The organism is Flavobacterium sp. CSZ (assembly GCF_015350725.1).
GTDB lineage: Bacteria > Bacteroidota > Bacteroidia > Flavobacteriales > Flavobacteriaceae > Flavobacterium.
In genome coordinates this window covers 1-57,671 of the sequence record NZ_JADKPQ010000005.1, presented here as the reverse complement: position 1 = coordinate 57,671, position 57,671 = coordinate 1, and the positions used below count along the sequence as shown (strand labels likewise).

At 32.9% G+C, this 57,671-nt stretch carries 54 protein-coding genes (1 of these 54 running past the window's edge); 28 read left to right on the top strand and 26 right to left on the bottom strand.

From position 1 onward, the window contains the following. From fbaA to IRZ78_RS07340, 3 genes are all read left to right on the top strand, one after another. Positions 1-646, top strand: partial view of a class II fructose-bisphosphate aldolase gene (fbaA, locus tag IRZ78_RS07350; RefSeq protein WP_029271808.1) — the 3' portion only. Its footprint begins 422 nt before the window's first position; only the last 646 of its 1,068 coding nucleotides appear in the window; the start codon falls outside the window, past its left edge; its stop codon occupies positions 644-646. A gap of 110 nt (positions 647-756) precedes the next feature. Next, entirely contained in the window at positions 757-1,611 is an 855-nt protein-coding gene (accD, locus tag IRZ78_RS07345; RefSeq protein WP_056190173.1) for an acetyl-CoA carboxylase, carboxyltransferase subunit beta, read from the top strand. Between the two features lie 81 nt (positions 1,612-1,692). Beyond that, entirely contained in the window at positions 1,693-2,295 is a 603-nt protein-coding gene (locus IRZ78_RS07340; RefSeq protein WP_194615910.1) for a hypothetical protein, read from the top strand. Positions 2,296-2,513: 218 nt separating this feature from the next. Here IRZ78_RS07340 and IRZ78_RS07335 read toward each other — a convergent pair whose 3' ends face one another. After that, positions 2,514-3,761, bottom strand: coding sequence for an ABC transporter permease (locus IRZ78_RS07335; RefSeq protein WP_194615909.1), 1,248 nt, complete (start codon positions 3,759-3,761; stop codon positions 2,514-2,516). A gap of 165 nt (positions 3,762-3,926) precedes the next feature. Between IRZ78_RS07335 and purH the strand changes: the two genes are divergently transcribed. From purH to rodA, 6 genes are all read left to right on the top strand, one after another. Next, positions 3,927-5,453: a bifunctional phosphoribosylaminoimidazolecarboxamide formyltransferase/IMP cyclohydrolase gene (gene purH, locus IRZ78_RS07330; RefSeq protein ID WP_194615908.1), complete on the top strand. Its 1,527-nt coding sequence runs from the start codon at positions 3,927-3,929 to the stop codon at positions 5,451-5,453. Positions 5,454-5,507: 54 nt separating this feature from the next. Beyond that, positions 5,508-6,536, top strand: a complete 1,029-nt coding sequence (locus IRZ78_RS07325; protein WP_007804822.1) for a rod shape-determining protein — start codon at positions 5,508-5,510, stop codon at positions 6,534-6,536. Positions 6,537-6,644: 108 nt separating this feature from the next. Beyond that, complete coding sequence (gene mreC / locus IRZ78_RS07320; protein WP_194615907.1) at positions 6,645-7,469, top strand: rod shape-determining protein MreC; 825 nt, start codon at positions 6,645-6,647, stop codon at positions 7,467-7,469. Next, entirely contained in the window at positions 7,462-7,968 is a 507-nt protein-coding gene (locus IRZ78_RS26125) for a rod shape-determining protein MreD (RefSeq protein ID WP_228520401.1), read from the top strand. The genes mreC and IRZ78_RS26125 overlap by 8 nt, the downstream gene beginning before the upstream one ends. Continuing rightward, positions 7,965-9,917, top strand: a complete 1,953-nt coding sequence (mrdA, locus tag IRZ78_RS07315) for a penicillin-binding protein 2 (protein WP_194615906.1) — start codon at positions 7,965-7,967, stop codon at positions 9,915-9,917. The genes IRZ78_RS26125 and mrdA overlap by 4 nt, the downstream gene beginning before the upstream one ends. Before the next feature lie 14 nt (positions 9,918-9,931). After that, on the top strand, positions 9,932-11,167 hold the full coding sequence (gene rodA / locus IRZ78_RS07310) for a rod shape-determining protein RodA (protein ID WP_194615905.1): 1,236 nt from the start codon (positions 9,932-9,934) through the stop codon (positions 11,165-11,167). Between the two features lie 344 nt (positions 11,168-11,511). Here rodA and IRZ78_RS07305 read toward each other — a convergent pair whose 3' ends face one another. From IRZ78_RS07305 to xrtF, 6 genes are all read right to left on the bottom strand, one after another. After that, complete coding sequence (locus IRZ78_RS07305) at positions 11,512-12,192, bottom strand: VTT domain-containing protein (RefSeq protein ID WP_194615904.1); 681 nt, start codon at positions 12,190-12,192, stop codon at positions 11,512-11,514. 130 nt (positions 12,193-12,322) lie between these two features. Further along, positions 12,323-12,664 carry a heavy-metal-associated domain-containing protein gene (locus IRZ78_RS07300; protein ID WP_194615903.1) on the bottom strand — a complete coding sequence of 114 codons (342 nt, stop codon included), beginning with the start codon at positions 12,662-12,664 and terminating at the stop codon, positions 12,323-12,325. A gap of 47 nt (positions 12,665-12,711) precedes the next feature. Then, positions 12,712-14,718, bottom strand: coding sequence for a TonB-dependent receptor plug domain-containing protein (locus IRZ78_RS07295; protein ID WP_194615902.1), 2,007 nt, complete (start codon positions 14,716-14,718; stop codon positions 12,712-12,714). A 105-nt stretch (positions 14,719-14,823) separates the two neighbouring features. Further along, complete coding sequence (locus IRZ78_RS07290; RefSeq protein ID WP_194615901.1) at positions 14,824-15,222, bottom strand: hypothetical protein; 399 nt, start codon at positions 15,220-15,222, stop codon at positions 14,824-14,826. Between the two features lie 46 nt (positions 15,223-15,268). Continuing rightward, on the bottom strand, positions 15,269-15,715 hold the full coding sequence (locus IRZ78_RS07285) for an exosortase F system-associated protein (protein WP_194615900.1): 447 nt from the start codon (positions 15,713-15,715) through the stop codon (positions 15,269-15,271). After that, positions 15,705-16,241, bottom strand: coding sequence for an exosortase family protein XrtF (xrtF, locus tag IRZ78_RS07280; protein WP_194615899.1), 537 nt, complete (start codon positions 16,239-16,241; stop codon positions 15,705-15,707). Before xrtF ends, IRZ78_RS07285 begins: the two co-directional genes overlap by 11 nt. 70 nt (positions 16,242-16,311) lie before the next feature. Here xrtF and IRZ78_RS07275 point away from each other — a divergent pair, with 70 nt between their 5' ends. From IRZ78_RS07275 to IRZ78_RS07260, 4 genes are all read left to right on the top strand, one after another. Further along, the gene (locus tag IRZ78_RS07275) at positions 16,312-16,767 is read left to right on the top strand and encodes a GAF domain-containing protein (RefSeq protein ID WP_194615898.1); all 456 of its coding nucleotides are present in this window, start codon (positions 16,312-16,314) and stop codon (positions 16,765-16,767) included. Positions 16,768-16,805: 38 nt separating this feature from the next. Next, positions 16,806-17,750 (top strand): energy transducer TonB, encoded by a 945-nt coding sequence (locus IRZ78_RS07270; RefSeq protein ID WP_194615897.1) that lies wholly within the window; start codon positions 16,806-16,808, stop codon positions 17,748-17,750. An 87-nt stretch (positions 17,751-17,837) separates the two neighbouring features. Then, positions 17,838-18,104: a 30S ribosomal protein S15 gene (gene rpsO, locus IRZ78_RS07265; protein WP_041516556.1), complete on the top strand. Its 267-nt coding sequence runs from the start codon at positions 17,838-17,840 to the stop codon at positions 18,102-18,104. A gap of 176 nt (positions 18,105-18,280) precedes the next feature. Then, positions 18,281-20,416 (top strand): polyribonucleotide nucleotidyltransferase, encoded by a 2,136-nt coding sequence (locus IRZ78_RS07260; protein ID WP_194615896.1) that lies wholly within the window; start codon positions 18,281-18,283, stop codon positions 20,414-20,416. A gap of 96 nt (positions 20,417-20,512) precedes the next feature. Here IRZ78_RS07260 and IRZ78_RS07255 read toward each other — a convergent pair whose 3' ends face one another. Beyond that, a complete protein-coding gene (locus IRZ78_RS07255) occupies positions 20,513-21,115 on the bottom strand; it encodes a CDP-alcohol phosphatidyltransferase family protein (RefSeq protein WP_194615895.1) in 603 nt (200 codons plus the stop codon). 4 nt (positions 21,116-21,119) lie between these two features. After that, entirely contained in the window at positions 21,120-21,866 is a 747-nt protein-coding gene (locus tag IRZ78_RS07250; RefSeq protein ID WP_194615894.1) for a hypothetical protein, read from the bottom strand. A gap of 102 nt (positions 21,867-21,968) precedes the next feature. Here IRZ78_RS07250 and IRZ78_RS07245 point away from each other — a divergent pair, with 102 nt between their 5' ends. The 8 genes from IRZ78_RS07245 to rpe all read left to right on the top strand — a co-directional run bounded on the left by IRZ78_RS07245 (position 21,969) and on the right by rpe (position 29,596). After that, positions 21,969-22,931, top strand: coding sequence for a hypothetical protein (locus IRZ78_RS07245; protein ID WP_194615893.1), 963 nt, complete (start codon positions 21,969-21,971; stop codon positions 22,929-22,931). A 211-nt stretch (positions 22,932-23,142) separates the two neighbouring features. Continuing rightward, the gene (locus IRZ78_RS07240) at positions 23,143-23,565 is read left to right on the top strand and encodes a hypothetical protein (protein ID WP_194615892.1); all 423 of its coding nucleotides are present in this window, start codon (positions 23,143-23,145) and stop codon (positions 23,563-23,565) included. 220 nt (positions 23,566-23,785) lie between these two features. Then, positions 23,786-25,438, top strand: a complete 1,653-nt coding sequence (locus IRZ78_RS07235; protein ID WP_228520400.1) for an ATP-binding protein — start codon at positions 23,786-23,788, stop codon at positions 25,436-25,438. Positions 25,439-25,593: 155 nt separating this feature from the next. Next, a complete protein-coding gene (locus IRZ78_RS07230; protein WP_194615890.1) occupies positions 25,594-25,737 on the top strand; it encodes a hypothetical protein in 144 nt (47 codons plus the stop codon). A 267-nt stretch (positions 25,738-26,004) separates the two neighbouring features. Then, a complete protein-coding gene (locus IRZ78_RS07225) occupies positions 26,005-26,751 on the top strand; it encodes a response regulator transcription factor (protein ID WP_194615889.1) in 747 nt (248 codons plus the stop codon). A 231-nt stretch (positions 26,752-26,982) separates the two neighbouring features. Then, a complete protein-coding gene (locus IRZ78_RS07220) occupies positions 26,983-27,204 on the top strand; it encodes a hypothetical protein (RefSeq protein WP_228520399.1) in 222 nt (73 codons plus the stop codon). 157 nt (positions 27,205-27,361) lie between these two features. Then, positions 27,362-28,225 (top strand): sigma-70 family RNA polymerase sigma factor, encoded by an 864-nt coding sequence (locus IRZ78_RS07215; RefSeq protein WP_007804760.1) that lies wholly within the window; start codon positions 27,362-27,364, stop codon positions 28,223-28,225. A 708-nt stretch (positions 28,226-28,933) separates the two neighbouring features. Beyond that, positions 28,934-29,596: a ribulose-phosphate 3-epimerase gene (gene rpe, locus IRZ78_RS07210; protein ID WP_194615887.1), complete on the top strand. Its 663-nt coding sequence runs from the start codon at positions 28,934-28,936 to the stop codon at positions 29,594-29,596. A 203-nt stretch (positions 29,597-29,799) separates the two neighbouring features. Here the strand turns inward: rpe and IRZ78_RS07205 are convergent, their stop codons facing one another. Further along, positions 29,800-30,639, bottom strand: coding sequence for an AraC family transcriptional regulator (locus tag IRZ78_RS07205; protein ID WP_194615886.1), 840 nt, complete (start codon positions 30,637-30,639; stop codon positions 29,800-29,802). An 84-nt stretch (positions 30,640-30,723) separates the two neighbouring features. Here IRZ78_RS07205 and IRZ78_RS07200 point away from each other — a divergent pair, with 84 nt between their 5' ends. Then, the gene (locus IRZ78_RS07200) at positions 30,724-32,256 is read left to right on the top strand and encodes an MFS transporter (RefSeq protein WP_194615885.1); all 1,533 of its coding nucleotides are present in this window, start codon (positions 30,724-30,726) and stop codon (positions 32,254-32,256) included. Positions 32,257-32,467: 211 nt separating this feature from the next. Here IRZ78_RS07200 and IRZ78_RS07195 read toward each other — a convergent pair whose 3' ends face one another. Next, a complete protein-coding gene (locus IRZ78_RS07195) occupies positions 32,468-33,250 on the bottom strand; it encodes a DNA/RNA non-specific endonuclease (RefSeq protein WP_194615884.1) in 783 nt (260 codons plus the stop codon). A 147-nt stretch (positions 33,251-33,397) separates the two neighbouring features. After that, positions 33,398-35,584 carry a carboxy terminal-processing peptidase gene (locus IRZ78_RS07190; RefSeq protein WP_194615883.1) on the bottom strand — a complete coding sequence of 729 codons (2,187 nt, stop codon included), beginning with the start codon at positions 35,582-35,584 and terminating at the stop codon, positions 33,398-33,400. Between the two features lie 212 nt (positions 35,585-35,796). On the opposite strand from IRZ78_RS07190, the gene surE reads away from it, so the two are divergent. The 4 genes from surE to IRZ78_RS07170 all read left to right on the top strand — a co-directional run bounded on the left by surE (position 35,797) and on the right by IRZ78_RS07170 (position 38,522). After that, positions 35,797-36,576: a 5'/3'-nucleotidase SurE gene (gene surE, locus IRZ78_RS07185; RefSeq protein WP_194615882.1), complete on the top strand. Its 780-nt coding sequence runs from the start codon at positions 35,797-35,799 to the stop codon at positions 36,574-36,576. After that, on the top strand, positions 36,569-36,841 hold the full coding sequence (locus tag IRZ78_RS07180) for a hypothetical protein (RefSeq protein WP_194615881.1): 273 nt from the start codon (positions 36,569-36,571) through the stop codon (positions 36,839-36,841). Before surE ends, IRZ78_RS07180 begins: the two co-directional genes overlap by 8 nt. A gap of 67 nt (positions 36,842-36,908) precedes the next feature. Beyond that, positions 36,909-38,021 carry a lipid-A-disaccharide synthase gene (gene lpxB / locus IRZ78_RS07175; protein WP_194615880.1) on the top strand — a complete coding sequence of 371 codons (1,113 nt, stop codon included), beginning with the start codon at positions 36,909-36,911 and terminating at the stop codon, positions 38,019-38,021. Positions 38,022-38,036: 15 nt separating this feature from the next. Then, a complete protein-coding gene (locus tag IRZ78_RS07170; RefSeq protein ID WP_194615879.1) occupies positions 38,037-38,522 on the top strand; it encodes a C40 family peptidase in 486 nt (161 codons plus the stop codon). 485 nt (positions 38,523-39,007) lie between these two features. On the opposite strand, the gene IRZ78_RS07165 is transcribed toward IRZ78_RS07170, so the two are convergent. The 7 genes from IRZ78_RS07165 to IRZ78_RS07135 form a co-directional block, all read right to left on the bottom strand. Next, the gene (locus IRZ78_RS07165; RefSeq protein ID WP_194615878.1) at positions 39,008-39,457 is read right to left on the bottom strand and encodes a thioredoxin family protein; all 450 of its coding nucleotides are present in this window, start codon (positions 39,455-39,457) and stop codon (positions 39,008-39,010) included. Positions 39,458-39,731: 274 nt separating this feature from the next. Next, on the bottom strand, positions 39,732-40,184 hold the full coding sequence (locus IRZ78_RS07160; RefSeq protein WP_173970838.1) for a thioredoxin family protein: 453 nt from the start codon (positions 40,182-40,184) through the stop codon (positions 39,732-39,734). Positions 40,185-40,407: 223 nt separating this feature from the next. Then, a complete protein-coding gene (locus tag IRZ78_RS07155; RefSeq protein ID WP_194615877.1) occupies positions 40,408-40,875 on the bottom strand; it encodes a thioredoxin family protein in 468 nt (155 codons plus the stop codon). 52 nt (positions 40,876-40,927) lie between these two features. Further along, on the bottom strand, positions 40,928-42,412 hold the full coding sequence (locus tag IRZ78_RS07150) for a peptide MFS transporter (RefSeq protein WP_194615876.1): 1,485 nt from the start codon (positions 42,410-42,412) through the stop codon (positions 40,928-40,930). Between the two features lie 15 nt (positions 42,413-42,427). Beyond that, positions 42,428-44,086, bottom strand: coding sequence for a peptide MFS transporter (locus IRZ78_RS07145; RefSeq protein WP_194615875.1), 1,659 nt, complete (start codon positions 44,084-44,086; stop codon positions 42,428-42,430). A gap of 76 nt (positions 44,087-44,162) precedes the next feature. Then, positions 44,163-45,839, bottom strand: a complete 1,677-nt coding sequence (locus IRZ78_RS07140; protein WP_194615874.1) for a peptide MFS transporter — start codon at positions 45,837-45,839, stop codon at positions 44,163-44,165. 36 nt (positions 45,840-45,875) lie between these two features. After that, the gene (locus IRZ78_RS07135; RefSeq protein WP_194615873.1) at positions 45,876-48,047 is read right to left on the bottom strand and encodes a S9 family peptidase; all 2,172 of its coding nucleotides are present in this window, start codon (positions 48,045-48,047) and stop codon (positions 45,876-45,878) included. 183 nt (positions 48,048-48,230) lie between these two features. Here IRZ78_RS07135 and IRZ78_RS07130 point away from each other — a divergent pair, with 183 nt between their 5' ends. Next, the gene (locus IRZ78_RS07130) at positions 48,231-49,553 is read left to right on the top strand and encodes a hydroxymethylglutaryl-CoA reductase, degradative (protein WP_194615872.1); all 1,323 of its coding nucleotides are present in this window, start codon (positions 48,231-48,233) and stop codon (positions 49,551-49,553) included. A gap of 95 nt (positions 49,554-49,648) precedes the next feature. After that, the gene (locus tag IRZ78_RS07125; protein ID WP_194615871.1) at positions 49,649-50,569 is read left to right on the top strand and encodes a GYDIA family GHMP kinase; all 921 of its coding nucleotides are present in this window, start codon (positions 49,649-49,651) and stop codon (positions 50,567-50,569) included. A 66-nt stretch (positions 50,570-50,635) separates the two neighbouring features. Here the strand turns inward: IRZ78_RS07125 and IRZ78_RS07120 are convergent, their stop codons facing one another. The 7 genes from IRZ78_RS07120 to IRZ78_RS07090 form a co-directional block, all read right to left on the bottom strand. Continuing rightward, the gene (locus IRZ78_RS07120; protein ID WP_194615870.1) at positions 50,636-51,046 is read right to left on the bottom strand and encodes a hypothetical protein; all 411 of its coding nucleotides are present in this window, start codon (positions 51,044-51,046) and stop codon (positions 50,636-50,638) included. A 284-nt stretch (positions 51,047-51,330) separates the two neighbouring features. Beyond that, complete coding sequence (locus IRZ78_RS07115) at positions 51,331-53,430, bottom strand: peptidylprolyl isomerase (protein WP_194615869.1); 2,100 nt, start codon at positions 53,428-53,430, stop codon at positions 51,331-51,333. Positions 53,431-53,538: 108 nt separating this feature from the next. Further along, complete coding sequence (locus IRZ78_RS07110) at positions 53,539-54,801, bottom strand: hemolysin family protein (protein ID WP_194615868.1); 1,263 nt, start codon at positions 54,799-54,801, stop codon at positions 53,539-53,541. 3 nt (positions 54,802-54,804) lie between these two features. Further along, positions 54,805-54,999 carry a hypothetical protein gene (locus tag IRZ78_RS07105; protein WP_194615867.1) on the bottom strand — a complete coding sequence of 65 codons (195 nt, stop codon included), beginning with the start codon at positions 54,997-54,999 and terminating at the stop codon, positions 54,805-54,807. Positions 55,000-55,001: 2 nt separating this feature from the next. After that, positions 55,002-55,559: an LPS export ABC transporter periplasmic protein LptC gene (gene lptC / locus IRZ78_RS07100; RefSeq protein ID WP_194615866.1), complete on the bottom strand. Its 558-nt coding sequence runs from the start codon at positions 55,557-55,559 to the stop codon at positions 55,002-55,004. Positions 55,560-55,609: 50 nt separating this feature from the next. Then, complete coding sequence (locus tag IRZ78_RS07095; protein ID WP_194615865.1) at positions 55,610-56,839, bottom strand: hypothetical protein; 1,230 nt, start codon at positions 56,837-56,839, stop codon at positions 55,610-55,612. Then, positions 56,836-57,567 (bottom strand): type III pantothenate kinase, encoded by a 732-nt coding sequence (locus IRZ78_RS07090; protein WP_194615864.1) that lies wholly within the window; start codon positions 57,565-57,567, stop codon positions 56,836-56,838. The genes IRZ78_RS07095 and IRZ78_RS07090 overlap by 4 nt, the downstream gene beginning before the upstream one ends. Positions 57,568-57,671: the final 104 nt, after the last annotated feature.

The window sequence follows — 57,671 nt, the reverse complement described above, 5'->3', positions numbered from 1 at the left end:
CTTGTCTGAAGAGCCAATCGAAGAAAACATTGAGATCTGTAAAGAGTATTTGGCCAGAATGAGCAAAATGGGAATGACATTAGAAATCGAACTTGGTATTACAGGTGGTGAAGAAGATGGTGTTGACAATTCTGATGTTGATAGCTCAAAATTATATACTCAACCAGAAGAAGTAGCTTACGCTTACGAAGAATTATCTAAAGTGAGCCCTAAATTTACAATTGCAGCTGCTTTTGGAAACGTTCACGGTGTTTACAAACCAGGTAACGTAAAATTAACTCCAAAAATCTTAAAAAATTCTCAGGATTTCGTTCAAAACAAATTCAACACTGGTGCTAACCCGGTAGATTTCGTTTTCCACGGAGGTTCAGGTTCTACACTTGAAGAAATCAGAGAAGCTATTGGATACGGAGTTATCAAAATGAATATTGATACAGATTTACAATTTGCATATACTGAAGGAATTCGTGATTATATGGTTAAAAACATTGACTATTTAAAAACTCAAATTGGTAACCCAGAAGGTGCTGATGTTCCTAACAAAAAATACTATGACCCAAGAAAATGGGTACGTGAAAGCGAAGTGACATTCAATACAAGACTTGAGCAAGCTTTTGCTGACTTGAATAACGTAAATACACTTTAAATTTTAGACTTCTGATTTTAGATTTCAGACTTCTAAAAAAGCCTGAAATCTAAATTTTGAATCAGATTGAAAAATCTAAACTTTAAAATCTACATTCTAAAATTAAAAAAATGGCTTGGTTTAAAAGACAAGAAAAAGGGATTACGACTGCGACCGAAGACAAAATGGACGTTCCTAAAGGATTGTGGTACAAATCTCCTACTGGAAAAATTATTGATGCTGACGAATTAGCCAGAAACTTATTTGTTAGTCCTGAAGATGATTTTCATGTTAGAATTGGAAGCGCAACCTATTTTGAAATTTTATTCGACAATAATGAATTTGTTGAATTGGATAAAAACATGACATCAAAAGATCCTTTGCATTTTGTGGATACAAAAAAATATGCAGAAAGATTGAAAGATGTAATGGAGAAAACTCACTTAAAAGACGCTGTGCGTACCGGAGTGGGAAAATCTAAAGGAAAAGAACTTGTTATCTGCTGTATGGATTTTGCCTTTATTGGTGGATCTATGGGAGCGGTTGTTGGAGAAAAAATTGCCAGAGGTATTGATCACGCGATCAAAAACAAATTACCTTTTGTAATGATTTCTAAATCAGGTGGAGCCCGTATGATGGAAGCTGCTTATTCGTTAATGCAATTAGCTAAAACATCAGTAAAATTAGCTCAGTTAGCCGAAGCTAAATTACCATACATTTCGCTTTGTACAGACCCAACTACAGGAGGAACAACTGCATCATATGCAATGTTAGGAGACATTAATATCTCTGAGCCTGGGGCTTTAATTGGTTTTGCCGGTCCTCGTGTTGTTCGTGACACAACTGGTAAAGATTTACCAGAAGGTTTCCAGACTGCTGAGTTCTTATTAGAGCACGGTTTCTTAGACTTTATCACGCCAAGAAAAGAATTGAAAGATAAGATCAACTTATATATCGATTTGATTCAGAATAATACAATTAGATAGTTTTCGAACTTCTTAACATATAAAATCCCATTCGCTTCGGCTGATGGGATTTTTTTATATCTTTATTTTAAATCTTAGTTTATGAAGAACGTATTTATTGGTTTTATGATTTGCTTTTTTCTTTTGAATTGTGCTAAGAAAGAAGAAAAGATTATTGAGAAAAACAAAACTTACATCATCTCATATGAAGATGTGAAACTTGAAAAATATTACGATTCCATAAAAAAACATACTGATAGATTTGCTCCCCCTCCAAGGAAAGGCTTCTATGCCGAGAACCAATTAATAATTGACAAAAAAGGAAATTTATATTTTTATCAAAAAAGATACTTCCTCGAATTTTGTAGTTATGGCAGTGAAAAAGACACTCTTCCTCATTTCCTTGATCTTCAACCCAAAGACATTGTTAAAATTCCTCAAACTAGTTTAGATGATTTTTTATCAGAAAATATTCTAAGTAAAGAGAAAAACAGGCGAATATTAATTATTGCGTCTCAAAATGACACTATAAAAAACACATCCTTTTTCAAGTTTACAAACAAAAACCAACTACAAGCTTATGCGATAAGAAGAACAACCCAGGAAGAAGATACTGTTCTAAAATACAAAACCAATAACGACTACTATTATTCTGATTCTATTAAATGGGATCGAACTAAAATTAAATTTCCAAATAAGAACTAAAAAAAATCCAAAGAATGTTTCTTTGTTTTTTTTTTAATCTTCACAACTTTACGAAGCATAAATTCTTTACTAAAGCTGGAGGCTATCCAATTATAAGCAATTTCACATTCAACGGAATAATTCCATCTCTACAACATAAATTGTTCATCTGTAAATTATACAAATCCAAAAACCTTTGTCCCTTTGTAACTCTGAGCCTTTGAACCTTTTCTCAAAACCTACATTCCAGTTCTAATCGCCTCAACCGGATCTAATTTTGCTGCTGAAATTGCCGGTAAAATCCCGGATATCACACCAACTAAAATTGACAATCCTGCACCGATAATTATATTCCAGAAACTTAGAACAAATTCAAAATCTAACAAATTAGTCAAAAGCATCGACATCAGCCAAACAATCAATAAACCAATCATTCCGCCTATCAAACAAAGTATAACTGCTTCAAACAAAAACTGAAACAATATAAATCGGTTTTTTGCTCCTAAAGATTTTTGAATCCCTATTAGGTTTGTTCGTTCTTTTACAGAAACAAACATAATATTGGCCACGCCAAAACCTCCAACCAGGAAAGAAAAGAAACTAATAAATATTCCTCCAAACCGTAAGCTTCCTAAAATTCCATCCACAAAATCAGTAAAACCGGAAAGTACATTAATAAAGAAATTGTCAGACTCCCCTGCTTTCATTCCACGAATTGCTCTTAGTTTTTGGGCAACTTCGGCTTTATAAGCACCCATGTCTACACCCTTTACAGGTTTTAAAACAATAACCGGCGTCATTGCATCATTGTCGCCGTACATTCTGCGTAAAAAGTTTGTTGGCAAATAAACCGATGTATCATTACTATCACCAAAAAAACCTGCACCTTGTTTCTTAATCACACCAATTACGGTAAAACGCTGTCCGTACAAACGAATATTTTTCCCAACAGGATCACTTGTTCCAAAAAGCCCTTCGGCAATATCATATCCAAGAACAATAACAGCACTTCCAGAATTCGATTCGGATTCGTTGTAAAATCTTCCTTTATCAAAACTCAATCCTTCGATATCTACCATTTCGCTAGACGAAGGAACTATATTAACATCACTAACCGTTTTTGAATCGTATTTTAAAGTTTCGTGATTTACAAAAAGCTGGTAAGCGACCTGATCTGTATTATTAAGCGAATTTTTTAAACTTATATATTCGTCATATTTTACATTGGGAAACTGTTCTCTTTTCCATTGCGGAATTTCAGAAGGTCCAAAACAGTATTTCATTAAATAAATCGTATTTTTATCTAAGCTGCTCAAATCTTTTGAAATCTTTCGATCTAAAGAATCTACCGCTGCCAATACAGCAATAATCGAAAAAATACCAATCGTAACACCCAACAGCGACAATAAGGTACGCAGTTTATTATTTCGCAAAGCGTTTATGGCAAAGCGGAAACTTTCTTTTAATAACCTTAGATAAACCAGCATATACGTGTATTTTTCATAAAAGTAAAATTCAATAAATTAAAAACAAAATCCTAATAAAAGTTAACTTACTCATCAGTAGATTTTTTTAGCATAATGTTACACTAATTTTCTTTAAAATAATATTTAAAAAAACTACTTTTGCAGTCTGAAAATCATAACTACACAATGAGCACAACTAAAACAATACAATCAGCATTAATTTCTGTTTTTTCGAAAGATGGACTAGAGCCAATCGTTAGAAAATTACACGAACAAAACGTAACACTTTATTCGACTGGAGGAACTGAAGATTTTATAAAAAACCTTGGAATTCCTGTAGTTCCGGTTGAAGACATTACTTCATTCCCTGAAATTCTTGGTGGAAGAGTAAAAACTTTGCACCCGAAAATCTTTGGTGGAATCTTAAACCGTCAGGATAACGAAAGTGACGTTCAACAAATGAAGGAATTTGATATTCCTCAGATTGATTTAGTTATTGTTGATTTGTACCCGTTTGAAAAAACAGTTGCTTCTGGCGCAAGCGAGCAGGACATTATTGAAAAAATTGATATTGGCGGAATTTCATTGATTCGTGCCGGTGCAAAAAACTTCAAGGATACTGTAATTGTAGCTTCGGTTAACGAATATAGTTTGCTTCTTGATTTAATTACAGAGCAAAACGGAGCAACAACTCTTGAGAACAGAAGATTGTTTGCTACAAAAGCGTTTCACGTTTCATCTCATTATGATGGTGCAATTTTTAATTATTTTAATACTGACGAAACTATCTATAAAGAAAGCATTGCAGATGGTCAGGTTTTAAGATATGGAGAAAACCCACATCAAAAAGGCTTCTTTTTTGGAGATTTTGATGCGATGTTCAAAAAAGTTCACGGAAAAGAATTATCTTACAATAACTTATTAGATGTTGATGCGGCAGTAAACTTAATTAATGAGTTTAAAACTGACGGACCAACGTTTGCTATTTTAAAACATAATAATGCTTGTGGTTTAGCTTCAAGAAAAACAATTAGCGAGGCTTATTTAGCAGCTTTGGCTTGCGACCCAACTTCTGCTTTTGGCGGAGTCTTGATTGCAAACACTAAAATTGATTTAACTACAGCACAGGAAATCAACAAATTATTCTGTGAAGTAGTAATTGCCCCTAGTTATGATGACGATGCAATTGCCGTTTTACAAGAAAAGAAAAACAGAATTATATTAGTTCAGAATGAAGTTGAATTGCCTTCAAGACAAGTGAGAACATGTCTTAACGGTTTGTTAATTCAGGACAGAAATAATATTACAGATACTAAAGAGCATTTAAAGACCGTTACTATTACAGAGCCAACCGCTCAGGAAATAGAAGACTTGATATTTGCTTCAAAAATTTGTAAAAACACAAAATCAAACACGATTGTTTTTGCAAAAAACGGAACATTAATTTCTTCAGGTACTGGCCAAACATCAAGAGTTGATGCTTTGGTACAAGCTGTAGATAAAGCTAAAGCTTTTGGATTTGATTTAACCGGCGCTTCTATGGCAAGTGATGCATTTTTCCCTTTTCCGGATTGTGTAGAATTAGCTAAAAAAGCAGGAATAACGGCTGTTATTCAGCCTGGAGGATCAATAAAAGACGAATTAAGCATAAATTATTGCAACGAAAATAATCTTGCAATGGTATTTACAGGAACACGTCATTTTAAACATTAATTTGTTTAACTTTGTTCAAAATAATTTATAACATTTTAAACCCCTAAAAAACTTATGGGATTTTTTGATTTCATGACCGAGGATATTGCGATAGACCTTGGTACCGCAAACACTTTAATCATACATAATGATAAAGTTGTTATTGATAGTCCGTCAATCGTTGCACGTGACAGAATATCAGGCAAAATCATTGCTGTTGGTAAAGAAGCCAATATGATGCAAGGTAAAACGCATGAAAATATCAAAACCATAAGGCCTTTGAAGGACGGTGTAATTGCCGACTTTGATGCTTCGGAAAAGATGATCAACATGTTCATCAAAAGCATTCCTGCATTGAAAAAAAGAATGTTTACTCCAGCTTTAAGAATGGTAGTATGTATTCCTTCAGGAATTACCGAAGTGGAGATGAGAGCTGTGAAGGAATCTTGTGAGAGAGTAAACGGAAAAGAAGTTTATTTGATTCATGAGCCAATGGCAGCAGCAATTGGTATTGGTATCGACATTATGCAGCCAAAAGGAAACATGATTGTTGATATTGGAGGTGGTACTACAGAAATTGCAGTTATTGCATTAGGTGGTATTGTATGCGACAAATCTGTAAAAATTGCAGGTGACGTTTTCACCAATGATATCGTTTATTATATGCGTACTCAACACAACCTTTTTGTGGGAGAAAGTACTGCTGAAAAAATAAAAATTCAGATTGGAGCCGCTATCGAAGATTTAGATGGTCCTCCTGAGGACATGTCAGTTCAGGGTAGAGATTTACTTACCGGTAAACCAAAACAAGTTGATGTTTCTTACCGTGAAATTGCTAAAGCATTAGATAAATCGATTCAGCGTATTGAAGATGCGGTAATGGAAACATTATCTCAAACTCCACCTGAATTAGCTGCAGATATCTACAATACTGGTATTTATTTAGCTGGTGGTGGATCTATGCTTAGAGGTCTTGACAAACGTATTTCGCAAAAAACAGATTTACCTGTTTATATTGCTGAGGATCCGTTAAGAGCTGTAGTTCGTGGAACCGGAATGGCACTTAAAAATATTGCAAAATTTAAAAGTATCTTAATTAAATAAGATTCAAAATAATCAATATAATTTTATAAGAGTCAAATTTAATTTATTTGACTCTTATAAAATTGGAAACTTAATAGCATATCCTGAAACAAAATAACCAAACAAGAAATGCAGCAAATTTTTAATTTCATTATAAGAAACAGTAATCGATTGCTGTTTTTGCTGCTTTTAGGTATTTCGTTGGCACTCACAATTCAATCGCATTCTTTTCATAGAAGTAAAGTAATCAGCTCAGCTAATTTTTTAAGCGGAGGTGTTTATGAAAAAATCAATCATGTAAATGAATATTTGAATTTAAGAACCGAAAACGACGAACTTGTACTTGAAAACGCAAGATTAAAAAGTCTTTTATTCAATAAGGAAGACACTACAAAAATTCCTTTAGCTGATAGCGTAAAAGGAGTAAAACCTGCGGATATTATAGTTTCAAAAGTAATTCACAACTCATACAATACGCACGAAAACTACATTACTTTAAATTCCGGATCAAATGACGGAATCAAACAGGATATGGGGGTAATTAACAGTTTAGGAATTATTGGTGTAATTGATAATACCTCGCCAAGATACTCTACAGTAGTGAGTATTTTGAATATGAAATCTCATATTAATGCAAAACTAAAAAAGTCAAATCATTTTGGTTCGTTAACGTGGAATGGAAAGAGCACAGGATTTGTTCAGCTTGAAGATGTTCCTAGACTAGCTTCTATTAGAAAAGGCGATACCATTGTTACCGGTGGCCAATCTGTAATTTTTCCAGAAGGAATTAATATTGGTACGGTTGACAAAATTTCAATAAAAGAAAACACAAGTTACTATGTCATAAATGTTAAATTATTTAACGATATGACAAATTTAGGTCATGTATATATTATCAAGAGTAAGGACAGAGAAGAACTTATTAATTTAGAAAACAAGAGAAAGAATGAATAGCGCTGTGTTAGGCAATATTTTTCGATTTATTATTTTACTAGCAATTCAGATTGTTATTTTTAATAATATGAACTTATTAGGGTACATAAGTCCCTTCCCATACATCCTATACATTATTTTGTATCCGGTAAACAGTAATAGAGCGGGATTAATATTTTCTAGTTTTTTACTGGGTCTTACTATGGATATGTTTTGTAATTCAGGAGGAATTCATGCAACAGCCTGCGTTATCCTCGCCTATTACAGACCTTATATATTTAAATTTTCGTTTGGATTAAGTTATGAATATCAGACTATCAAGTTAAACGATTCATTAACTCCTGAACGATTTTCATTTATTTTTGTATCTGTTTTATTACACCATATCGTATTATTCATACTGGAAGCGTTTCAGTTTAAATTTATCTGGGATATTTTACTACGAACATTATTTAGCTCAATCTTTACAATAATCACCTCAATTATCATAATTTACCTTATTAAGCCTAATAAACGATGAGAAAAATTCTGCTGCCCTCTTTAATTATTATCGCAGCATCTCTGCTTGTGATGAGGGTATTTTATTTGCAAATTATAGACGATTCTTTTAAGTTAAAATCTGATAATAATGCAATCAAGAAGCAGTATGACTATCCTGAAAGAGGCTATATTTATGACCGAAACGGAAAGCTACTAGTTGCGAATCAAGCTTCTTATGACATCATGGTAATCCCGAGAGAGATTAAGGAAAACCTTAATATTGACGAATTTTGCACATTGCTTAATATTACCAGAGAAGATTATGAAAAGAGAATTGCAAAAGCCAAAGTATACAGCCCAAGATTACCGTCTGTATTTCTACCGCAATTAAACAAATCTGAATTTGCCGCTTTTCAGGAAAAAATCAGAAAATATGAAGGCTTTTATTTCCAGAAACGTTCTCTTCGTGATTATGAAGTAGATTATGGAGCCAATATTTTTGGTTCTATTCTACAGGTAAATGAAAAATTAATTGCTAAAAACCCTTATTACAATAGTGGTGACTTAATTGGAAGACAAGGTGTTGAAGAAAGCTACGAAGAAGTTTTACGCGGAATAAAAGGTGTAAAATACATCCAGAAAGACAAATACAACAGAGAAATTGGTTCTTATAAAGAAGGCAAATACGACACTATCGCTGTTGCCGGAGAAGACATTAATTTAACTATTGATGCTGAACTTCAAAAATATGGCGAAGAATTAATGATCAATAAAAGAGGTGGAATTGTTGCCCTTGAACCTAAAACAGGTGAAATTCTGGCATTAGTTACCGCCCCTTCTTATGATCCTGGTATTTTGGTGGGAAGACAAAGATCTAAAAACTATACGCTTTTATATCATGATTCTATTGCAAAACCTTTATACGATAGAGGACTTTTGGCAGAATATCCTCCGGGCTCACCTTTTAAAATTCTGACGGGTTTGGTTGCATTACAAGAAGGTGTTGTTAATGAGCAAACTACTTTTATGTGTCACCACGGTTTTAGTTATGGTGGTGGTCGTTTTATGAAATGCCACGGCTTTGGACCTCATCAATTGCATAATGGGATTTACCTTTCCTGCAACACATACTTTGGCCAGGCGTATATGTTAACTATTAATAAATACAAAGACCCGGGCAAGGCAGTAGATGTTTGGAGTGATCACGTAAAAAGTTTTGGATTAGGTCAATTTATGGGCTATGATTTACCAACAGGTAAAAGAGGAAATATTCCAACTTCTAAGACATACAAAAAAATCTATCCTAATGGAGGCTGGAGAAGCTCAACGATTGTATCCAACGCTATTGGCCAGGGTGAGGTTTTAATGACTCCTATTCAGCTTGCTAATATGATGGCAACTGTTGCAAATCAAGGGTATTATTATACGCCTCATATCATTAAGAAAATTGAAGGCAAAAAAATCGATGCTAAGTTTACAACAAAACACGTAACTACAATTGATCAAAAATATTTCCCACCGGTCATAAGTGGTTTATTTGATGTTTACAACAAAGGTACAGCTGCATCACTTAGAGTAAATGGAATTGATATTTGCGGAAAAACAGGTACAGCAGAAAACTTTGCTAAAATTAACGGAAAAAGAACTCAGCTTAAAGACCACTCTATATTTGTTGCTTTTGCTCCAAAAGACAACCCTAAAATTGCTATTGCAATTATGATTGAAAATGGAGGTTTTGGTGCTACAGTTGCAGGACCAATTGCTAGTTTAATGATCGAAAAATATTTAAGAAAAAAAATCACAAGGACTGATTTAGAAATTCGGGTATTAAACAAAAGTCTTGTAAGTGAATATGCAAAATTAGGAGGACCGACTGCAGCGAGCGCTATTGAATCTACTCCGAAAGACTCCGTTATGAGTGCAAAAATAGCAAAGCTGCCAAAAGTAGAAGTTAAAAAAGTCCTTTTAGATACCACCCAAGAAAATTAATACAATTATTTCAAATGAAAAACCAAAGTATAAAAAATAACATTGACTGGATAAGTGTTTTTATTTACACTGCGTTGGTAATATTGGGATGGCTAAACATTTATTCCTCTTCATTATTATCTACCGACGGAACCTATCAAAAACAGTTAATTTTTATTGGCTGTACCATTCCTTTGATTTTCATCGTACTTTTTGTTGACGGAAAGTTTTATGAAAAATACGCGAGTATCATTTTTGGGGTTTCATTATTATCCTTAGCCGGTTTGTTTCTTTTTGGAAAAACCATTGCGGGCCAAAGATGTTGGTATGCAATAGGAAGCTTTACAATACAGCCTTCTGAGTTTGCAAAAGCTGCTACAGCATTGGCATTAGCAAAATATTTAAGTGATACACAGATTAACCTGAAAGAAGTAAACAGACAGGTTCAGGCTTTGGCTATTGTTTTTCTACCAGTATTATTGATCTTACCTCAACCCGATCCAGGAAGTGCTTTAATCTACAGTATTTTTATTGTGGTTTTGTACAGAGAAGGATTACCTTCCTGGTATGTTTGGACTGGTTTTATCACTATCTTACTATTCGTTTTAACCCTTGTTTTAGAACCTTACGCAGTTATTTTAATTGCATTGGGAGTATTAATTATCATACATTTTAAAGGCAGGGCTGTCGATAGAAACATTCTTTTAAGCGGTATTTTACTAGCTGTTATTTCGGCTTTTGTTTTATCTGTAGACTATGTTTTCGACCATATTTTTAAGCAGCATCACCGTGACCGTTTTAATATTTTATTAGGTAAAACTGTCGATATGAAAGGTATTGGATACAATACTAACCAATCAGAAATTGCTATTGGATCCGGAGGCTGGATTGGAAAAGGCTTCTTAGAAGGAACTCAAACCAAAGGAGGATTCGTGCCTGAGCAACATACCGATTACATCTTTACAACTGTTGGTGAAGAATGGGGTTTTGCAGGATCTGTGGTGGTTATTGCACTTTTTGTGGGCTTACTATTAAGAGTAATTTATTTGGCCGAAAGACAAAAAACAAAATTCAGCAGAGTTTATGGCTATTGTGTGGCCGGAATTTTGTTTACTCACTTTTTTGTAAACATCGCAATGGTTATCGGGATTTTTCCAACCATTGGAGTTCCGCTTCCTTTCTTTTCTTATGGAGGTTCAGGACTTTGGGGATTCACTATTTTACTGTTTATCTTCTTAAAAATGGATGCAAATAAGGTAAATGAATGGTAGTCTTTTGAGACAAATTCCAAATATAAAAAATTCCAAATTCCAAATCCAAACCTTTTAATCGCTGGAGTAGTAACAGAAACCTTAAGTTTTTTTAGTTAAGCCGTGTTTGGTATCAGCTTCTATAAATTCGTTACTGAAAAGGCATGATAACTTCAATTAAAGAATAATCTCAAATACAACCTATAGCCCAAGGTTTCAACCTTGAGGTTACGTTGAGTTACGTATCGTAACCAGACAATGTTACACCTGCAACGTTTCCATATTATCAGTATCTAAAAATAATATTCAGGCATAAAAAAGTCCGAAGTTTAAACTTCGGACTTTTTTATATTTTTAATTTTCAATTATATCTTTTCGCTTGGTCTTTTCTTTAAAAGCTTTACTAAAACCGGGAAAGTAGAAATTATAACGATGATGATAATGATATATTCAATATGATGTTTTAGATCAATTCCTTGTTTTAAGAACACTCCGTATAAATAATGTCCTGCAAAAATCAGGATAAACGACCATAAGAAAGAGCTCAGGATATTATAAAACATGAATTTCTTTTTATCCATAGAAACAATACCCGCAATGATTGGTGCAAATGTTCTGAAAATTGGAAGAAAACGCGCGTATATAATAGCTTTCCCTCCATACTTTTCGAAGAAATCTTTAGATTGTAAAAGGTATTTTTTCTTAAACCAGAATGAATCTTCTTTTTTAAACAAATAGTATCCACTTTTGGCTCCAAACCAATATCCTGTCATATTTCCTAAAACCCCCATTATAGCAACAAGAGTTGAAAGCACAAATACATTTATAAAGTCAGCCGGAATATCAACTACATTTAGCATTAAGTCGCGGCTATAGATGCCCGCCAAGAAAAGTAAACTATCCCCCGGAAGGAAGAAACCTGCAAAAAGTCCTGTTTCAGCAAAAACTATAAACAAAACAATAAATAAACCAATTTGAACACCTCCGATGCTTAATGTAATATAAAATTCAGGGTTAATTAATTGACTCCAATCAAAATTATTCATAAATGCGTTTGGTTATATTTATAAGTTCGTGAAATTAACAATAATTTGCTTCAACACCAATAAATTGCTATATTTTAAAGATAAATTAACTATTTAAAAGCCCAAGTTTACACTTGGGCTCGTTAGATAATTATTCTCTTACATACTTGCAGCAAGAATGTAAATTTTCATAATCAGTATCTGTTGCTTTAACATCCTTAGTATCATGCCCTACTTTAGCAATAGCTTTATTCAAATCTTCAGGAGATGACTTTTCTTCATTTAAAATTACGGCAAGCTGATGTGAACTAATATCCCAGGTTGCTGACTTAACACCGGGAACAGCAAAAGCTGCTTTTTCGATTCTTTTTTTGCATTGCTCACAATTACCGTTTACCTCTGTAGTATATTTTAAATTCTTGTTCTTTTTAGTTTGAGCCTGAGCTGAAAATCCTAAAAAAGTGATCATTGCAATTAAAATTATATTTTTCATATTGTTTATTATTTATTGTTATTAAAATTGATTTTGAAACTGAACTTTTATTTTATTTTAAATCGTAATCCTGCGTAATACATTTGTCCAAAAATTGGAGCATACGCTATAGAAGCATCAAAGTTAGGACCAAATGGATTTTCGGCTCCTAAAATTGCTTTTTGTTGTTTATAGTTCCCTATGTTTTCTCCTCCAACATATACTTCTAAAACCGGAGAAATAACTCTTGTTACCTGAACATTCATCACAGCATACGAAGGTGAAAAATCAGGAAACTGATCTTCTACAGGATTCGATGCTGTGTAAGGCAATTGCTGTTTTCCTGACCAGTTAAAAGTATAATCAAACTTCCACTGTTTACCATCATTTAAGTTTGTTTCATATTCCAGATTTCCTAAAAAACGGTGTTTTGCCTGCAACGGACGCTGAAAAGTACCTGTTAAATAATCGGTTTGAATATCATAATATTTATATGCCGTTCTAAGATTCAAATTATGAATTAACTCATAATTAAACTCAAATTGAAAGCTATTTGCAAAAGAACTTCCTTTTAAATTATAAAAAGAAACTTCCTGCGGACTTTGCATTAAGTCTACAACTGCCTGGTTTTGAAAATCGGTACGATAGAAATCAAATCCGGCTTCGGCATTTTTATTAAAAAGTTTGAATTTCTGAGAAAAACTCACTCCGTAATTCCAGGCAATTTCAGGATTTAAACCATAAATTTTTCCGTTTGTATCTAAAATCGAAAACGTTCTTGAACTAGCAAAAAGCTGTTGATTCTCAGCAAAAATATTCGCTGAACGTTTTCCTCTTCCTGCAGAAAAACGAATTACACCATCTTTCCACGGATTATATCTCATATGCAAACGAGGCGTTACAAAAAATCCTAAACGATTATGATTGTCTACCCTTCCTCCTAAAATAAGGCTAAAATTATCTGCATTATCATAAGTATACTCAAAGAACGCCCCTACCGAATTATCAATTCTGCTGTAGTCATTTACATTCACAAATTCCTGATACTGATCATAAGTAAAATTTAAACCGGTCGAGAACTTATGCATCGTATTGTTTATAATCGAATTGAAAATTAAATTCGAATAAAAACTATTCTGCTTAATATCATACAAATTCAAACCAAAATAAGAGTTTTGATTGTGACTGTTAAAAGCATTCTGAAAACCAATACTCTGATAAGGCATATCTTTAAAAACATATCCAATCTTGGTAGAAACATCAAAACGTTCAGTATTGATTTCTGATCCCCAATAGTTTGTAGTTCCACGATCTCTGTCTTTATCGAAATCAACTTCTCCGGTTTGTTTTTTATCATTCATGTACCTGAAATTAATAAAACTAACCAAACCACTATCAGGATTATAATATTGATAACGGTTTAAAACATTGATCTGTTTCCCCAGAGGATTATCCAGAAAACCATCATCGTTCATGTCATTTTTTGCCACACGCGCATTTCCGTGTACAAATAAACTTGTCGCCCATTTATCAGATAACTTTTTATTAAAATGAGTATTCACCTCAAAACGCGCATCTGTAGAACCATAAACATTCAAAAAGAACGGAATGTCATTTAACGGTTTTAGAAGTTCTGTATTTATTTGGCCCGAAATACTTTCATAACCATTGATAACACTTCCTGCACCTTTGGTAATTTGTACACTCTCGATCCATGTTCCGGGTGTAAACGACAATCCGTAAGCCTGAGAAGCGCCACGTACCGAAGGAATATTTTCCTCGGTAATCATTAAATACGGACTCGTTAAGCCCAGCATTTTTATTTGCTTCGTTCCTGTTAAGGCATCAGAGAAATTAACATCGATAGATGGATTTGTCTCAAAACTTTCGGCCAGATTACAGCAGGCAGCTTTTAGCAATTCTTTGCTTGTAATAACACTTGTATTAGCAGTAAGGGTATAAGATTTTTTAATTCCTTTTTGCTTTTTGGTGATTTTTACTTCGTCCAGATCTTCTTGCGAAAAAGCAGTAGCAGAAAGTAAAATCATACCCAAAAGCATGATATTTTTTTTCATAAAAAAGATTTTAATGTAATTAGAAAAAGGCTGTTTTGTAGAAACTTTTCTAAATAAAAAACAGCATAGTACAAACCATAAAAGGCTTGATTCTAAACATTAAAATCAGGAATAAAAAATATATTGGCTATACAGCTTAAATAAAGGGGGTGCATTCGCATCAGAATAATACGAAATGATTTGATTGCTTTTGAAATTTGGAATTGACAGAAAAGCACCGGGTTTAAATTCCTGAACTACGGCTGGAAAAGCAAATTGAAAAAAGAAAAACTTAATAGTTGCATTATCAGATTTTTTTTCAAAATGAACCACCTTGTCTTTACAACAAGAAGATTTTTTTTCAGATGCGCCACAACATTTCTTTTCAGTAGATGCAGTAACAGAAGTGTTTAATGAAACAGAAGCAATTTCGCCACCACAATAATGCACATCAAAAGCAAACCCAATGTTGGAAACCAACAATAGGAACGCTAAAAATAATCCTGTGCACTTTTTTAAATTCATGATGCAAAACTACCAAAAAAGAGTTAAAAAAAGATCTAATGAAATGTTATTTTTTAAGATTTTGCTGCTGATAATAAAATGCGGGTATAAATAACAATACAAAAATGGGCTGAATAATAAATCTTCTGACATAAAAAAGAAGCCAGTTCCAATCTCGAAAATAGTTAATTATTACAAAAAACATCCCTAAAAGCAATATCAAAAAAAATGCATACAAAATGGCGCTAAACTTCAGTATTTCAATCTCCTTAAATAAGGTATAAATAAGAAGTAAGGACAAAAGAGTATTAAGCAGATAACGAAATAATAATCCGCCAAAAAGTCTAAGAGAATCTATTGAGGGAAAAGGCGCATCTTTAAAATCAGATTCGAAATAAGTCAAAAAAGGATCATAAAACAATTTACTCTCAAAAGCTCTTATAACACCAAAACATACTATAATAAAGATTGCCGTTATAATCTTCCCTTTATGTTGAAGCAGTTTACTTAGCATATTTAGAGAATTTATTTACCCATATGATCCATAAGATAAAAACTGATCCATAAATAATAAGCGGAAAAAAAGTACCGTGTAAAAAATGATTGTACTGAGGAAAGTAAAACAACAACACAATCAAAAGAGCGATTCGAACAACATTTAGAATATAAATGAACAATATACCGAACAAAATATAAGACAGCGTTGTTTTTAGTTTTCCTGAAAAAGCAAGCACAAAAGAAATAAACAGGATTATAACACTCACAGCATTACATCCCTCAACAATTCGCACACTATAATGTTTATTGTACCAAACCTCTAACCAGGAATCGGTAATACTTTTATAAATTTTAATATCGCAATGAAACACATTCATTAATTGCGCGACATTTTTACCCACTATATTGGTTATTCCGTCAACATCATTTACATCAAAAGTATCGAGATACAATTTATAGACTAATGTAAGTACAATATAAGCAGCAAAAAAAGTGCTTATAAATATAAGGAAAGGCTTAAATTGAATGAGGTATTTTTTCAACAGAATTTTTTTTCAAATTTATGTATTTTTGAGATTAGCTTTAAATACTTTTGTATAAAATTTTAAGATTATGACATTTCAGGAATTAGAACCAAAAATAAGCGCTATTATAGCTGATACAAAATTAGTTAGGGACGAAAAATTACTGGCTATCTGCCAACTATTAAATGCAAATATAGAATACTATAACTGGGTTGGTTTTTATTTCGCCAATCACGAAGCCAAAACTTTACATTTAGGCCCGTATGTAGGAGCAGAAACTGATCATACCGTGATCCCGTTTGGAAAAGGAATATGCGGACAAGTAGCGGAAAGCAACGCCAATTTTGTCGTGCCGGATGTTGCCGCACAAGACAATTATATAGCTTGTAGTTTTACAGTAAAATCTGAAATCGTAGTTCCTTTGTTTGTAAACGGTCAGAATATTGGTCAAATCGACATCGACAGTCACGTTATAGATCCTTTTACCGAAGCTGACGAACGTTTTCTAGAATTCGTAAATCAAGAAGTTGCCAAATTGTACTAAAAATAATACATTCGCGTAACTTTACTTTTAACCATTTTATGAAACTAATTTTACGCGTTTTCTTTTTCTGTATCATTTCAGCAAAATTACATTCTCAAACTGACGCTACTTTAGACAAAGTTATTTATCTGGATTCTAACTCTATAGAAACAACAGATGAAAACTATAAATATATAAGAGTAATAAAAGAATATTATTCCGGTAATAAAAAAACTTATACCGTTAAGGATTACTACAAATCAAAGAAATTACAGATGATTGGCACATCATCTGACAAGGACATTCTTAAAGAAGAAGGTCCTTTTGTGTATTATTACGAAAATGGTAATAAAGAATTAGCAGTCAGTTATTCAAAAACAAAAAAAACAGGAAAAGAGTTTAACTGGTATGAAGATGGAAATCCAAAATCTGAACTTGAATATTTTGAAAAAAAAGGTGAAGTACTTTTTAAAGTAAATAGCTTTTGGAATCCAGAAAAAGAGCAAACGGTAATAAATGGTAATGGCGAACTTAAAGAGCTAAACGAAGAATTTGAACAAAGCGGGAAAATAAAAAATGGCCTTCCTTATGGAATCTGGAAAGGAAAAGGCATAGAGACTCAATGTACATTTACAGAGAATTATGAAAACGGAAAACTAATATCCGGCGTAAGTATTGACTCTTTAAACATTGGTCATCATTATAAAATTATATTTCAGGAAGCCGAACCAAAATCCGGCATGCAATCTTTTTATAGAAGCATCTCCCAAAATATGGATCTTCCTGAAAACAAAATATGCGGCAGTATGTATATTTATTTTATTATCAATAAAGAAGGAAACCTTATTGAACTAAGAGTTTTAAAAGGACTTAGTACCGTTTTAAACGAAAGAGCAATAGCTACAATAATAAATGCTGGAAAATGGAATCCGAGACTAATAAGAGGCATACCTGCACAGGGGAGCTATTCAATACCTATTAGAATTGTAAAAAACAATCAATAAAATTCGTTTTTCCAAAAAAAAGTTCTAATTTTGCACCGTCTTACAAAAGATGTACGACATACATAAAAATCATTAAATAATATTGGAATGTATTTAACTAAAGAGAAAAAAGAAGAGATTTTTGCACAACACGGTGAAGCAACAAACACTGGAAAAGCAGAAGCTCAAATCGCATTGTTTACTTACAGAATTAGTCACTTAACTGAGCACTTGAAAAAAAATCGTCATGATTACAACACTGAGCGTTCATTAGTATTACTAGTAGGTAAAAGAAGATCGTTGCTTGATTACTTGAAAAAGAAAGAGATCAACAGATATCGTGAGATTATCAAAGTATTGAATATCAGAAAATAATCAATATAGAAAAGAGGTGCGAGAGTGCCTCTTTTTGTTTTTACAGATTGTATTTAATTACAAGCATTTTATAAGAAAAAAAGTTTGGTTTTTCATTGGGTTTTAGAATAAACAACAACTACACACAACAACTACAACACAACTAAAACCCATTGTATAACCAATAAGGAAAAATTATGATTCCACAATTATTTGTAGAAAAGATCGATTTAGGTGATGGCAGAAGCATCACAATCGAGACGGGTCGTTTAGCAAAACAAGCTGACGGTTCGGTAGTAGTAAGAATGGGCGACACGATGATACTTGCAACAGCAGTATCTGCACGTAGCGCTAACCCAGCGGTAGACTTTTTACCATTAACGGTAGATTACCGCGAAAAATTTGCAGCAGCTGGTCGTTTTCCAGGTGGTTTCTTCAAGAGAGAAGCTCGCCCAAGTGATAGCGAAGTATTAACAATGAGATTAGTAGACCGTGTTTTACGTCCGCTTTTCCCAGACGATTACCATGCTGAAACACAAGTTATGATTCAATTAATGTCTCATGACGAAGAAGTTATGCCTGATGCTTTAGCTGGATTAGCTGCATCTGCTGCATTAGCTGTTTCAGATATTCCTTTTTACAACTTAATCTCTGAAGTACGTGTTGCACGTATCGACGGTAAGTTTGTAATTAACCCAAGCAGAGAAGACTTAGCAAAATCTGACATCGACATGATGATTGGTGCTTCTATGGACTCAGTTGCTATGGTTGAAGGAGAAATGAAAGAAATCTCAGAAGCAGAAATGGTAGAAGCTATCAAATTTGCTCACGAAGCTATAAAAGTTCAGATTCAGGCTCAATTACGTTTACAAGCTGCTTTTGGTAAAAAAGAAACTCGTACTTACGAAGGTGAGAAAGAAAACGAAGAAATTTACAAAAAAGTAAAAGCTGCAGCTTACGATAAAATTTACGCTATTGCAAAAGTTGGTTCGGCTAAACACGAAAGAACTGCTGCATTTGCTGAAGTAAAAGATGAAGTAAAAGCTTTATTTACTGAAGAAGAATTAGCTGCTGACGGAGATTTAGTTTCTAAATATTTCTACAAAACAAACAAAGAAGCCGTTCGTAATGTAGTATTAGAATTAGGTATTCGTTTAGACGGTAGAAAAACTACAGACATCAGACCAATCTGGTGTGAAACTGATTATTTACCAAGAGTTCACGGTTCATCTTTATTTACTCGTGGAGAAACTCAGGCATTAGCTACAGTAACTCTGGGAACTTCAAGAGAAGCGAATCAAATTGATTCTCCATCAGAACAAGGTGAAGAGAAATTCTACTTACACTATAACTTCCCTCCTTTCTCAACTGGTGAAGCAAAACCTCTAAGAGGAACTTCAAGAAGAGAAGTTGGTCACGGTAACTTAGCTCAAAGAGCTTTGAAAAACATGATTCCTGCTGATTGTCCTTATACTATCCGTATTGTTTCTGAAGTTTTAGAATCTAATGGTTCTTCTTCTATGGCAACGGTTTGCGCTGGAACAATGGCTTTGATGGATGCTGGAGTTCAAATGGTAAAACCAGTTTCTGGTATTGCTATGGGATTAATTACTGACGGTGAGAAGTTTGCTGTATTGTCAGACATTTTAGGTGATGAAGATCATTTAGGAGATATGGACTTTAAAGTAACTGGAACTGCTGACGGTATTACAGCTTGTCAAATGGATATTAAAATTGATGGTTTACGTTACGACATTATGGAGCAGGCTTTAGGGCAGGCACGTGAAGGACGTTTACACATTTTAGGAAAATTAACTGAAACTATTGCTGCTCCTAGAGCTGATGTTAAAGCACATTCTCCAAAAATCATCACCAGAACTATTCCTGGAAACTTTATTGGAGCATTAATTGGACCTGGCGGAAAAGTAATTCAGGAATTACAAAAAGCTACAGGAACAACTATTGTAATCAACGAAGTTGATGAGCAAGGTGTTATTGAGATCTTAGGTACAGATCCTGCAGGAATTGAAGCAGTATTGGCAAAAATCCAATCTATTACTTTCAAACCTCAAATGGGAGAAGCTTACGAAGTTAAAGTAATCAAAATGCTTGATTTTGGAGCTGTAGTAGAATATACTGCTGCACCAGGAAACGAAGTATTGCTTCACGTATCTGAGCTAGCTTGGGAACGCACTGAAAACGTTACTGATGTAGTAAACATGGGAGATGTATTCCAGGTTAAATATTTAGGATTAGATCCTAAAACAAGAAAAGAAAAAGTGTCAAGAAAAGCACTTTTACCAAGACCTCCACGTGAGGAGAAAAAAGAGTAATCAGATCTTAGTTTACTAAAGGTTTATTCATAGAAAACCCCAATTCAATTGAATTGGGGTTTTTCGTTTTTAGATCTCTTTCAAATCTCAGGTAATTTATCCATTAAACCATTTGTGTCTCTTAATTGATTTTCCATCCCGAATTAAATAAGCATGATAAGAACTAGGTACGTCATGTGTCCATTTTGGTAAAAAGTAAATAATGAGATACACATCAATATGCCCTATTACTCCAAAAAATACTGCAAGAAAAAAAGGAATACCAGCATGACCAAAACCTATCATAGAAACAAATGCAATAAGCAATGTCACTCCCCATAATTTAGACAAGAGTGCATGAGTACATGTTTCTTTTCCAAATTTTAAAATGCTAAAAACGTACGTTAACCCTTCCATTACAAAAATTGAAATAATAGCAAATTGGTGCTCAATAATTATTTCAGGATTTAATAACCACGTACACCAGCCTACACAAAGCCAGAAAACCAAATCGACCTGACTATCCATTCTTCTTAATTTTTCAGACGACACACCCACCCTTCTGGCAATAATGCCATCAAAAATATCAGTCAATAACCCAAATATCATTAATTCCACTAAAATCATCCTAACGTAGGCAAAATTACTACTCGCAATAAAAATCATTACGAAACCCAACAGTAATCGAATGCCAATAAGCAATACAGGAACTCTTTTCATGATTTTACCAGTTTAAAAAAGGCATTGACCTTTTATTATTAACGTTCCAAATTCCTAACTGAAAACCTTTAGAATTCGACTTATTAAAAATACCAACCTGTAAACCTCTATTAATTCTCGTTTGATTAAAAATACCAACATGCAATCCACTTAATTGATAAGATTGATTATAGACTCCAATTGTTGAACCACTCAAATTATTATTAGCATTATAGACACCAACCGAAAGTCCGTTTTGATGATCAGAAATCGTTCCTAAAACAGTAACCGAAAGACCATTAAAATCCTTAAACTTATTTCCGGCCGAAATATTTAGTCCGTTCATACTAGTCGTGGTAAAAAAACATCCTGAGCTAACATTCAAACCATTCAATTTCAATTCGGGCTTGTAACTCATATTTTTAATTTTATAATCCTCTTCACTATTTCTAACGTAGTTGCTTCTTTTATTATTCTTAATAATCTCCGGCAGATACATCAAAGACATAAATCCCATTAAAGCTCCAACAGCCGGTGCCGGATTTGCTTCTATATTTACACCGTTAATTAACTGATAACTTATATGTCTATTTTCAACATGACCAACTCCAAGAACTAGTCCGTTTACTTTGTCTATTTTTTTAGAAATTGGAGAAAGACTAAAAATTTGCGAATGCAGCTTAACAGAATTAATAACCGGGCTTTTAATTGTATCCTGGGCACGTATTACTCCAAAGACAAACAATAAGAGTACTAAAAATGATGTTTTCATAATTATAGTTTTAAAATTACAAGACAAACGTATTGCAATTATCACATACGGATTTGCATAAATCAATAAAACTATTTGTTATATTTGTGATTATCGCAAATTATGAAATATCAAGAATCTTTATTAAAAGCAATTAGAGTCAAAGTTTCTCCGTCAGTTTCTTTAATTGATGAGATAGCGGCTATTTTAGAAATTAGTTATGATGCTTCGCACCGCAGAATATCCCAAAAGAGCAAATTCTCTATAGATGAAGCAATCAAGCTTGCCCATCATTTTAATATCTCTTTAGACAATTTATTTTCTAATAAAGAAAAAGTCATTATCGAGAAAACCATCGAAATCGAGACTTTAAAAGATATGCTTCAGTATTTCAAATCTTCGGCAGAACAAGTTGAAATACTAACAAAGAATCCAGAAACCATATTGTATTATTCTGCAAAAGATATTCCGCTATTTTATTTTATGGACGGAACTATTCTATCTAAATTCAAAGCTTTTGTCTGGCTGAATCTTTTAAATACAAATCAGAAAAAAGTCTCTTTTGAGAATTTTGTTATCGAAGAATCGTTTACCGAGTTCATGCAAAAGCTAAAAAAAGCATACGAAAACACTTTTGTAAACGAAATCTGGAACGATACCACTATAAACAGTAGCCTACAGCAGATTCTGTATTTTCATGAAGCTGGTTTACTCGATTTAAAAAGCGCTAATGCACTTTGCAAAGACCTAAAAAGGATCATCAATTTAATACAGGAAAAATGCAACAAGCCCAATACCAATTTTGCTATTTATTATAACGAGTTGATTTTACTCAACAACAATATGCTCATTGAAACTGACCAAAAATTAACCATGTTTGTTCCTTATACCTTACTTGGTTATTTTATTACTGACAATGATGATAGCTGCAAAAACGTACATCAGTTTTTTAAGCAGCAAATTAGCAATTCAAAGCCATTAGGTCAATCAGGTATTAAAGAGCAAAATTTATTCTTTAACAGAGCCATTAGAAAGATTGATTATTATATCGAAAAAATAAACTCTCAAGTTGATCTGTTTTTCTGAAAACACATTTCGCTAAAAATTTATTCATAGAAAACCCCAATTCATTTAGTTGAATTAGGGTCTTTCGTTTTCACAAAATTCAGCATAAATCTTTATTTCCTTTTTAACGCGAATTAAACTAAAAAAAACATCGCAATTTTATCCTTTATTCGAAGAAAAAAAATAACTTTAACCCACCAAAAATAAACGTATTAACCCTAAAAACCCTATTATGACATTAAAAGTTGTTCAAAACAAAAAAATCAACTGTGAAGATTTTAAATTTAAAGATCCCCAAAATCTAACTTTCCCCATTCCTCCTCTAGCTTCGGCAAACTTTTATGATAATAAAGGAGTAAAAACCTTAAAGATCTGTGCTACTTTATACATTAATGCTGTAGAATCAGAAAAACCGACAGTGGATACAGCAATAGAAAAAGATGGTACTTTCACAATCTACTTTGACTATATATGGGACAAAGTCTCTCCGGATACTTATGACGTTTATTATGTAGAAACAGATTACACCTCTGAGACTGTTGGAGATATCACAGAAGTTATCTCCTACTTACAATATACCGTTCCTACTGTAGGCGGCGGCTTAGGAGATGATCCAAAACTATCTAGAGGTACAAAAACTAGTGCAGGAGCCTAATCCAAAAGTAAATGCTTGGTTAATTGTATTTATATAACCTATTTTATGTATGTCTATCATTTTGTGATAATATTTGACGATGATTTAATTTATAATTCACAAAAAAACAGGACAATAATACGTTAGTAATTTTGTAAACGTCAATATGATTCAAAAAATACATTTTACTTTATTACTTCTTTTTCTGCCTCTAATAATTTTCTCACAACAAGAAAAAAGCTTGAATTATTTTGAGATTGCCATTCAAAAAAAAGCAAGAACATTAAAAGACGAGATTAACTTCAACAAAGCTCAATCTTTTTTTATTAAAAAAGAATGGGATTCTACTTTAGTGTATTCTATGAAACAATTGAATTCTAATGCAGATGCAGAAGTGAAAGAATATTGCCATTATTTCAGAGGTTATTCACTAAGAGAAAAAGAACTTTATAAACAAGCAAGCATTGAATTTGGCTTAATAAAAAAATCTTTCCAATACTATTATCTGGTTGATAATAGTATTGGATTATTATTTTATTATGAGAAAAAATTTGAAAATGCAATTGCTCATTACTTGATGGCTGAAAATGAAATTTTGAACCATAAAGATGAAAATGAAATAGCCACTTTGTATGAAAATATAGGAATCTGCTATTTGCACTTAAATCAGTATACACGAGCAGAATCTTATTTTAAAAAAGATGCCATTTTAAACCCAAAAAGAGTAACTCAAGGCGTGGTTCGATCCAATATCAATATTGCAAATTTTTATTATGAACAATATAAAGATCAAAAAGCCATATATTATTTTGAAAAAGCATATAGCTTATCTAAAAACATTAAAGATTTCAAATTAAAAGAAAATACAGCATATAATTTGGCTGTTGTGGAAGAAAATAGAAAGAACTACAAAAAAGCGCTAACATATAGAAAAGAATCAGAGGATTGGAAAGACTCCCTAAACAACCAAAACAAAATATGGGCAGTCGCTGATTTCGAGAAAAAGTTTGCTGTTGCTCAAAAACAAAAACAGATTAAAGTATTAGAAGTTGAAAACAAGTTAAAAGACAATCAACGAAATAGTTTGTTTTTTGCAGCAATAGGCTTACTCTTAATTTTAACTGGAGGAGTTTATATGTACGGTCAAAAAGTAAAAAATGCCAAAACTATTTTACTTCAAAAAAACAAACTCGACGAACTCAATGCTACTAAAGATCAGTTATTTTCTATTGTAAGTCATGATTTGAGATCATCTGTAAATGCGTTAAAAACGAGTAATGCTAAATTATCTGCCACACTCGAAACTAAGAATTATGATGAACTTCATCAGCTTATCATCCAAAATAGTACTATTGCCAATGGCGCTTATAGCTTACTAGATAATTTGCTGCATTGGGCGATGCTGCAAACCAAACAGTTGTACTTTCATAAGGAATCTATTCATTTGTATTCTATTGTACAGCAAATCGAATACAACTACAAACCTTTGCTTTTGGATAAAGCGATTACTTTTGAAAATTCGGTATCGAAAAATATTTTTATTTTTGTGGATCTTGATTCCTTAAAAATTGTACTTCGAAATTTATTAGATAATGCTATTAAATTTTCTAATGAAAACGGTAAAATAAGTTTTTATACCCAGGAAAGCAATCCTGATTTTTGCGATCTTATAATCAAAGATAACGGAATTGGAATGAGTGAAAACACTATTAAAGAGTTACTACAAGAAGGAGAACTTTTAGCTAAAAAAAGCAACTCTGAAATTATAGGAACTGGTTTAGGATTGCAACTGTGCAAACAAATGATCAGGAAAAATAGCGGAACTTTAGTTATAGAAAGTGAACAAAACAAGGGAACAAAAATGATTTTGACTTTCCCAAAAACTATTGTTTAATACCCTATTTTTAGAATAAAGCAATCCTATCGTTTTCTTCAAAAGTCTATTAACCAGATCAAAAAAATCATCTGATTCCGAATTATCCTATATTTTTTTACACTCGCCTTATTTTTTTGATTACTTTTATTTTATTAACCCAAAAAATAAAAACTATGAAAAACAAAGCAACCAAAAACACAGAGAAAGAATCAAGCCTTAAAAACTTCACGGCTCTTTCTAGAAAACAACTACAAATTATCACAGGAGGAGAGGACCCGACAACATCTAGAGGCACAAAAACAAGTGTAGGAGTTTAATAACAATCTAAATCAAAATAAATTGAACTTTTATTAATTTTTAAAATCCCGATCTCAATATATAAAGAAAGATTGGGATTTTAATTTTATATATCCTAAAACAAATATATTCATCTAAATCTTTAACGAATAAGCCATAGTATCAACTTTGTTTGAATAAATCTCTAAAAAATCCTTTTTTAAACAATTATTTTTCTATAATAATTCTTTACTTTACTACATTAAAAGGTACCACAAAAAATACTTGCTTCCCAAAAACAAGAACCAATGGATAATATTAATGTTTTAATTATAGAAGACACTCCTGAGCAAAGCGATGCACTTGTTAAAGTTCTAGTGGAAAACAATTATAACATTACAGGCGTTGCTGCCAACTTTACAGATGCATTAAAACTTTTTTACGAGAATACGGTAGATATTATTATTATAGATGTTTTTCTGGACGGAAAACCAGACGGAATCACCTTTGCTGAATCTATTAATATAATTCCAAACGCCTCTAAACCCTTTGTGTTTTTGACTAGTTCGCAGGATCGTCAAATTTTTGAAAGAGCCAAACTTACCAAGCCTTTTAGTTTTTTGATGAAACCTTTTAATGAACTGGAAATTCTTTATGCCATAGAAATGGCTGTGGAGAAATTCTACGCTCAAACCAATGTTTTTATGAGCGAAGAACAAGATACCGTTGTTAGCAATGATTATTTGTTTATAAAGAAAAAAAACTCACTAAAAAAAGTAGCCATAAACGAGATTCTATATATTGAAGTCGAAGAACGCTATTGCAATATTATTACCGAAAAAGAAAAATTTGTCATTCAGATCTCCCTCACTAAAATCAGTAATTTGCTTGATAAAAATAAATTCGTAAAAACACATCGAAATACGATTGTTAATACCGATAAAATCGAAGAAATTATTCTGGCAGATAATCTCATTATTCTAAAAGGTGATCATAAAATAAACCTGAGCGATACTTATAAAGACTTCATAAAAAAGATGAATATTTTGTCTTAATAAAAATCAACCTAAAAATAACAATACTAAAATCCTCTTGAATAAAGGGGATTTTTTTTATGCTTTGAAAGAAATATCCCAATCTACATGTGGTTTCTAAAATTTCATGACACAAAAAATAGCTTTCATGACATTTTTAACTCCCAACAAATAATTCGAAATTACTTTTACCCCAAGAAATCCCAAATACTATAACCATAAATGAGAATCGCACTAACCAAACAACCAGACATGAAAGTTTTATCTGTTCTAAAAAAAATAAAAAATAATCCTTGGGTTGGTATTGCTGTTTCTTTAACATTAATAATTCCGAGTTTATACGAAATCCTTGATGATGTTACTGTACTTCGAAAAGAATACATTCTGCTCATTTTTGCGTTTCCATTATATATAAAATCATTAAAAAGAATATTCGACGATATGTTAGATGTCTATGACGACTTATCTGAGTAAAAAAAGTTTGTCCCTTTTTCAACAAAAAACACCTCACGCTTAAGCTTTTAAGTCTGGGTGTTTTTTTATTTTAAATAAAAATTTATTTTTTTGTAACCTTTTCGTCTCTCTTTACGTATAACTACTTGTACACTTAAAAATTGAGGAGACAAAAAACATGAGACAACTTAAAATCACCAAGCAGGTAACCAATCGTGAAACTGCATCGTTAGACAAATACCTACAAGAAATTGGAAAAGTTGACCTAATTACCGCTGATGAAGAGGTAGAATTAGCACAAAGAATAAAGGCTGGTGATCAAAGAGCTTTAGAAAAATTAACAAAAGCCAACCTACGTTTCGTTGTATCGGTTGCTAAACAATATCAAAATCAAGGATTAACTCTTCCTGATTTAATTAATGAAGGAAACTTAGGTTTAATTAAAGCGGCTCAACGTTTTGATGAAACTCGTGGTTTCAAATTCATCTCTTACGCTGTATGGTGGATTCGTCAATCGATCCTTCAGGCTTTGGCAGAACAATCCCGTATTGTTCGTTTACCATTAAACAAAATTGGTTCTATCAATAAAATCAACAAAATGTACGCTTTATTAGAGCAATCTAACGAGCGTCCGCCTTCTGCTGAAGAAATTGCAAAAGAACTTGACATGACTGTAAATGATGTAAAAGAGTCTATGAAAAACTCTGGTCGTCACTTATCTATGGATGCACCTCTTGTTGAAGGTGAAGATTCTAACCTTTATGACGTTTTACGTTCTGGAGAATCTCCAAACCCGGACAGAGAATTGATTCACGAATCATTACGTACTGAAATCGAACGTTCATTAGAAACATTAACTCCAAGAGAGGCAGATGTTGTTCGTTTGTATTTTGGTCTTGGCGATCAACACCCAATGACTTTAGAAGAAATTGGAGAAACTTTCGACTTAACTCGTGAGCGTGTTCGTCAGATTAAAGAAAAAGCAATCCGCAGATTAAAACATACTTCAAGAAGTAAAATTCTTAAAACTTACTTAGGATAATTAAAAAAATAAATCCAATATTTTTAAATTCCAAATTCCAATTATTGTATTGGGATTTGGAATTTATTACGAAAGTGCTTATATTGGACTTTAAAGCAAACAACAGTTTGATTGACTGTTCGTTTTTTGATTGATGATTGAAACTCCGGCTGATTACCGGAGTTTTTTATTTGCTTTTTTTCTAAACCATTAAGACATTAAGTTTCATAAAGTCAAATCATCAATAAATTAATAATAAGCCAATTAAGCAAGCTGAGCTTAATTCCCTTAATAACTTAATGGTTAAAAAAAATGAAATCTAATTTCATTGTAAACAAAACTAATTACCAGAGTTTTTTATTTGCTTTTTTTTCTAAACCATTAAGACATTAAGTTTCATAAAGTCAAATCATCAATAAATTAATAATAAGCCAATTAAGCAAGCTGAGCTTAATTCCCTTAATAACTTAATGGTTCAAAAAAAATGAAATCCAATTTCATTGTAAACAAAACTAATTACCGGAGTTTTTTATTGGCTTTTTTCTAACCATTAAGACATTAAGTTTCATAAAGTCAAATCATCAATAAATTAACAATAAGCCAATTAAGCTCAGCTTGCTTAATTGGCTTAATAACTTAATGGTTCAAAAAAAATGAAATCTAATTTCATTGTAAACAAAACTAAAGTCTTACTTTTGCAAAAAATAACACTACACACAACTACACAAAATGAAGAATACACTTATTGCTCCTTCTGTTCTTGCAGCTGATTTTGCCAATTTACAACGTGATATCGAAATGATCAATAACAGCGAGGCTGATTGGTTTCATATTGATATTATGGATGGCGTTTTTGTTCCGAATATTTCTTTTGGAATGCCAGTTTTAGAAGCAATTTCAAGACATGCCAAAAAAACAATCGATGTACATTTAATGATTGTTGATCCGGACAGATACATCAAGACTTTTGCAGATCTTGGTGCAAATATCCTGAGCGTTCATTATGAAGCTTGTACACATTTACACAGAACATTACAAGCTATAAAAGCCGAAGGAATGAAAGCCGGAGTTGCCATCAATCCTCATACTAATATCGACTTATTAGAAGATGTTATAAATGATATTGACTTGGTTTGTATCATGAGTGTGAATCCTGGTTTTGGAGGACAATCATTTATTGAAAATACTTATGCTAAAGTAAAAAAACTAAAAGATTTAATTATTCGTAAAAATGCTTCGACAATTATTGAAATTGACGGTGGTGTAACCAGTAAAAATGCAAAACAATTAGTAGAAGCCGGAGCTGATGTTTTGGTTGCCGGAAGCTTTGTTTTTAAAGCAGAAAACCCAACTCAGACAATTGCAGAATTAAAAGCTTTGACGACTTTCTAAGTTTCAAAAAATAATAAAATACCAAGCCGGAGAAAAATCTTCGGCTTTTTTATGTGATTCGATTGCCATAATCGGGTTATCTATATTGTGTACCAACGGTTAAAACCGTTGGCAATTCTTCTCCCTGAAAAAAAACGCTTAATCTGCAGGATCTGCGTAAAAAAAATCTTTATAATCCTTTAATCTGTGACTAAAACCTTTAATCAATTCTGAAAAACATTGGCTTTTCTATATCCCGTTAGACTAACATTTCGATGTTTCTTAAAGAATTTATTGAGATGACTTTCGTCCGAAAAACCAAATTCTTCTACAATTTCATTAATTCTCATATCACTAAAACGCAGTCGATGTTCTATTAATCTTATTTTATAATTTGAAATAAAAGACTGAATTGTTTCTCCGGAATGATTCTTAAAATAACTGCTCAGATACGTATCTGATATATCAAATTCCTTTGCTACTGCCGAAGCTTTTAATTTTTGAGGACAAAAAATATGGGCCTGAATATAATTGATGATTTCCAGAATTCTTTTATCGGCACTTTCTTTTACCCCTGTTGGTTTTATTTTTGCAATGTTTCTGGCAGCAATTACAATAAGGGCATTTACATAATGTGTGATTAAATCTTCATCATAAATATCCTTATTATCTATAGCATGAATCAAGGAATCTGAAATTGACTTTACCAGGAATTCATCTGCTTTTCGTTTTAAAATACAACCCGATAAATGTGTTGCATAATGCAGCAAACATCCTATATGATCGATACTTTTTGATTTATATTCTTTTACATACTCACTATTAATCTTAACCAACAAAAATTCTGTCGTATTTACAATATCAAAATTATGGTAGTCATTTGGCGTCAGTAACATTAAATTTCCTGTTTGATAAGAAATACAATTGCCATTGATCTTAAGAAATCCATTTCCTGAAATAACATAAACCATCTGAAAAAAACTGAATTGCGAATTTACAATTGGGCATTCATCTACTTTTTTATAAAGTACCTCTACCGACTGATGCATATTTTCTTTTCTCATAACACAAAAGTACTTTTTTATCATTTAATTATACCGAAAAAAGAACAATACTCAGTTTATTTTTGCTAAAAAGAAAATATAAAAATGAAGCAAAAAATTTCCTCCAGCAAAAACAACATCGCTTTAATCGCTATTTGTCTGGCAACCTTAATGTTCTCTCTTGAAATTTCAAGCGTTCCGGTCATCCTTCCAACACTCGAAAAGGTATTGAACGCTAATCTTAAAGACATGCAATGGATCATGAATATTTACACCATAGGCTGTACCACTGTTTTGATGGCAGCCGGAACCCTGGCCGACCGATATGGTCGAAAACGTATTCTGATTATTACATTAATTTTATTTGGTATTTCATCATTAGTCTGTGGTTTAGCAGATAATGTAACGCTATTGGTAATAAGCCGTTTCTTTCAGGGAGTAAGCGGAGGTGCGATGCTAATTTGCCAGGTGGCTACTTTATCACATCAGTTTCAGCAAGGAAAAGAGCGCAGCAGGGCTTTTAGTATCTGGGGAATTATTCTTGGTGTAGGATTGGGTTTTGGCCCTATAATAGGCGGTTCCATTATTGCAATATTATCCTGGCAATGGGTATTTTTAGTACATGTACCAATTGCTGTTCTTGCTGTAATTTTGGTTTATGGTTATGTAGACGAGTCTAAAGATCCCGATGCTAAAAAAATAGACATCTGGGGAATGATCACATTATCTGCCGCTGTGTTTGGATTAACGTACTATATTACACAAGGGCCTGATCTAGGTTTTACGAGCACTTTAGCTTTGGGTATCTTAGCGATTACCATAATAAGTTTTGTGTTGTTTTTATGGGTCGAAAAAACAAATCCTTATCCCATGTTTGATTTTACTGTATTCAAAATCCGTAATTTTTCAGGTGCCATTTTGGGATCTATTGGTATGAATTTCAGTTTTTGGCCTTTTATAATTTATCTTCCTATTTATTTTCAAAGTTGTTTAGGATATGATGTTGTAACAGTTGGTCTTTCTTTATTGGCTTATACCCTTCCTACTTTAATCATTCCACCTTTTGCCGAATATCTTTCGGTTCGATATCGCGCAGGGATTGTCATTCCGCTAGGTTTGTTTGTAATAGGATTAGGTTTTATCGTAATGAGATATGGCAGTATTGCAGAACATGCCAGCTGGCTTACCATGCTTCCGGGTTCTTTACTGGCAGGAATTGGCCTGGGTTTAACCAATACACCGGTTACGAACACAACTACCGGCTCTGTTCCTTCTAATCGTTCGGGGATGGCTTCCGGAATAGACATGAGTGCCCGATTAATTACTTTGTCTATCAATATTGCTTTAATGGGATTTATTCTGGTAAAAGGAATTTTCTTCTATTTAAATAATGCCTTTGCAGAATCTATAGATACAAAAACATTACAATCTATTTCAGAAAAAGTTGCGGCTGGAAATTCTTCTTCTCTTAATCAGGATTTCCCTCAATTAGCAACATTAGATTCATCTCAATCCATATTGCATGCCGCATTGGCTCATGGTTTCGAAATGATACTACTTTACGGAGGAATTGGCGTTTGGATTTTGGCTATAATGAGTTTTATATTGTTTAATCCAAAAAATCAAAATAAATCATAATTGAAGGTCTACAGTTTGTGCCGTTAGGCACTAAATATTGGTAAAAAATTAAGCTCTAAATATCCTGGCGTGCCATAGGTACGCAACAAAACGATAACTATTGCGTACCTACGGCACGCTAAATATTCCTATTCCTGTTTTCTACCAATATTTAGTGCCTAACGGCACATTTAAACTCTTGATTAAGATTTATAAATCTACTCTTTATCAACTAAAAATCCTTACTGCTTTTTAAGTTTTTTAAATTAGGAAAGAAATCAATTCCGGTCATTTTTTCTAAAGTTTCAATAGGAACCACAAAATCATACAATGACTTATCACTATCCTGATTCGGAACCAGAAAAGCAATTGCCTTATGTTCTTTCCCGGTTTTAGCCAAAATAATTTTATAAAAATATTTAGGAACAGCTACTTTTTCTGTTCCTATTTTTTTATCCGAATCTTTTAAAATTCCTCCTGTTACAACATAAATATCATTGTATTTATCAGCCCAATAACGCGTTTTCTGTTCTAATCTATTCCAGATTCCGCTATTAAAATCATGATCCTGAGGCGAAATATTCGAGGTATAAAAGGTATCATTATACGCATTTTGATCAAATTCCATATCTCCGGCAGGACAAAGATGTCCTTTATCATAACCTGATTTTTTATAATTTCTCCAATCTGCAGAACCCGTCGTTACACTTGGATCTTCTATAAAATAGGGACGTTTATAATTTCCGTTTTTCAAATATTCTTTCTTCAATTCATAAGCCACCCATTCTGCCTGCTCAAATTTTTCATTATAAGAGAGTGTATAATATTGATGTTTTACAATTTGTTTGGTTGTCGAAGTGGGTAAATAGGAATAAGTATATAACGAATCTGTACTGCTTTGATTAGAGACAAAAGATGTTTGTGCTTCCTGCGATAATTCATTATCGTTGCTGATTTCTTTTTTACAAGACAATAACACAAAGCCAATTAAACCTAAAACAATATAATTCTTCATTCTTTTACTATTTTTATTTTTCTCCTAAAATTCAACTTCACCAAAAAGCCACTTCTTACAAAAATACAACCTAAAAGCGTACAAAAAAAACGCTCCAAAAAATTACATTTTCTGAAGCGTTTTCTAACAAATTAATTCTTTAAAGAATTAAGATTTTACTAATTTATCCTTTTTCATTTTAGGAGAAACAGATCCTTTTACAACACTACCTTTAGATTGTAAATCATCCAAAACATTCAATGCTTCTTCAACATAAACATCTTTAGATAATGCCTGATGCCACGCTTCTCTTTTCTCTTTTAAGGTTGCGTCACTTTTCATTTCAAGTTCTTCGTAAGGCAAAGATTTAAAAACCAGATTATTTTTGTAATCAGAAATTGGTTTGTATTTTTTACCTTCATTTTCAACTTGTTCCTGAGTCGCTTTAAAACTATTAATATTTAAGCTATAGGTGTTTTCTTTATTTTTAACATCAATCCATTTTGCATTATCTTCAATCAATTTGAATTGTGCATTTTGGGCGATTCTATCTTTACTATTTGCAATTGCTTTAGTAAAGTTCTCGTTTGATTTCCAGGTGCTATAATCTGCAGGATCTATTTTATCCCATGGCATAGCATTGTCGATATCACGTTCTCCCATTTTAAGGTAAGCATAACGATCCGGCATAACCACATCACTATGAACACCTTCTAACTGAGTCGAACCTCCGTTGATTCTGTAGAACTTTTGTCCTGTAATTTTCAAAGCTCCTAAATCACCATAATTCGCATTACGAACAAACTGATTTAAATCTAAAACGTTTTGAACTGTTCCTTTACCATAAGTTTGTTTACTACCAATGATAACACCACGTTTGTAATCCTGAATTGCAGCAGCCAAAATCTCTGATGCCGAGGCCGAGAAGCTGTTTACCATAATTACTAATGGTCCGTCCCACTCGATTTTTTTATCTTTATCGTATAGAACTTCTTTCTTTTTTCCTGCAGATTTTACCTGAACAATTGGTCCTTCTTCAATAAATAAACCAGCAATGTCCACTACTGTAGATAAAGATCCACCACCATCATCACGAACGTCAAGTACAATACCGTTGATATCTTCTTTTTTTAGTCTTTCTACTTCAAGAGCGATATCTTTTCCGGCATCACGACCATCTTTGTTTTCAAAATCGATATAAAATTTCGGCAAATAAATTACTCCGTATTTCAAACCGTTTCTTTCTACAATACTGGATTTAGCATACGTTTCTTCAATTTCAACGATATCTCTAACAATCGAAATCACTTTAATCGTTCCGTCTACTTTTTTAACCGTAAGTTTTACTTCAGTTCCTTTGTGTCCTTTAATTTTTTTCACAACATCATCTAAACGCATCCCTACAACATCTACAGGCTCTTCGTTTCCTTGTGCTACTTTCAAAATTAAGTCTCCTGCTTCCAGTTGTTTTCCTTTCCAGGCTGGTCCACCAGAAATTAACTCATCAATTTGAGTAAAATCATTTTTCTTAGTTAATCTTGCTCCAATACCTTCAAGTTTTCCACTGATATTTACATCAAAACGATCTTTTTCTTCAGGTGCAAAATAACTTGTGTGCGGATCAAAACGTGTCATGATTGAGTTTACATATACAGAAAACCAATCTTCTTTATTTAAATCTTTAATTAAACTAAAATTATCGTCTAATGATTTTAAAGAACTATCACGTGTTTCTTTTTCTAAAGTTTCAAAAGATTTTACTTTATAGTTAGCATCTGCTTTCTTTTTATCCTCTTCTAACTTCTGCTTTGTTACCAGCGAAGAAAGCGTCGATAATTTGATTTGTTTTCTCCATCTTTCATTGATTTCAGTTGCATTTTTTGCATAAGGCAACTTATCATAATCGGCATTGAAAGTCTCATCAACCTCGTAGTTGAAAGGCTGAGCTAAAATAGTCTTATAACGTTTTTTGCTTTCCTCCATACGTTTCATCAATCTTGTGTAAGTAAGATTGAAAAACGTTAAATCCTTATTCAAAAACTGATCATCTAATTGCAGCTCATATTGTTTGAATTCATCAATATCAGATTGCAAAAAGAATCTTTTTGAAGGATCTAATGCATCAACATAATCTTTAAAAATTCCTTTAGAAAATTCATCGTTTATTTCCGCCGGACTATAATGTCCTTTTTCGATAACAAATGCCAGTAATTCTAAAAGTGTTTTATCTCTGTTCGGGTCCGGATCTACTGACTTATCTGCATTAATTTTAAAAGCAAATAAGGTTAAAGACAAGCATAATACGGCTATAAGTATTTTATAATTTCTTTTCATAAACTTAATAATAGCATTCATCAAATTTTTTAATCTAAGTTAACGGTAAAAATTGTGCCAACATGCCAAGTTCGCTATAATTTTTTGTTAAAGATATAAAAATGTTTGAACCTTAAAAGTCTTCTTGAATTAAGTTTATAATTTTTGCTCATTTGTTAGTATTCTACCAAAATCAGTTACTACATTTGCTTTTACAAGCTTTAATTTTGATAAATCGAGATAAAAACCACAGCATGGAAAATGAAAAACCTTTAATATTAGTCACCAATGATGACGGAATTCTTGCGCCGGGAATCAGGGCTTTAATCAGCGTTATGGAAACCATTGGAGAAGTTATTGTAGTAGCACCAGATAAACCTCAAAGCGCAATGGGCCATGCCATTACAATAAACAACACTTTATTTCTCGACAAAATTTCGAAAGAAGAAGATCCTATAACAGAATATAGCTGCTCGGGAACTCCAGTTGACTGCGTAAAACTGGCAGTAAACGAAATTTTAAAAAGAAAACCTGATTTATGCGTTTCGGGAATTAATCACGGTTCAAACTCTTCTATAAATGTAATTTATTCCGGTACCATGAGCGCCGCTGTAGAGGCTGGTATAGAAGGAATTCAGTCCATTGGATTCTCCTTATTAGATTTTGACTGGAATGCTGATTTTGAACAAATAAAATCATTCGTTAAAAAAATAACTTTAGAGACGCTCAAAAATAAATTGCCTCCGGGTGTTGTTTTAAACGTTAATTTTCCAAAATTAAAAGAGAACGAGATTAAGGGAATAAAAATTTGTCGTCAGGCAAAAGCGTATTATGCACAGAAATTTGACAAACGACAAACTCCTTTTGGAAAAGATTATTACTGGCTTACCGGAAAATTTACCAATGAAGATCAGGGAGAAGATACAGATGAATGGGCTTTAGAAAACGGTTACATATCTGTAGTTCCTGTTCAGTTTGATTTAACGGCTCACCATTCTATGCAACAACTTAATACCTGGAATTTAAATGAATAAAAAAGACTTATTTATTGGTTTTATAGTCGGAATCTTTACGGCATTGTTGGGAAGTTATTTATTTATTACTTTCTTTACCAAATTTGATTTTGCAACAGGACTTCAAACCATAAAAAAAGAAGGTTATCTGGGAAAAGTAATTACTATAGGTACGGTTTTAGATCTTGCCGTTTTTTGGATTCTATTAAAAAGAAATGAAGAACTTAAAGCAAGAGGCGTTGTTCTGGCCGTTATTGTTTTGGCTATTTCTACTTTATTTATTTAAATCTTATCTTTGCTTTGCAAAAAAATGTTGTGTTTAAAAATCGAAACACACTTTCAATACCATTCCTATGAAATACTATATAATCGCAGGTGAAGCCTCCGGAGATCTACACGGTTCAAATTTAATGAAAGCTTTGTACGAGGAAGATCCTCAGGCCGACATTAGATTTTGGGGAGGCGACTTAATGCAAAAAGCAGGCGGAACTTTAGTAAAACACTATCGTGAATTGGCTTTTATGGGTTTTGTTGAAGTGATTTTTAATCTAAAAACGATTTTAAACAATATTAAAATTTGCAAAAAAGACATCTTAGAATTCCAGCCTGATGTTTTAATTTTCATTGATTATCCAGGGTTTAATATGCGAATTGCAAAATGGGCAAAAGCATTAAATTATAAAACTCATTATTATATTTCTCCTCAAATTTGGGCCTGGAAAGAAAACCGTATCAAAGCGATCAAAGAAGATGTCGATAAGATGTTTGTGATTTTACCTTTCGAAAAAAGCTTTTACGAAGACAAACATCATTTTCCTGTAGATTTTGTCGGGCATCCTTTAATTGATGCTATCCAGAATCAACCTGCGTTTGATGAGGCAACTTTTAGAGAACAACATCAATTAGGCGAAAAACCTATTATTGCCGTTTTGCCCGGAAGCCGTAAACAGGAAATCACCAAAATGCTGAGTGTTATGCTAAGCGTGGTGGATGATTTTCAGGATTATGAATTTGTAATTGCCGGTGCTCCAAGTCAGGATTATGAATTTTATCAGCAGTTTATAAAAAACAAAAACATTGCATTTGTTTCGAACAGAACCTATGATTTACTTCGCTCATCAACTGCGGCATTAGTAACTTCAGGAACAGCAACTCTGGAAACAGCTCTTTTTAAAGTTCCGGAAGTAGTTTGCTATAAAGGAAGCGCAATATCTTATCAAATTGCGAAACGCATTATTACTTTAAAATACATCTCGCTGGTTAATCTAATTATGGATAAGGAAGTTGTAACCGAATTGATTCAGAGTAAATGCAATACAAAACGTATTAAAGAAGAATTACAAAAATTATTAGAACCGACTTATCGCAAAAAATTACTTCAGAATTATGATATTCTGGAGCAAAAATTGGGCGGAATTGGTGCAAGTAAAAAAACAGCAAAACTTATTGTAGCTGATTTAAAATAATTAAAGATTTTTGGTTTGAAAAAAATACTTCTCATACTTCTTCTAGCAGTCTTTTTTACTTCTTGTAAATCGACATCAACTGCTGTGAGTAAAAAGGAATCGAAGACAGAAAACAGGTATGTAGTTAATAATTTAATCAAAAAAGCGACAGATAATATTGGTGTAAAATACAAAGCCGGAGGCACTACCAAAAGCGGTTTCGACTGTTCAGGATTGGTATATACCACTTTTGAGTCTGAGAATATTAAATTGCCAAGGCCTTCTTATGAACAGGCAAAAATTGGAAAAACAATTAAAGTCAGCGATGCTCAAAAAGGCGATTTAATCTTTTTTAAAACCAATAGAAGCAAACAAATTAATCATGTTGGCCTTATTACTGAAGTGAATTCAAATGAAATTAAATTTGTTCACTCTTCAACATCAAAAGGCGTTATAATTTCTTCTACCAAAGAGGCTTATTATCAAAATTCATTTGTACAAATCAACAGAGTTCTTGAGTAACTTCAATTAAACAAAATATATCTTTTTCTTACAAAATATTTAATACTTTTAAACCGTGAAAGTATTAGATTTACCGTTAACCAAAATTACAATTTGGTTTCTTTTTGGTATTTTGTTTTGTTATTATTGCCAACCATCATTAGATATCATTATTTCGGCATTTATTGTTGGCATAATTGTGTTTAAGATCTCGTTTTTTCTTATCAAAAGAAATAAACGATTCACTACTTTTTTTTGGAATCAATACTTCCGGAATTTATCCAACCAAAAACCAGCCCGATATTTTGATCCTTACGCAGTCTCCTAAAATAAACATGAATCGCATATTACGAGAATTACATCCGTGAATCATAATTGCCGATGCATCAAATTCTTATGCCATTCAGAAAATTTGGAAAACTACTTGCCTCAAAAACAATATCCCTTTTCATGCCACAAACGAAAATGGATTTTATAAATTAAACTTAGAATAAAATTAATCTCATTTAATCTCCATTTAATATCGTCTTAGCATCTGAGATCCATCTTTTTGCTCCGCCAACCTTATAATCAAGTAAACCAAGCTTGTTAATCATAGGCTTATTTCGTCTAATAGAGGCAGTAGCCAGGCAAACTTTAGGTAATTCCTCTATACCTAATGCTTCTTTTAGCTTAACATTTTGTTCTCTTTCTTCGGCAGATAAAGAAGCATCAGACAAATCAAGCTTTAATAAAATAATATTTTTAGCTGACCAATCTAAAAAGTCACGTGTTGCAAAAACTTCATTCTGAATACTCTGCGAAATTCCTGATGATGTAAAGAAAATCAAAAGCGGCTTTCTTTGTTCATCACACATTTTAAGAGCATCAACCATGTTTGTTTTCCAAACTAAATTTTGTGAATGCAAAAAAGAGCAACCCATAATACATAAAAAAATAAGTAGTTTTTGTCTCATATCAAACTCAAGTTTAAATTACATTTATTTTACTAATTTAACATAAATGATATAGAAAACACACCAACACGGAATTTAATTACTTTAAAAGTATCAAAAATAAGCAATCACCAATAAATCATTATTTTTTTGATGGTTTAACAAAAAATGGAGGCTTAATTAAATAAACTATTGATTAGCAGTACAAATAGTTTATAAAAAAAATATCCCTTTTCGTTTAAAAAACGAAAAGGGAATCTACAAATTAAACTAAGAAACTTAATTTAAATTTAATTTATTCACTAGGATGTAAAATAGCATTTGATTCTGCTATCCATGCTTTTGCACCACCCGGTTTATAGGCAATTTTTCCTAAAGCACTAAAGGTTGTTTTATTTTTTCGGATTGAGGCGCTTGCGAAACATACTTCCGGCAATTCCTGTACACCAAATGCATTTTTTAATTTGATATTCTGCTCTTTATCGCTTTGCTCAATAGTAGAGTCTGAAAGATCAAGTTTTACAAGAACGACATTGTCACGTGACCAGACTGCAAAATCCGGGGTTTTAAAAATTTCGTTCTGAAGATTTTCCGGTACACCTGAGGCAGTGAATAAAATCAGCATTGGTCTTCTTAGTTCATTACTTATGGCAATCGCATCAGTCATGTTTGTTCTCCAAACTAAATTTTGTGCTTGCAGAAAAAATGAACCTAAAAAAAATAGTAGGATAAGTAATTTTTTAGTCATAATCTAATTGGTTTTGGTTAGTATAGCATGACGAAATTAACATATTATTTTAATTTTCCAATTTTTATTAATACAAAAAATACATTATATGTTTTTTTAAACACAATAAAATATCAAAGTATCAAAAACACAAAAACAAATGAATAACTTTTCTTACTAAACAAAAAAAACTCCTTACGCAAACGTAAGGAGTTTCTATATCTATTAGAGTATATCTTCTTTTTTAAGATTTTTTCGGATGCACAATTCCTTCAGCAACTGTTAGCCAGGCAGATGGGCCTCCGGCAACGTATCCGGTTTGTCCCAGCCCTTTAAAATTTACTTTACCATCTTTTGCTTCAGCACTAGTAAAATAAATGGTAGGAAATCCCTGGATCCCGAAAGCTTGCTGCAACTCATTATTCTGATTTTTGATTTCAGGAGTCTGAGGCGTTCTTCTAGGATAATCCAACTCCACTAAAATGACATTATCTTTAGCCCATTTCGTAAATTCAGGTGTTTTTAAAACTTCATTTTGTAAACGAATACACCAACCACACCAATCACTTCCGGTAAAAAACATCAACATTGGTTTTTGTTCTTTATTACTTACCATAATCGCCTCTCTTACATCAGTATACCATTTTAGTTCTTGCGCCTGCATTGCAAATCCCCCAACTAAAAACAAGGCTATTAAAAATATTTTTTTCATGGTCTTTTTAATTTTTCACAAATTTAAACAAAAAAAGAATCCGTATACACGTCTACTTTACTTCTTGCATTAATTTCCTGATAATTGGCGAAATTGCCAATAAAATCAATCCTGCAACAAGCGAATAAATGGCCAGTTGATAGTATCCCTCTGTATAAGATTGCAGCTTAGAAACTAAAGTATCACCGGTATTTGATCTGGAAATTTCTGCTCCCAGCTTACCTGCAGCCAATTGCCCAAAAGCACTTGCCAGGAACCATAATCCCATCATCATCCCAAACAGTCTTTTTGGAGACAATTTTGTAATAATAGACATTCCGATTGGCCCTAAACAAAGCTCACCAATAGTAGTTATTAAATAAGCAAAAGTAAATACGTTCAATGAAGTGATTCCTTTAGAGTCTGCAAAGAATTTAGTTAGATAGAAGATATAGAAAGAAGCTGCAAGGAACAAAAATCCAATTCCGAATTTAATCAAGGTATTTGGTTCAATTTTTCGCTTTCCTAACCATATCCATAACAAACCAATAAGCGGACTTAAAACCACTACAAAAAAAGTATTCGAGCTATTATTAACAACGTTGGGATCTATTGTAAAAAACAATAATTTGTCATTTAGATTATCCTTTGCAAAAAGCGATAATGATCCTCCACTTTGTTCGTAAATAGAATTAAACAAGAAATAGAAAAACACAAACAGAAAAGCTGCAAAAAGCTTCTTTTGCAATTTAGCGTCTCCTAACTTAAACAATTCATAAACGAAATACAAAACGGCAACTGTACCAATCGTATACATGAAATAATCTGTATATTTAGTATTCTTAACCATTATAAAAATAAAAGGCAAACTCAAAATAGACAAAGCATATACCGCTATTTCACGAATTCTTCTTTTATTGGCATCTAAGTGCAATAATGGAGAATCCCCAATTGGTCCTAAATGTTTTTTAGTGAACAAAAAGGTAATTAAACCTAAAAACATCACAATTGCGGCTGATAAAAAACACAATTGCCACGAATAAAATTTCCCTAAATAAACACACAAAGCGCCTCCAAAAAGTCCTCCGACATTTATTCCGGCATAGAACATTCCGTAACCGGCATCCCTACGTCCATCGCTTTCATGATACAATTCCCCTACCATTGAAGAAACATTGGGCTTAAAAAAACCGGTTCCAATAATCGAAAAAGCAATTCCGTAATAAAAGAAATCATGAGGCGCGACGGCAATCAAAAGATTACCCAGAATCATAACGATTCCTCCAAAAAACAATGATTTCTTGAATCCTAAAACTTTATCTGCAAAAATACCTCCAATAAAAGTAAAGGCGTATACAAAAGCCTGAATAGCCCCATATTGCTCGCTGGCATGATCTTCTTTCAAAAAAAGCTGATCTACCATAAAAATAACCAAAACACCACGCATTCCGTAAAAACAAAAACGCTCCCACATTTCAACAAAAAACAAATACCATAATTGCTTTGGGTAATTGCCTTTAAAATTTTGAATTTCCTCTAAAGTGATCTTCTGCTCCATTTATTTATAAATAATTTAATTGATTCCTCGTTCTTTCATCACCTTGTTGAGCTGCTTTACCAAAACAAACATCAGTACAGTTGCAAACATTAACAATACAAAATTAACCCAAAAAAAGTTAGCTTTATTGTCGTACGTATCCCACATACTTGCCAAAACTCCGCTCAGCTTATTTCCTATAGACGTGGATAAAAACCAGCCTCCCATCATTAAGGAAGTAATATTAACGGGACTTAATTTAGATACTACCGATAATCCCATCGGGCTTAAAAACAATTCCCCAATTGTTATGATTCCGTAATTTGCCACCAGCCACCACGCACTGACTTTCTCTGCTCCATCATTACCAATTTGTACCGCAGCTACCATAACCAAAACAGACAGCGCCGAAATTAATAAACCAAAAGCAATTTTTGTAGGTGTCGAAGGTTCTTTCTTTCTGGATCGTAAAAAAGAGAAAAATGCAACAATTAAAGGTGTCAGTATAATTACCCAGGCAGGATTAATAGACTGACTTAAATTGGTAGCCCAAAGATGTACTTTGGCTCCTTCTGCAGGTAATTTTTCAGGAGCAACATTCCTAAAATATAAAGGGTAGTTTACTTCTGTCTCCACAACTCCGTTTGTTTTTTGCAAACGAAACTGATGATCGTAAACCTCAGTAGTTGATTTTTTATACTCTACTTCTTTGGCTAATTTTATTTTACCAACAAACTGACCAGCAGTTCCGGTTACTTCTCTATCTGTATAGCGATCTGCCCAGGTATTAAGCGCCGAACCATTAAGCTTAAATACGCCCCAAAATAAAATTACGACCCCAAAAATAGCTAAAAGAGCTCCAATTGATCTTTTATCTTCTTTTTTAGCTTTAAAATAAAGTGATCCGTAAAAGAAAACTATAGGAATACAGGCAAAAATAAAAGCATCTGTACTATCTGAGCCAAAGATATAACTGTCTAAATTAGTATCTGATGCAACGCCTTTTATCAACCAGCCAATAGCTCCAAAAACAAAAGAAGGTAACAGAATAAACAGGATAATTTTATAAAATGGCATATCGCCTTCCTGAACTCCTTTTTTCTGGTCATATCCTACATAATGTTTTGTGCCTAATAAAAACACAATAACACCTACAAACATTCCAACACCGGCAGCCATAAAAGCCCAATGCCATCCTAAAAGAATCTGCAATGCAGCACCAAAGAAATTACAAATAAAAGCCCCTACATTGATTCCCATATAGAAAATATTGTAGCCTTCATCTTTTTTATCTTTATATTTTTCTTCAGAATAAAAACTTCCTAATAATGTAGAAATATTAGGCTTAAAGAAACCATTACCTATAATCACCAAAGTCATGGCAATGTAAAGCACTGTTATATTGTGCACTCCCATTAAGAAGTAACCAATACCCATTAAAATTCCACCAAAAACAATAGATTTTTTGTAGCCTAAATACCTGTCAGCAACAAGACCTCCAATAAAAGGGGTTAAAAAAACTAAGGCGATAAAAGTTCCGTATAAATCAGAAGCTTCTTTCTCTGTCATTGCAAAACCATCCTTTACATCTTTTAGATATAAAGTAAAAATCCCGATCATTAAATAATAACCAAAACGCTCCCACATTTCAGATAAAAATAAATAAGGAAGTGCTTTTGGGTGTTTTTTCCACATAACTGTAATCTCTTTAAAATTAAAATTACCTACAAGCCTAAACCTGTAGGTAATTTTGATATATTATTAGTATTATTTATCGAACACCGTGCATCATCTTTTTCAAGAATGGAGTCAAAGCAAATAATATAATTGCCGCGATACCGGTTAAAACAACAAATACCATAAAAAATTCATATAAATTGTGGATTTCGAATCCTGCAAAAAAGTGATTGTGAGCACTAATCTGATGCTGATCTAATAAAGCTATCTGCTCTGGAGTTGGCGTGATTTTATTGTCTAAAACTGCCTGAAGATCGATTCCTAATTCTTTTGCTTTTGCAAATTTATCTCCTGTTGCAGGCAAGATAGAACCTAAAGTTCCTCCTAAAGCATAACCTGAAGCATTTGACAAGAAGAATACACCGTATAATAAAGAAGAAAAACGTTTTGGAGATAATTTACCTACCAATGATAAACCAATTGGAGATAAACATAACTCAGCACATGTATTTAAGAAATACAATAAGATAAGCCATTTTACTAATAACAACCCTGAAGTTCCGATATAAGAAACCTGAGTAGCAATCATGAAGAAACTAATAGAAATTACCACTAAACCTACGGCTAATTTTACCGGAGAGATTGGCTCTCTGTCTTTAGCTCTTAAAGTATCCCAAAGTATACTGAAAGGTACTGCTAAAATCACCACGAATAGTCCGTTGAAAATCTGAACCATCGAAGGAGGCATTTGCCATCCAAAGAAATTTCTATCAGTTTGGTTATCTGCAATAAAAGTTAATGATGAACCTGCTTGTTCAAAAGCCGCCCAAAAGAAAATAATAAAGAACGAAACGATATAAATTACAATAATTCTGTCTCTTTCGATTTTAGTTAAAGAAGTATCAGAGATAATTAATCCGGCCAATGATAAACCACTTGAGTAGATTAATGTATAGATTAAGTTCTGACCTACTCCATAATGAAAAAAGAATCCTAAAGCTACAAATGCAATTCCGGCGATAACCAAAGCTTTGTTAGAGAAGTTTGCTTTTTGCGCTTCTCCTTCTTCAAAATCAGAAGCATCATTTTTAGAAGGCAAACCTCCTAATGGTTTTCCTTCAGGAGAAACCACATATTTATTTTTCAAAAAGTAAAAAAGTAATGTCCCTAATAACATTGCTACAGAAGCCGCCATGAATCCCCATCTAAAAGCATGGATATCTCTAATTCCGCCAGCATCCTTAACATCTCCTAATAAAGGACAAATAGACTGACCTAAAAAAGCTCCGATGTTGATCCCCATATAGAAAATAGTAAAAGCACTATCTAATTTTGTTTTTTCCTGTTTAGGATACAAACTTCCCACCATACTTGAAATGTTTGGTTTGAAAAATCCGTTACCAAAAACAATAACTCCTAATGCAGAATACATGATAATTTTTGCCAAATCTAAATTAGATTCGAAAACACTACCACTGGTAAACAATAACATTTGTCCAATTGCCATTAACAATCCGCCTAATAAAATACAGTTTCTGTTACCTAAAAAACGATCGGCTACAAAACCTCCCAACATTGGCGTTAAATAACAAAGTCCAAGGAAACCTCCATAAATCAAAGATGCTTCTTCTTCCTTCATCAATAATGAATTCACAAGAAATAAAGTTAATAAAGCCCGCATTCCATAAAAGTTGAATCGCTCCCACATCTCCGTTCCAAACAATACCCAAAGTCCTTTTGGATGCGCAGTTTTTACTTGAGTTTCTCCCATATTATTTATTATTTGATTAAGGTTTAAAGTTTTAGATTATAAATTTTCTTTGATAAAGTTAGTCATTTTATTATAAAGCTGAATTCTCGTTGCACCGCCATAAATACCGTGGTTTTTATCCGGATATATCTGAGAATCAAATTGTTTATTGGCTTGAATCAACGCTTCCATCATCTGCATAGAGTTCTGCACATGAACGTTGTCATCACCTGATCCGTGAATCAATAAAAACTTACCTTTTAATTTACTAACGTGGTTTATTGGAGAGTTCTGATCGTATCCGCTGGCATTTTCCTGTGGAGTCTGCATGTATCTTTCTGTGTAAACAGAATCATAAAAACGCCAGTTGGTTACCGGAGCAACTGCAATCGCCATTTTAAACACGTCATTGCCCTGAAAAATACAGTTCGAAGCCATAAATCCACCATAACTCCATCCGAAAATTCCAATTCTTGAAGCATCAACATAAGGATAAGCTCCAATTACTTTTGCAGCATCAATCTGATCCTGAACTTCGTATTTCCCTAATTCTTTTTGAGTAACTTTTTTGAAATCAGCACCTTTAAAACCAGTCCCTCTTCCGTCAATACAAGCTACGATATAACCTTGCTGTGTAAGAGAGGAAAACCAATAATCATCAGAATTATTCCAATCGTTATTTACCTGCTGAGATCCCGGACCAGAATACTGGTACATGAAAACAGGATACTTTTTTGAAGGATCAAAATCTTTTGGTTTCAAAATCCAGGCATTCAATTCGTTTCCTTTAGCCGTTTTTAAAACAAAAAATTCTTTTGTTGGTAAATTATAGCTTTTCAATTTAGCCGCAAGCGCCTCATTGTTTTCGATAACCTGAATCTCTTTTCCTGTTTTAGACTCATTTAAAGTATAAGTCGTAGGTTGAGATGCACTTGAGAAAGTATTGATAAAAAATTGGAAGTTAGGACTAAAAGTGGCTACACTTGTTCCGACTTTAGAAGTTAAACGTACTTTACTTTTTCCGTCTAAACCAATTCTGTAGATATCTCTGTTAATAGAACCATTTTCTGTAGATTGGTAGAAAATAGTTTTGTTTTTTTCGTCGAAACCATAGTAAGATACTACCTCCCAGCTTCCTTTTGTAACCTGATTTTTAAGTTTTCCCGTTTTATCATACAAATAGATATGATTAAAACCGTCTTTTTCGCTTGTCCAGATGAAGCTATTATCTTTTAAGAAAGTCAAATTATCTGTAACATCTACATACGCTTTGTCTTTTTCATTCAGCACCACTTTTGCAGTAGCTGTAGTTCCGTCAACAAACAACAAATCAAGATTATCCTGGTGGCGGTTTAAAACCTGAGCCGATAATACGTTGTTATCATTTGTCCATTGCAACCTTGCAATATAAAAGTCATTATAATTATCTAATGCTACTTTTTTAGTGCTATTTCCGGCAGCATCATATATATGTAATGAAACTACTGAGTTTTTCTCTCCTGCTTTAGGATATTTGAACGTTTCGATAGTTGGGTATAAATCTTTATGAAACATCGACATCGAAAATTCCGGAACCTGGCTTTCATCAAAACGAATGTAAGCTAGTTTTTTACTGTCTTTACTCCAGTCAAAAGCCCGGACAAAAGCAAATTCTTCTTCGTAAACCCAATCCGTAATACCATTAATGATGGCATTTTTCCTTCCGTCAGTTGTAACAGCTGTAGATTTTTTTGAAGCTACATCGTATACATATAGGTTATTTTCTTTTGCATAAGCAATTTTAGTTCCGTCAGGCGAAAAAGTTGGTTCCTGAACCTGAAAATCAAAAAGCTTTGTAAGTGAATTTGTTGTTATATCATATAAAAAATAATCTGCTGTAAAAGAATGACGAAAGATTTTATTGGAATTACAGGCAATTAGAATCTTTTTTTCAGAAGCATCAAAAGTATAGCTGTCAATTCCATCGGCAAGATCCTTATGATTTTTTGTATCAATTAAGTTTGACACTTTTTTTAGGGTAGCAAAGTCATACAAATCAATCTGCATACTTCTACTCGCCTGATCTACATTTAAAACCGTGTATTGGTCTGTATTCTTTAGCGATTGCAACTCATCCATTCCTTTTGCACGAAATGCTCCGCTATAAATATCTTCGACAGTAATTTTTTGTTGACCAAAAACAGTAGCCACTAAAAATAAAAGTATTACAGTAATTTTACTCGTATTCATTGAGAATTATTTTAAATATAAAAAAGAGCCCAATTTTAGTAAAAAAAATGAACATAATACACATTTCAACTGTTAAATGTTAAAAAAAATAACGTTTGCGTACTTTTCAAATTTCAAATACATTGCAAACAAAACTCTTAAAATGGTATCTTTGCCGCAACATTATTATTTAAAATACTGAGAATGAACAACGCTGTTGCCGGATTTTCTAAATTATCCAAAAAAGAAAAAATAAACTGGATCGCCAATACCTATTTTTCAAGCCCTGAAGAAGCACTAAATATTATAAGAAATTACTGGAATTCAGACGAGAAGCTGCAGCAGTTACATGACGAATTCATCGAAAACACCCTTACAAACCTCTATATTCCACTTGGAGTTGCTCCTAATTTTTTAATCAACGGACAATACAAAACCATTCCGATGGCAATTGAGGAGAGTTCAGTGGTTGCAGCGGCCTCAAAAGCAGCAAAATACTGGTCGACCCGCGGAGGTTTTAAAGCCACTGTAATTGATACCGAAAAAATTGGTCAGGTTCATTTTACTTTCAATGGAGATGCAGAAAAACTACATTCTTTCTTTGATCAGATCAAACCAAAATTTTTCTCTGACACTCAAAGCATTACCAAAAATATGCAGCAACGTGGTGGAGGAATTTTAGATATAAAATTAAAAGACAAAAGAAGTTTATTAGAGAATTACTTTCAGCTTCACGCTACTTTTGAAACAAAAGACAGTATGGGAGCTAATTTCATTAACTCTTGTCTGGAACAATTTGCCACGACTTTAAAAGAGGAATTTCAGCATTCTGATTTATTTTCAGAAGAGGAAACACTAAAAGTGGTCATGAGTATTTTATCCAATTATGTTCCTAATTGTATCGTTAGAGCCGAAGTCTCCTGCCCTATTGAGGATTTAACAGAGAAACACATACCCAATCCACAAGAATTTGCGGAGCGATTTTTACAAGCGGTGCAAATTGCCGAAGTCGAACCTTTTAGAGCTGTAACCCATAATAAAGGGATCATGAACGGAGTCGATGCGGTAATTCTTGCGACCGGAAATGACTTTAGAGCTGTTGAAGCCGGAGTTCATGCATACGCGTCAAAAAATGGTCAGTACGCCAGTTTATCTCATGCTAAAATCGAGAACGGAATTTTTACTTTCTGGCTTGAAATCCCTTTAGCACTAGGAACTGTTGGGGGATTAACTTCTTTACATCCCCTGGTTAAACTATGTTTTGATATACTCGAAAAACCATCAGCAAAAGAATTAATGCAAATTGTTGCCGTAGCAGGTTTGGCACAAAACTTTGCCGCATTGCGCTCACTAACTACAACCGGAATTCAGGAAGGCCACATGAAAATGCACTTAAACAACATCATCAACCAATTTGAAGCTACCGAAGAAGAACGTCGTTTAATTAAATCTCACTTTAAAAAAAATGCTGTTTCACATAGCGCGGTTGTTGAATTTATTAAAAACATAAGAAAACAAAATAAATAAAATTCCAAAAATTACAGCCTACAAATAAATTCCAAATCCCAACAATAATTGGAATTTGGAATTTCAAATATTGGAATTTATTTTAAAATTGAAGCATGAAAAAAACCTATTACAGTAACGGAAAACTCTTAATAACAGGCGAATATTTAGTTTTAGATGGCGCCAGAGCTTTTGCATTACCCACAAAATTTGGACAAAATTTAATTGTAGAAAACGGTTCCAACCATGAAATTCAATGGGAAAGCTATGATTTTGACGAAAACATCTGGTATCAGGACACGATTTCTTTTTCTGAAATTACACATCCTGTCGATGCAAAAACTGAAACTGTAAAAACGACTTTGATTCAGATTTTACATGAAGCTTATCTTTTAAATCCTGATTTCATACATAATTCGGAAGGATACAAAATTAGCACACAACTTACATTTCCTAAAAAATGGGGACTGGGTACTTCTTCTACTTTATTAAACAATATTGCCCAATGGACCAATATTGATGCTTTTACACTCTTAAAAAACAGTTTTGGCGGAAGCGGCTATGATATTGCCTGCGCGCAAAACGACACTCCTATTGTGTATCGCCTGGAACAGAATTTGCCTATAGTAGAAACGGTACACTTTGATCCTGATTTTACCCAAAACATTTATTTTGTTTACCTTAATAAAAAACAAAATAGCAAAGCGGCAATTAATGCGTATTACAATAATAAGAACCAACATTTAACGCATAATATCATCGACAATAATAAAATCACCGATACTATCTTAAATGCAAAAACCGTAAAAGAATTTGCCCTTGCAGTAGAAAAGCACGAAATTCATATGAGTGATATTCTCGAAATACGCACTATCAAAGAAGTTGCTTTTCCGGATTTTAGCGGCGTTGTTAAAAGTCTTGGAGCCTGGGGAGGTGATTTTGTAATGGCAATTGCAAAAGAGGATCCAAAAGATTATTTTGTTTCAAAAGGATACGAAACGATTCTTACTTATGATGAAATGATATTACAGCAATAAAAAATATTTATCTGCAACCGATATAAAAGCAAAAAAGTAAACTATTCGTTTACTTTTTTTTTATTTTTACGATGTCTTCTCCAGATGTCTAACTTTTTGAGTTTCCAGTTCGTTTGATTCTATCAATGTATTGTGCAAACGTTCTGCCATTTTCTCGATACTGTTATTAATAGAATCATAAACAACTTCCATCCTGCGATGTTTCTCCTCCTTCACGGCTTTCAAAACATCTTCAACAAAAGCTTTTTCATATTTTTCAGCAACAGAATCACGAGTATTGGTAAGCCTGATCACATAATCGTTACTCATAATGGTAACTTTAAAATGCTGCTCTTCATTACTCAAATAATACTTACCTCCCAACTCATCACTATTGATATCAGTACTGCTAAGTTTTAAAAGCTCTGTAATTATTCCAAAAATATGATTTTCAATTTTAGAATAGACTCTGGGCCTTCTTTTCAACAAATTAAACATAAACATTAAATGCTTGATTATTAAAGTACTTGATCATTATTCTTTTGTAATTTTATTTAACAACCTTTAGATTAACAAAAATTTGTTAACATAAAAATCGGAACAAATTAACTGTAATATTTTGAATATCACAAACTTTTCACTTACATTTCTATTATTCCTATATAACTTAAGAAAAACGGAGTCATAATTATTACAAAAATTTTATTCAATATAAAAGAAAAACCCGAAACATTCATAAGAACGTTTCGGGTTTTATATTCAAAACCTTTATTTACTAAAGACTAGTAATTAAATTGTAATCTGTTATCTTCAATTTTAGCGTTAGCTTTCAATGCAGGTAAAATTCTGCTTGCATCTGATGCACTTTGCGCTTTTACTTTTGCTACATATTCTGCGTGATTTGCAGCAGCAGGTGCTTTTATAGTACTAATGTTTTTTACCACATATACTCCTGTATTTCCTTCGATTGGAGCAGAAATTTTGTTTGCTGTTAATGCAAATGCATTACCAACAACTTTAGGCTCTTGTCCAACTCCACCAGGCAAAACCGGATTATCCATAGTAACATTAGTTGCTTGTTGAACCGCTACACCAGCGCTTTTAGCTACAGCTTCGATAGTAGAACCTGTCATTTTAGCTTTTAACATTTCAGCTTTTTTCTTGTTTTTCAAGATCGACTCAACGTATGGTCTTGCTACTGTTACAGATACTAAACCTGATTTGTTTTCGCTTTTGTATTGAGCAATTACGTGTCCGATATTAGCGATCTCAAAACGTTTTACATCTCCAACACTAGTTTCTTTGTCATAAGCCCATCTGATGATGTTACGTTGGTTTCCTAAAGGACCAAACGCTTCATCCATAGCTTTTGCTGTTACAGGAGGAGCTACTTTCAAACCTAACTCTTTTGCTGTAGCATTAAAATCTTTCTTAGCAGCATCCATTTCGAATTTAGTTGCTAATGTAAATACTTTATCAGAAGTAGCTTCAGAAGGCTCGATTTTTTGAGCAATTGTAGCTAAACGAATTCCGTCTTGTTTATCAGTAATTTTGATAATGTGAAATCCAAAAGGAGTTTCTACTAAACCAACTTTTCCAATTCCGTTATTGAATACAAAATCATTGAATGGTTTTACCATTTGGTTTGGACCAAAATAACCTAAATCACCACCTTGTTGTGCAGATGAATCATCAGAACTTGTAAAAGCCAACATCATGAAACTATCTGGATTTGCCTGAACCTGAGCTAAAATTTCTTCTGCTTTAGCTTTAGCTTCTTCTTTAGTTCTTTTTTCTTTTTGGTTTGGAGTCTGAGATCCTTCATAACCAATTAAGATATGACTTGCTTTTGCATTTACACCAGCTTTAAATCCTAAAGATTTAGAAATAGCATAGTATCTTCCGTAAATGTATGGTCCGTAAATTGCTCCTGCAGGCAAACTGAATAATTTATCAGCATCAACAGCTGGTAAAGCATTTTTAGGAACATAAGTAGAGTCATAAGGAACATCAGAATTTGAATTTACAAATTCAGCAATGTTTGTTGCATTTCTAAAACCTGGTAAAGTATCGTTTTTACCAGTTTTTGCGTTATATTCTACTCTTCCGTTTAATAAAGCAGTGATTTTAGATTTGATTTCAGCTTCGTCTTCTTTTGAAGCTTTGTCTTCTACTAAAACATATTGAATTTCACGAGTTGCATCCGCTTTGAATTTTTTCTCGTTTTTCTTCATATAATCTACAATTTCTGAATCAGAAATTTTCACCTCGCTATCTTTAATTGAAGAATATAATGCAGCAGCATAAGCAAAGTTTACTTTGTTAGCTTCCATTTCATATTTCAATTTTCCTTCGCTAACTGTAGTATAAAGACCTGCTTTTACTAATGTGCTGTAGATTTGGAATTTTGCGTTTAATTCAGCATCTTTTTCTTTTTCAGAAATAAATTGTGCCGCTTCAGGATTAGCTTTAAAGTATTCTTTAAATTTCGCTACATCAAAAGCACCAGCAGCATTTAGGAACATTGGATTTTTACCAATGTTTGGATCTGATTTTAAAACTTCAAGTAAGTGTTTCTCACCTACTCTTAATCCTAATTTATCAAACTGAGAAGATAATAATGCGATTGAAACTTCTTGATCCCAAACTCTGTTTGCAGCTTCAGTGGAAGTAATCCCTTGTCCACTTTTTTCAACATTACTAACTTTAACTCTAAAGTCTTCAAATGAAATATCTTTTCCATCGATGCTTCCTACATCTTTTGAACTTTGACCGAAACTTCCTCTAGTGAATAGATCTTGTATTATAAATGCAAATAATGCAAGTGCAATAACTCCTATCAATAAAGCGGAACGCTGTCTAATTTTTGCTAAAACTGCCATTTTTATTATCGTTAATTTTATATTCAGTTTGCGAAAATACAATTATCTAGTTAATAACAATACAACTAGCGTTTTATTTTACACAATTTTTTTCATTAATTAAAAAAATCACTCTTTTATTGTCAATTTAACCAATTCAATTTTCTTATTTGTAGCTTCTTCAATCACAAAATGATAGCTGTCAATCACTATTTCTTCGCCTTTTTGGGGGATTTCTTTTGTCGAATTAACAATAAAGCCACCTAATGTTCCGTAAGAATCTTCTTCAGGAATATTCAACTTATAGGTTTCATTAAGATATTCGACATCTAACCTTGTCGAGAACAAATACTTACCGTCGCCCAGCTCCTTTTCGATCAGTTCTTCTTCCTCTGAATCATGTTCGTCTTCAATCTCTCCAAAAAGTTCTTCGACTATATCTTCTATCGTTATTATCCCGGAAGTTCCGCCATATTCATCCAAAACAACCGCTACGTTTTTTCGTTTTTTAATCAACGCATTCAAAGCGTCTTTAATCAAAATCGTTTCCGGCACAAATTCAACAGTCATTAAAACTGATTTTATTGTTTTTGGTTTTTTAAACAAATCAAATGAATGCACATAACCCACAATGTCATCAAGAGAGTTTTGACTGACGACAATTTTAGAATATCCTGTCTCTATAAATAAGGCTTTAAGATCCTCGATACTGTCAAATAAATCTATATCGACTATTTCTGTACGGGGCGTCATAATATCACGCGCTTTTACGCCTGAAAACTCTAATGCGTTCTGAAAAATCTGAATTTCAGAATCGACTTCTTCATCATCTTCGACAGAATTCATTTGCTCTGTGATGTAATTTCCAAGCTCAATTTTACTAAAATACAACTGAACCTGATCGCCTTCTGTTTTGAAAAATTTTCGCAATACAAAATCCGAAATCCAGATAAAAAAAGTAGAGATATAATAAAACAATCTGTAAAACAGATAGGCAGGAATTGCAAAAATCTTAATTAATGAATTGGCATAGATTTGAAAAAACACCTTTGGGAAAAATTCTGCCGTTATCAAAACAACAAAAGTCGAAATTATCGTCTGAACCAATAAACTGGTGAAATTAGAAAAATGAAATCCTAAATTGCCGATACATTTTAGAATTAAATCTCCCATAAAAAAACCATACACAACCAACGCTACATTGTTACCAATAAGCATTGCAGCGATAAATTTTGAGGGATTCTCTGTAAGTTTGGTTAGGATTTGGGACAAAAAATTATCTTGTTTTTTTTCGATTTCAAGATAAATTTTATTCGAAGAAATAAAAGCGATTTCCATTCCTGAAAAAAAGGCTGATAGTATTAAACATAGTATTATAATACTAATTTCCATTTTTTACTGTTTTTTATAATGATCATCAAATTTCTTTGCATATTTTCTCCTGAAGAAAAACATAAAAACACTTACACCTGCGATTATAAAGCTCAACCATGGATTTTCACCAGGCGAATATAGCTTCGTAACTCCATCATAAATGAAAGCAGCTGCAATTAATAAATAAAGATATTGCGTGTATTTTAAAATGCCCATAATTATAATTTTTCGTCTGATTCAAATTCACCGCTAACACGCTGCGAATTAATCACTTTAAAGTCTTTACTAAAATCGATTCCCTGACCGTAAGAAATACCTTTAGCATCTGTAAGCTTAAATTTTCTTTCGGTATAAAACCATTCGTTTTTCTGGTCAAAATACAACTGCTCAGTCTCAAGCATCTGACCGGTTTCTGAAGTAATCTTAACCTTTCCCTGCAAATCTATTATACCGGTTAGTTTATATGAAACTGCATAATTTGATACTATAAAAGTACGCTTTTGTTTTTTATCATATAAAGTAACATCAATTCCTTTTGGGAATTCTGTAAATGGAAAATCCAGATTAGAGTAATCTAACATCTTAGGGCTTTTCAAAACACCTGTTATAAGTCCGGAATCTGTATATTTTATATTTACAGTATCTGCATCACTCCCGGGAACAAACTCTGAGAAGTTAATTTTTTGAACTTCTTTAAAATTACTTTCGCATCCAAAAAACAGTGTCACAGTAAAAACTGTGACAACTGCTATAATATATCTTTTTGGTAAATTCATTTGCCAAATGTAGTAAATTGTATGAGCTTATAAAAACACAATTTTTATGCTTAATTGAATTTACTTTTAACGAACCATCTGTCATTGAAAGAAAAACTCAAACTAAAGTTGAAATAATTCTCCTGAACTAAAGCTGCAGAGGTTGTTCCTCTTTTACCAAATTCAATTCCAACGTTTACGTTTGAAAAAGTTCCGCCACCAATTGGGATTCCTGCTCCTAAAGACATCCCGAGATCATTAATTGACTCGTTATTAACAATTAGACCTAATTTCTCATATTTCAAACCGGCTCTATAAGTAATTCTGCTTAAATAACTGGTAAAAGAAGCATAGTTAGGAATAAAATATCCACCCACTGCATATTTTTGATACCTTTCGTAACGTACGTTAGGAGCAGCATTATAATAATTAGCCAATTCTCCGTTACCCTGAAAAGCAAGTGTAGTACCTACTAACCATTTTCTTGCCTGCCCAATACCGGCACCAATTGTAATTTTATTTGGTAGTTTTAATTCATTTTCCTGCGAAGGAACCTCATAAGGATCAGGATCGCCGTCTACAGCAATAACCCTGGTACTATTAGAATTTAGAGTACTTGCAAAAGTATAAGCTAAGCTGGTAAATACACTTAATTTTTTATTGATTTTTGTTTGATACATGGTACCAATATTAAAACTAACACCTGACAATTCAGAAGCATTAGTTTCTCTTGTGCCATTTTGAACTCCTGTAGCAAGCTCTATAGTTGTAGTCGTGATTTTACCAAAATTATATTGCACATCACCTCCAATATTCCACTTAGGTGTAATTTTATACCCTAAACCAAGGAAAACTTTATTCACACCACCTTTTCCCTGAAGCTGTGAACTTGTTCCGTCTGGTATTGCTGTCTGGTCATTTAAGATTCTATAGTCAACAGAAGTTACAGGAACCAAACCAAAAGCCGCCCCAAATTTTCCCATTGGGATACCTAATGCCAAATAATCAAAAGTAGATCTTTGAGATTTTGCAGATTCTTCTGTCGTTTTTAGTTTTGCGCTTCCAAAAGTTCCCCCTACTGTAAAAGTAGTTTGTCTCAAACTGGCATAACTTGCCGGATTTTCAATATTCAAATGGATACTATCCTGCTCTACCGAAACTCCTGCCATAGACCTATTTTCAAGAGTTCCTTTAAATCTAACATCACCAATTCCGAAGAAAGAATAAGGAGACGCACCCTGTTGAGCAAATGAAACGAACGAGATAAGCAAACAAGCGCTTACTATAATTTTTTTAATCATTGTCGATTTTTATATTGAAATGTTTGATTCAAACTTTCTAAAAGGAAATTTGAATTGGCAAATATGGTATTTTTTAATCGTTTAGCCAAAAAAACTGCATCACCTCCCGTTAAAATTATTATAAAATTTGAAAAGTTTGCCCGATATTCATCGATAAAACCATCAATCTCATAGACGAACCCATTTGCAACTCCGGAGTGAATGGCCTGTTTTGTTGAGTTTCCTATGTAGTTTTCAGGCGTTTCAAAAGTCAGTAAAGGCAACTTGGCCGTGTAGTTATGTAATGCCTCATAACGCAATCTTAAGCCTGGAGAAATTGCTCCGCCTAAATAATTATCATTTTCGTCGATAAAATCGTAGGTAATGCAAGTTCCCGCATCGATCACCAACCTGTTTTGTTTAGGAAACTGCAAAGTAGCTCCCGAAGCCAAAATCATCCTGTCGATTCCTAAAGTTTTTGGAGTAGCATATTTATTTATAAAAGGAAAAGCATCTTCATGGGTGAAAAAATGAACATTCAAATCCTTTTCGAAAGCCAAAAAAGATTCTTTTTCTATTTTTCCGACCGATGCAACGACCAAATCGGAGCAGTTTGAAAATTTTTTTAAAATTTTTTTAATTTTTTCTTCAAGCTCATTTTTCTCAAAAACAAAATTTTCAAGAACAGTACTCTCCTCAAAAACAGCAGCTTTAATTCGAGTATTACCAACATCAATTGTTAAAATCATATTTATTTCTTTACCATTGCGAAGATACGAATTGATTTTTTTAAAAAAATGTTTTGGATAAACGAAAAATGATTCTATCTTTGCACCCGCATTGAGCACAAGAC

Excerpts from the sequence above, each read along its gene's own strand:
- IRZ78_RS07155 (WP_194615877.1), bottom strand. The coding sequence starts at position 40,875 with ATGAAAAAAATATTTTTAATAGCCTTGTTTTTAGTTGGGGGATTTGCA.
- IRZ78_RS07225 (WP_194615889.1), top strand. The coding sequence starts at position 26,005 with ATGGATAATATTAATGTTTTAATTATAGAAGACACTCCTGAGCAAAGC.
- IRZ78_RS07120 (WP_194615870.1), bottom strand. The coding sequence starts at position 51,046 with ATGTTTAATTTGTTGAAAAGAAGGCCCAGAGTCTATTCTAAAATTGAA.
- lpxB (WP_194615880.1), top strand. The coding sequence starts at position 36,909 with ATGAAATACTATATAATCGCAGGTGAAGCCTCCGGAGATCTACACGGT.
- IRZ78_RS07165 (WP_194615878.1), bottom strand. The coding sequence starts at position 39,457 with ATGAGACAAAAACTACTTATTTTTTTATGTATTATGGGTTGCTCTTTT.
- IRZ78_RS07150 (WP_194615876.1), bottom strand. The coding sequence starts at position 42,412 with ATGGAGCAGAAGATCACTTTAGAGGAAATTCAAAATTTTAAAGGCAAT.
- IRZ78_RS07160 (WP_173970838.1), bottom strand. The coding sequence starts at position 40,184 with ATGACTAAAAAATTACTTATCCTACTATTTTTTTTAGGTTCATTTTTT.
- IRZ78_RS07340 (WP_194615910.1), top strand. The coding sequence starts at position 1,693 with ATGAAGAACGTATTTATTGGTTTTATGATTTGCTTTTTTCTTTTGAAT.
- IRZ78_RS07260 (WP_194615896.1), top strand. The coding sequence starts at position 18,281 with ATGATTCCACAATTATTTGTAGAAAAGATCGATTTAGGTGATGGCAGA.
- IRZ78_RS07240 (WP_194615892.1), top strand. The coding sequence starts at position 23,143 with ATGACATTAAAAGTTGTTCAAAACAAAAAAATCAACTGTGAAGATTTT.
- IRZ78_RS07090 (WP_194615864.1), bottom strand. The coding sequence starts at position 57,567 with ATGATTTTAACAATTGATGTTGGTAATACTCGAATTAAAGCTGCTGTT.
- IRZ78_RS07115 (WP_194615869.1), bottom strand. The coding sequence starts at position 53,430 with ATGGCAGTTTTAGCAAAAATTAGACAGCGTTCCGCTTTATTGATAGGA.
- rpe (WP_194615887.1), top strand. The coding sequence starts at position 28,934 with ATGAAGAATACACTTATTGCTCCTTCTGTTCTTGCAGCTGATTTTGCC.
- IRZ78_RS07180 (WP_194615881.1), top strand. The coding sequence starts at position 36,569 with ATGAATAAAAAAGACTTATTTATTGGTTTTATAGTCGGAATCTTTACG.
- IRZ78_RS07250 (WP_194615894.1), bottom strand. The coding sequence starts at position 21,866 with ATGAAAACATCATTTTTAGTACTCTTATTGTTTGTCTTTGGAGTAATA.
- IRZ78_RS07130 (WP_194615872.1), top strand. The coding sequence starts at position 48,231 with ATGAACAACGCTGTTGCCGGATTTTCTAAATTATCCAAAAAAGAAAAA.
- IRZ78_RS07125 (WP_194615871.1), top strand. The coding sequence starts at position 49,649 with ATGAAAAAAACCTATTACAGTAACGGAAAACTCTTAATAACAGGCGAA.
- surE (WP_194615882.1), top strand. The coding sequence starts at position 35,797 with ATGGAAAATGAAAAACCTTTAATATTAGTCACCAATGATGACGGAATT.
- lptC (WP_194615866.1), bottom strand. The coding sequence starts at position 55,559 with ATGAATTTACCAAAAAGATATATTATAGCAGTTGTCACAGTTTTTACT.
- IRZ78_RS07275 (WP_194615898.1), top strand. The coding sequence starts at position 16,312 with ATGACATTTCAGGAATTAGAACCAAAAATAAGCGCTATTATAGCTGAT.
- IRZ78_RS26125 (WP_228520401.1), top strand. The coding sequence starts at position 7,462 with ATGAATAGCGCTGTGTTAGGCAATATTTTTCGATTTATTATTTTACTA.
- IRZ78_RS07110 (WP_194615868.1), bottom strand. The coding sequence starts at position 54,801 with ATGGAAATTAGTATTATAATACTATGTTTAATACTATCAGCCTTTTTT.
- accD (WP_056190173.1), top strand. The coding sequence starts at position 757 with ATGGCTTGGTTTAAAAGACAAGAAAAAGGGATTACGACTGCGACCGAA.
- IRZ78_RS07105 (WP_194615867.1), bottom strand. The coding sequence starts at position 54,999 with ATGGGCATTTTAAAATACACGCAATATCTTTATTTATTAATTGCAGCT.
- IRZ78_RS07335 (WP_194615909.1), bottom strand. The coding sequence starts at position 3,761 with ATGCTGGTTTATCTAAGGTTATTAAAAGAAAGTTTCCGCTTTGCCATA.
- IRZ78_RS07190 (WP_194615883.1), bottom strand. The coding sequence starts at position 35,584 with ATGAATGCTATTATTAAGTTTATGAAAAGAAATTATAAAATACTTATA.
- purH (WP_194615908.1), top strand. The coding sequence starts at position 3,927 with ATGAGCACAACTAAAACAATACAATCAGCATTAATTTCTGTTTTTTCG.
- IRZ78_RS07220 (WP_228520399.1), top strand. The coding sequence starts at position 26,983 with ATGAAAGTTTTATCTGTTCTAAAAAAAATAAAAAATAATCCTTGGGTT.
- IRZ78_RS07205 (WP_194615886.1), bottom strand. The coding sequence starts at position 30,639 with ATGAGAAAAGAAAATATGCATCAGTCGGTAGAGGTACTTTATAAAAAA.
- IRZ78_RS07230 (WP_194615890.1), top strand. The coding sequence starts at position 25,594 with ATGAAAAACAAAGCAACCAAAAACACAGAGAAAGAATCAAGCCTTAAA.
- rpsO (WP_041516556.1), top strand. The coding sequence starts at position 17,838 with ATGTATTTAACTAAAGAGAAAAAAGAAGAGATTTTTGCACAACACGGT.
- IRZ78_RS07195 (WP_194615884.1), bottom strand. The coding sequence starts at position 33,250 with ATGAAGAATTATATTGTTTTAGGTTTAATTGGCTTTGTGTTATTGTCT.
- IRZ78_RS07285 (WP_194615900.1), bottom strand. The coding sequence starts at position 15,715 with ATGCTAAGTAAACTGCTTCAACATAAAGGGAAGATTATAACGGCAATC.
- IRZ78_RS07295 (WP_194615902.1), bottom strand. The coding sequence starts at position 14,718 with ATGAAAAAAAATATCATGCTTTTGGGTATGATTTTACTTTCTGCTACT.
- IRZ78_RS07140 (WP_194615874.1), bottom strand. The coding sequence starts at position 45,839 with ATGGGAGAAACTCAAGTAAAAACTGCGCATCCAAAAGGACTTTGGGTA.
- IRZ78_RS07095 (WP_194615865.1), bottom strand. The coding sequence starts at position 56,839 with ATGATTAAAAAAATTATAGTAAGCGCTTGTTTGCTTATCTCGTTCGTT.
- IRZ78_RS07215 (WP_007804760.1), top strand. The coding sequence starts at position 27,362 with ATGAGACAACTTAAAATCACCAAGCAGGTAACCAATCGTGAAACTGCA.
- IRZ78_RS07300 (WP_194615903.1), bottom strand. The coding sequence starts at position 12,664 with ATGAAAAATATAATTTTAATTGCAATGATCACTTTTTTAGGATTTTCA.
- IRZ78_RS07245 (WP_194615893.1), top strand. The coding sequence starts at position 21,969 with ATGAAATATCAAGAATCTTTATTAAAAGCAATTAGAGTCAAAGTTTCT.
- IRZ78_RS07305 (WP_194615904.1), bottom strand. The coding sequence starts at position 12,192 with ATGAATAATTTTGATTGGAGTCAATTAATTAACCCTGAATTTTATATT.
- mreC (WP_194615907.1), top strand. The coding sequence starts at position 6,645 with ATGCAGCAAATTTTTAATTTCATTATAAGAAACAGTAATCGATTGCTG.
- IRZ78_RS07255 (WP_194615895.1), bottom strand. The coding sequence starts at position 21,115 with ATGAAAAGAGTTCCTGTATTGCTTATTGGCATTCGATTACTGTTGGGT.
- IRZ78_RS07290 (WP_194615901.1), bottom strand. The coding sequence starts at position 15,222 with ATGAATTTAAAAAAGTGCACAGGATTATTTTTAGCGTTCCTATTGTTG.
- IRZ78_RS07325 (WP_007804822.1), top strand. The coding sequence starts at position 5,508 with ATGGGATTTTTTGATTTCATGACCGAGGATATTGCGATAGACCTTGGT.
- IRZ78_RS07200 (WP_194615885.1), top strand. The coding sequence starts at position 30,724 with ATGAAGCAAAAAATTTCCTCCAGCAAAAACAACATCGCTTTAATCGCT.
- IRZ78_RS07135 (WP_194615873.1), bottom strand. The coding sequence starts at position 48,047 with ATGAATACGAGTAAAATTACTGTAATACTTTTATTTTTAGTGGCTACT.
- IRZ78_RS07270 (WP_194615897.1), top strand. The coding sequence starts at position 16,806 with ATGAAACTAATTTTACGCGTTTTCTTTTTCTGTATCATTTCAGCAAAA.
- rodA (WP_194615905.1), top strand. The coding sequence starts at position 9,932 with ATGAAAAACCAAAGTATAAAAAATAACATTGACTGGATAAGTGTTTTT.
- mrdA (WP_194615906.1), top strand. The coding sequence starts at position 7,965 with ATGAGAAAAATTCTGCTGCCCTCTTTAATTATTATCGCAGCATCTCTG.
- IRZ78_RS07145 (WP_194615875.1), bottom strand. The coding sequence starts at position 44,086 with ATGTGGAAAAAACACCCAAAAGCACTTCCTTATTTATTTTTATCTGAA.